Here is a 57,671-nt window from a genome sequence, read left to right on the forward strand (position 1 = left end):
TTCATTCTGCCGCATTATCAGTTGGTGCCAAAATTATGCAGCAAACTTTAGTTGATTTTATCCGATAAACTAAATAGAACAGTACAAGCGTTTGAGCATTTTGTTCAAACGCTTTTCTAATAGCGAAAAGGGAGTGTGCAAATGGCGATTCCACAAATTCAATTAACGATACGTGATATTCAAATGGATTACAGCATCCGTGCTCCGCAAATTGATATTTCGCAGCGACAAGCAGAGTTGCATATCGAACAGCCCGCTGCGATTATTGATATTACGGCTAAACAAGGGACGCTACATATTGACCAATCACAAGCGTTTGCAGAAGCGGGCTTAAAACCAATTAGCCAAATGATTTCTGACTATGCGAGTAAGGGTAAGCAAGCTGCGCTTGCATCCATTGCACGCAATGTGCAAGAAGGTGAACAATTACAAACGGGTGCAGGAAAAGGCCAACGTGCAGCAATAATTCAATCAATTGCTGCACAAAACACAAAGGTCGGTCCACCACAAAAATCAAATATTACCTTTATTCCGTCACCAGGTGCCGTGAAAATAAACTATACACCTGGCGAATTTAATATTGATATTCAAGCACAACAGCCAAAAATTGATGTCCAAACATTTGCACCACAAATTGATTTAACATATGGCGCTGTAACCGGCACAATGACGCAACGCCCATCTGTTGAAGTACAGGTATAAAAAGGAGAACAAAGCATGAAGATACAAACGAAATTTTTAGGTGAAATAACGATTACACAAGATGATATTTTTACATTTGAAGCGGGCATCCCTGGCTTTAGCGACGCGAAACAATTTGTGTTGTTACCGATTGAATCGGACATTACGCTTGCGACATTACAATGTGTAACCAATCCAGCAATCGGCTTTATTGTAGCGTACCCATTTGCCTTTAAAACAGACTACGCATTCGATTTAGCCGATAATGATAAAGAGGAGCTACAATTAGAAGTAGAAGAAGACGCACTTGTTTATAGCATCATTACGCTTAAAGAAACATTTGAATCATCTACAATGAATTTACTTGCGCCAATTGTGCTCAATAAACAAACAAAACGCGGCAAACAACTCGTTTTACAGCAAAGCGAGCGCTACCCACTTCGCCATCCAATTGGCACATTGGAAGGAAGTGCAAAGTAATGCTAGTATTATCACGCAAAAAAGACGAATCCATCATGATTAACGACAATATCGAAGTGAAAATTTTAGCAATTGACGGCGACCAAATTAAACTTGGCATCATCGCCCCAAAAAGTGTTAAAATTCACCGCCACGAAGTATATGAGCAAATTCAGAAACAAAATGAAGAGGCACTAAACGTGAATATCAACTTATTAAAACATTTTAAAAAATAATTAAAAAAACTATTAAACATTTCAAATGACTAACGATATATATAGTGTAAGGCAGAGGTACTAACCGACAGCCAAACTTTCCCACACGGACGTGGGTCACATAAAAAACATTCAAGGAGGAATTCCACATGAGAATTCAACATAACATCGCGGCGTTAAACACACACCGTAACTTAGCAGCTAACAACACTGCAACAGGTAAAGACTTAGAAAAATTATCTTCAGGTTTCAAAATCAACCGTGCTGGCGACGACGCTGCAGGTCTTTCTATCTCTGAAAAAATGCGTGGACAAATCCGTGGTTTAGACATGGCACAAAAAAACGCACAAGATGGTATTTCTTTAATTCAAACAACTGAAGGTGCTTTAAACGAGGTACATTCAATTTTACAACGTATGCGTGAATTATCAGTACAAGCAGCAAATGATACAAACGTAACTGCTGACCGTGAAGCAATCGGTGATGAGTTAGCAGAGCTAGGTAAAGAAATTACTCGCATTAAAGATACAACTGAGTTTAATACAATGACATTACTAGATGGTACTGCTGGTAACTCAGGTATAGTTAATCTACAAGTTGGAGCTAACGACGGTCAATTAATGGAAGTTGATTTTACAACACCAGGTATTGATTTAACTGCTGTAGAAGGTAACGTTGGATCTTTATCATCTTCAGATGTTGCAGATGCAACAACTGCAACAGCATTAATTACTACTATTAATACTGAGTTAGAATCTGTATCAAAAGGGCGTTCTTTACTAGGTGCTACTCAAAATCGTTTAGAGCATACAATTAATAACTTAGGTACAACGTCTGAAAATTTAACAGCTGCTGAGTCTCGTATCCGCGATACAGATATGGCGAAGTCTATGATGGACTTTACAAAAAATAACATCTTAATGCAAGCTGCACAATCTATGCTTTCTCAAGCTAACCAACAGCCACAAGGTGTTTTACAATTATTAGGTTAATTCTAATGTTAAAAGGGCTTAAAGGATTTTTTCCTTTAAGCTTTTTTATATTAACCGCAATGAAATTAACAGTTACGTGTTAGACAAAATATAAAAGAGAATAAATACAAGCAAAGGGTTTATCTATTTTCGCTTCAGTTTTCAGTTTTTCAATCTTTCCCATTGAAAAACTGAATTTTTTTTGTTTAATTCCGATAGTAGTAATAACAACGTATATTATCAAGGAGGCTGAAGGCGATGCGTATTTCAGAGAGCTCAGCGATGGCACAACGTACACAGCTTGTGAATACATCAGCAAAAGTAATTGAATCGAAAAAAGTAGAAGAGGTACAAAAAGAGTCGTTATCAATGCAACCGAAAGAAGAAACGAAAGTTACACTAGAAGAAGCGGTGGAGGCAATTAATGATTTCTTAAAAGCTGAAAATAAAACATCAAAGTTTGTATTACACGATGGTTTAGATAAATATTATATTCGTCTAGTGGATAGTCAAACAGATGAAGTGATTAAAGAAATTCCACCAGAAAGCTTATTAAATGCTTTTTATGAGATGAAAAAGCTCGCTGGTATGATTGTGGACGAAAAAATTTAAGCGTATAAGGGGAGAATAATATGAGTGGAATGCGTATAGGCGGCTTAGCGTCTGGTATGGATATTGATTCAATTGTAGAAAAGTTAATGCAGGCAGAAAGAATACCGGTTGATAAATTATCACAAAAAAAGCAAACGTATGAATGGCAACGTGATGCGTATCGTGATGTGAATACAAAATTAAAAACATTAGACACATATATTTCAGACAACTTAATTTTAAAGTCTATGAATTCAAAAACAGCGACAAGCTCAAACTCAAGTTTGGTATCAGCAACTGCGACAGGTACAGCTTCAGGTAACTTATCGATTGAAGGTGTATCACGTTTAGCGACAGCTGCACAGGCGGTTGGAAACCGACAAGTAAACGCGACTGGTGATACAAAGGTTAGCTCATTAACGTCAGAAACATCTTTATCGTTTAAAGCGATTCAAGCAAACGGCCAAATGGCGGCAGAAGCAACTGAAATTAAATTTGATGCCAATACAACAGTAAGTCAGTTAATGGCGAAAATTAATGGTAGTAATGCAGGTGTTACGGCTGTATTTGAAAACGGTCGTTTATCGATTTCTGCTAAAAATACTGGGGACAATAAAGCAGGTGCAGAAGTCGAAGTAACAGCAGGTGCAGGTGTGTTAAGTGCACTAGGTATGGATACGACAAATGGTGAAGTAGCAAATGGTGGCCAAAATGCGCGTTTTTCAGTGAATGGTATTGCGACAGAACGTTCAACGAATACATTTTCACTTAATGGATATAATGTTACATTAAACGCTACATTTAACGAAAGTGCTACACATGATAAGTTTGATACAGCAGCAAATACAACGTTAACACACGCCAACGAGAATTTAACGAAATTATTAACGACATTATTTGGCTCTAATAAATATGGCGTAACATTAACAAATAATTTAGCGGGTAATATGGATGCTGTGAAAACGGCAATTGATAACCGTCTTACAGAGCAACAAGAAGCGGTCGATAATGCACGAAGCGCAGTAACAACAAAACGTGATACGTTAATTGATAATAAAAAAGCGGGTACTCTTTATGATGGGTTATCGCAAAAAGCGAAAGATTTTTTATTAAATTCAACAGCAACAAATAAAGTCGATTTCGATGCGGCAGTGGACGCAATTACAGATGAAACTATGCTTACAGAAGCTGATAAAACAGCATTAAAAGGTTTAACGGGCTTTACAGCTGTCAAGGATGCAGGCATTGAAACGAAAAATAACGCCGCTTATAACGGTCTTTCTCAAAAAGCAAAGGATTTCTTACTAAGTTCAACAGCAACAGATAATGCGAGCTTTGAAACGGCTGTTAATGCGATTACAGATGAGACAGTTTTAAGTGAAGAAGATAAAACAGCTTTAAAGAATTTAGAATTTACAGCAGTAAAAGCAGCTGGTGAAGAGCTTGAAATTCAAAAGGCTTATAGCAGCTTATCTTCAAAAGCAAAGGATTTTTTACTGCAAAATGCGACAACTTCTGATAAAGCGGCATTTGACGCAGCTGTTGATGCAGCCGACGAGACAATTTTAACAGAGGCAGATAAAAAGGCGTTAAAAGCTTTAGATACAGAGCGTAGAGACTTAGCGACGAAAGAAGCTGAGCTTAATGTGACAAAAGCAGATGCGACAAATTTAACAAACACTGTAAATGCGTACAATAATGCACAAAATACAGTAAATACAGCTGGAACAGCACCTGCAACGACTGTAACATCCGCAGCAATTACATTATCATCAACAACGAATGTTGATGACATGATGAATAAAATTAAAGAGTTCGTCGCAACGTATAACGGCTTTGTAAAAGATTTAACGGATAAAACGAAAGAAACGAAATATCGTGATTATGCGCCGTTAACAGCTGAACAAAAGAAAGAAATGGAAGAAGAAGAAATTAAGCTATGGGAAGAAAAGTCTAAGAGTGGTTTATTGCGAAATGATGCGCTTATTCGTAACGGCCTTGCAGATATGCGTGGCTTAGTATATGAAACGCATCACGGAGTGGATAACCAAAAATTTAACTCACTTTACAGCATCGGTATCGGCACATCAAAAAACTATAATGATGGTGGCACGTTAGAAATCGATGAAGCCAAGTTACGTAAAGCGATTGAAGAAGATCCGAATGCGGTTGAGCAGTTATTCAAAAATACAGCTGGTACAAAAGAAGATACGGTAACTTATACAACACGCGAAAATGGTGTGGAAGTAGAAAAAACAAAAAAAGCCGATACACGTGGCTTCTTATACCAACTACGTGATTCGATGAAACAAATGGAAATTAATATCGAGAAAAAAGCGGGTCGTTCGACGATGACAGATGCACAGTATTCGTTAGGAAAAACATTAATCGACACGAATAAACGTTTAGACTCGTGGGAAGATAAATTAAAAGCAATTGAAGATCGTTATTGGAAACAGTTTACAGCGATGGAAACAGCGATTAATAACGCTAATCAACAGTCTTCATTATTCGCGCAAGGGTAAGAGCTGATGGATAAAACGCCGCAACTATTGCAAGTATCAGCGAAGTTATACCAGCACTTGCAGCAAATGCCAGCCGACGATAAGCGTGACGATTTTATTGTAACGTTGAATACATTGCTTGACGAACGTGGACAACTGATTGCTGAATTATCCGCAAGTGGGTTTCAAGTCGATACGACGAATAAATCGCATCAAATGTTAGTGGAGCTAGATAAAGGGATTAAAAGTCGATTAGAGCAAGCGATGAATGTTGTAAAAGCCGACCTTCGCAACATCCAAAAAGCAAAAAAGAATGAAAAACAATACGTAGATCCATATTCAAAGGTTGCCGTTATGGACGGCCGCTATTATGATAAGAAGAACTAGTTGAAAAGGAGTGCTTCATTTGTACCAAAACACAAATGCACAAAATGCGTATAAACAAAATAGCGTAACGACAGCGTCACCAGGTGAGTTAACACTGATGTTATATAATGGCTGTTTAAAATTTTTAGCAAAAGCGAAAGTAGCTATTGAACAAAAAAACATTCAAGAAAAGAATCATAACATTCAACGTGCACAAGCAATTATTGCAGAACTAATGTCAACGCTTAATATGGATATTCCGATTTCAAAGGAATTTTTACCACTTTATGATTATATGAACCGTCGTTTAATCGAGGCCAATATTAAAAATGATATTGCAATTATTGAAGAAGTAGAGGGGTTAACGACTGAATTCCGCGATACGTGGAAGGAAGTTATTAAAATTACGCGCCAGCAGCAATTTGCGGGTGCGAAACAAGTATAATCAAAAGCTCTATCTTGCATTTGTGAGATAGGGCTTTTTTACAAACCCACCTTTTCAAAATATGGTTGTCGTGGTATATTTATGGAAATTAATGGTGTAAATATAAGGCAGGTGAATAAGTTGAATTTTAAACGAAAAGAGGGTTTTCGTTTTACATTTGGGACACCGGTGCGTGGCAATGCGCGTGTTTTAGTTGGTGACGAGGTGGTTGATGCAAAAGCGGAGACAATTACGATTGATATTATTGATATTAGCCCAAAAGGTATGAAGCTGGTGACGCTTCATAATATTGATAATGCGGTGCTGCGTGAAGTGACGCTTGAAGTGACGCTTTGCATTGATACGGCTGTTATTGAAGCACATGGTGAGATTGTATGGAAGCGTAGTGCAGGGAATGCCTGTGCGTACGGCTTATTCTTTAAAGAACAAAGCGTAAATGAAGAGTTAATTATTGAAGAGTTAAAAATTCGTCGTCGTAAAGAGATGAAATTGGGCACGCAACCAAAGTAATCGTAAAGTTTTTTAAAAATATGTTAAAAAAATATGGAAACGGGAAAGGACTTTTATAGGCTATGTCGAATAAGTAATATATAGCCGTATCAAAGGAGGACACTTATTATGCTAAACTTTAATATTCGTGGGGAAAACTTAGATGTGACTCCAGCAATTCGTGATTACGTAGAAAGCAAGATTGAAAAAATTGAGCGTTTCTTCACAAATGACATCAATGCAACAGCGAATGTCAATTTAAAAGTATACAGTGATAAGCAAACAAAAGTGGAAGTAACCGTTCCAATGAAAAATCTTACTTTACGTGCAGAGGAGCGCAACGCAGATATGTACGCGGCGATTGATTTAATCGTTGATAAGTTAGAGCGCCAAATTCGTAAACATAAAACAAAAGTAAACCGTAAATTCCGTGAGCGTGACGGTGGTGTGGGCGTATACTTTGCGACACAAGCAGAGGAAGGCGCAACAACTGAAGCGACTGAAGAGGATTATGCAATTGTACGTACGAAGCAATTTGATTTAAAGCCAATGGATACGGAAGAAGCGATTCTGCAAATGAATTTACTTGGCCATGACTTCTATATTTACACAGAAGCAGAATCAAATGGCACAAACATCGTCTACAAACGTAAAGATGGTAAATACGGCTTAATTGAAACAAACTAATACATGTAGAAGCTATTAAGTTTATAAACAATGTGTGCAAAGCATAATTAATACAAATATGGAAGCGTTGCTGAAATAGTTATTTCGGCAATGCTTCTTTTTATTTCTATGTGACATATTGAATTATTTAAATAAATCAAATAATATATTAGTAACGAATAAATAGAATTAATTGGGTGGAATAATAGGTTCTTTTATACTTTAAGTAATGATCCTAAAGTCTAAAAGAAATTTTGAAGAAAAAAAGGAGAAGAAATATGAATAATTATAAAGCAACGATGTGGTTAGCAGCAACAGCGTTAATTGTACCAACAGCTGTTTCGGCAGAAGAATTATCTAGTGCAGCGAAAAGTGTTCAAAATACATTAAATAAGTTAACAGTAAATTCGTCTGAGGACGCGGTACATAAAGCGCGTACGTTATATAGCAATTTAAGTGAGGATGATCAATACGCGATTTATGATGTGCTAATTGAAAAGTTAATTCCACTAGAAGCGAAATTTTATAATGAAGACATGCAACAAATACTTGCAAATAAAGAGACAGTAACGCTTACAGAGGTAGAAGCATTGCTTGAAGTTTATGATACGAAGGAATGGGAGTTTCAAGAGTTGGTACAAGAGCTATATGACCAGACATACGAGCTGTTAACGTATATAGAAAATCGCCCATACAAGGAAGCTGCTGAGCAATTTATGCAGAAGTTGAATGTATTAGATGAAGGCACGATTACACAACAAAAATATGAAGAAATCACATTAATTTATAATGAGCTTGACTATATGTCATATGATTATTTTGATAGCGCAGCTGTTGATGAAAAGCTAGAGCGTTTACAAACACGTCTTTATTATATAGAAGCACAAGAAGTGCAGAAATTAATTAATCGAGCCGATGAAGCGACTATTACGCAGGATCATTTAGATATTATTGTTTCAGCATATGATAATTTATCATATGAGGCACAGCAAACTATTAGAGACTACGAGAAAATAGAACGATTACAGGATTATATTTGGGCAGCGCCAGTTCGTGAAGAAGCGAAGAGACTGCAAGCATTAATTAATAATGTAAATGAAAAGAACGTTAATTATATAACGTTAAGAGAATTAATTGACGAAATTACTTACGCAGATGAGGAGGTATATGAATTATTAACAGGTTTGTCTAATTTAGAGATGTTATTAGTACTAGCGAAGAAAAATGAGGCAGCTACTGTTCAAGCTTTAATTGATGAAATAGATGAAACGAATGTAACGTCTGATGCGTTAGCAACAATTGAAGATGCGTATGCACTGCTAGATTATGAAGTGCAGCAGGTTGTAACAAATTACGAAAAAGTAGACGCATTAACGCAGTATATTTTAAATGAGGAAATTGCTGCAATGGATGTAGATACGCTGATTTTCCAACTAACAGTAGATTCAACGGTGGAGGAACTAAATGCGGCACGTCAAAAACTTGAGCAGCTTTCAGTAGTTGCCAAAACATTTATTTCAGCAGAAACGATTGATGCTTTAAATTTATTGTACTTACAAAAAGAAGCGGCTGTTGTTCAAGTATTAATTGATGCAATAGATGAAACGAATATAACGTCTGATGCGCTAGTGGCGATTGAAGAAGCATATGTAAAGCTTGCACCGAATGCTCAGCAGCTAGTTGTTGACTATGAAAAAGTAGCGCAATTAAAGCAGTATATGTTAGATGAACAGTCTAAAGCAGAGGATATCGAAGTACGTATTATGGCGTTAACAAATAGCGCAACATTCGAAGATGTTGAAGTACTTCGCCAAGAGCTAAACAGTTTATCAGTAGTGGCACAAAGTTTAATAGCAACAGAAGTGATTAAAGTGCTACAAGAACGATATGACCAGCTTTTAGCGGCAAATAATAATGAGGAAGCAACCATTACAACAGTCAACCATGAAATAGCTAACATTTGGAATTCTGATAATTTTAGCTCGAAAGTGAATGAAGTAAAGCAACTAGTTACATCTCTTTCTCAAAAACAACAGGAAAAATTAAATAGTCAAACATTACTACGCTATGAGCAAATGGCAACATATTGGAATAATAAAACTAAAAAATGGACCGGTTCTCCCAAATCAGTAGTATCCACAAAAGAATGGACAATTACATTTTCAGAGGCAATTTTAAATACGCCAGAAAATTTATCGCATATTAAAGTATTTAATGAAAAAGGCGATGTACAAAATATCGTTACGATAGTTACAGGACAAGATAAAAAACAACTCGTAATAAAGCTCAAGGATGCTACATACACATCAGGTGAGCAATATGTACTTATTATTAACAGCGCTTTAAAAAGTGATAAAGATACGACATTAACAAATGGTGTTTGGCAATATTTCGACATAAAATAAAGAAGTTTTTTTCTTTTTTGTAAATTTTTTATTAATTAATGTACTTTGTTAAAAAATAGGGACATAAGGCCGATAGTATGAATGTACTGTATTTTTATAGGTATAATTGATATGTCTATGATTTGTATATAGGTATAATTGATATATCTATGAGTTGTCTATGATATACAAGAAAAGGAGAATGATTTAAATGGTCAAAAAATCACAAAAGTTTTACGCAAGCGCTCTTGCAACAACATTGGTTACAGCAGGGATTGTTGCTCCAGTAGCAGCAGAAGGGGAAACAGGCGGTACAGAAACAGGTGGTACGGAAGTAACTGTTCAAGCAACGCCGACAAACAATGTGGGGAAAAAAGATGAGGTACTAGTAAAAGCAGTACCAGCTGGTGCGACAGTGAAAATTTACTTAAAAGAAAATGATACAGTTCCTGCCTTTTCTAAAAAGCAAGGCTCAAAAGCGGGAGATATGAAAGCAGTACTAGCGTATGATTTACCTACAGTAGAAGAAAAAGGTAATATTTATATCTCAATCACAGAAGCGAATGCTACTACTGAAGGTGACAAACATCCGGTAGAATACACAGCAGAACCACAGACAGATGATTTAACGACAGGTGTTGAAGTATTAAACAATGTTATTAAAAAAGACGCAGTTGTAATTACACTGGATACTGTAGCAGCTAAAGGTGCAACAGGAACTTCAATTCAAGAAGGTGCAACTGTTAAAGTATATGCAGTTGAAGACGAAGAAAAAGCAGCATTACTTGGTTCAGGGCGTATTGCAGTGAAAAAAGGTGAAAAATCAATCTCAACTGTTTCACTGAAAGCTGCATTAGAGTTAGCAGAAGGTGAAGATACAGGGAATTTAATTGTAACAGTAGCAAACCCAGGGCAAGCTGAAAGTGACGGTCTTACAGTAGAGTATAGTAAAGAAGTAACATCAAGCTTTACAACTGGAGAAGATGATGAGCAAACGACAGCGGAAATTATTGCTGAAAATAACGTTAAGAAAAAAGACGGTATTAAAGTGACAGGTCTTCCAACAGATAAAGTAGCGACAATTAAGCTATATAGTAAAAATCCAGATGACTTGGATGAAGCAGCAAAAAAAGCAGCGTTATTAGGGACAGCTAAGTCTAAAAAAGTGAGCATTCCTGCAACGACTGAAGGTGGTACTGCTACTGAAGATGGTCAAGCAGTGATTGCATTAAAATCTAAAAACGGCTTTGCTGATTTATTCGAGACGTTTGGTGAAGATTCAAAAGTATATGTAACAATTCAATATACAGAAGAACATGAAAGTGCAGCAAAAGAAATTGTAGTAGCTGATGAGAAACAAACAGACTTTACAGTTGCACAAGGTGAAGGTGCAACTGTATCGACGGCCACTGAAGACTCACCAGCAACATTAGTAGTAGAAACAGTAAACAATGTAAAAGGTAAAGATACAGTAACTGTTAAAGGTGCAGAAGTAGGCGCTGAAATTAGCATTTATGCTCCAGACGCAGTAGCGGGGGACAAACCACTAGCAAAAGCAAAGGTTAAGGCAAAAGCAGAAGATGCAGATTATACAGCAACAGTGCTTAGCTTGCCAAAAGGCTTCTCTGAAAATGAGTATGCTGATGATGCAACAACAGCAAAATATAAATTAACAGTTCAAAATGCAGATGAAAAAGTAAGTGAGCAGAAAGAATTTACAGCTTCTAACGCAGAGGCGACTAAGATTAATTTAGAAGATAACGTAGTTATTGAAAATAATGTAACAACAAAAGATACGTTAAAAGTAACTGGCTTAGCAGCTAAAACAATTGTTAATGTTTATAAAGTAAATGAAGAATCTGCAGATGATGTAGAGACATTTAAAACATTAACAGCTGCAGAACAGAAAAAGTTATTAATTGGTAAAGCTACAGCAAAAGTAGTAACTGGAGAAACAGGCGATGCACTTGCAACAATTGCAAAAGGTTTCGATAATACAACAGAAGAGGGCAAAGTTTTTGTAGAAATCATTGAGCCAAATAAGATTTCACAAATCGAGCTAGTAGATGTAGCAGCAGAAGCGGATTCTGAAATTGCTGACGCAAAAATTACAGTAACAAATAGCTTAAAGAAAGACTTCATTGAAATTACAGGTTTAACAGCGAAAGATACTGTAAAAGTTTATGCAGAAGTTGATGAAGATGGTAAACCAGTAGAAAAGAGCTTATTAGGAAAAACAACTGTAAAAGCCGCGGACGCTACAGCAAAAGTATCATTAAAGAAAAACTTTGCGACAAAAGATACAGCATTAGAAGAAGAAGAAGTATTCTATGTAACTGTACAAAATGATAATAAAGCACCGATTTTAATTGGAGCTGAGACTGTTGAAAATAAAAAAGAAGCAGAGCTGTCAGCAGAAGTGACAGAAATCGTTGTACCAGTAGAAACAACAACGGCAAAAGTAGAGGATGTAACATTTACTCCTATAAAAGTTAACGCAAAATCATTTGGTTTTGAGGTAGCTTTAACGAAAGAAGAGGGAGCAACGGTTGCGACACCATTTGCTGAAAAAGATACAGTGAAAATTTATACTTCAGCCGATGCAACGAAGCCAGTAAAAACGTTTAAAGTATCAGCTGCAAACGTAACAGCAGAAAAAGTAGCAAGTGCGTTTAATATTGATTTATCTGATAATGAAGAGACATCATTCTGGTATACAGTAACAAATGATGATGCACATGAAAGTGAAAAAGTAGAAGCTACTGCACAATTTGCATTAACGACTTTATCTGAAGATCCTATTACGGGTCAAGATGGCACGGATGAAAACGGCAAGGTTACGTTAGAAATTGCAACGCCAAAAGCAGGAGACACAGTGAAGCTTTACTTAGGTACAAAAGTAGTTAAGACTGTTAAAGCTGTAGCGAGTGAAGACGCAGGGCAAGCAAAAATCATTTTAACAGGTATTAAAGAAGATACGGATTATGCGGTAACAGTAACTACTGCAAATCATGCAGAAAGTGAAAAAGCTGATATCACAGTTGTTGGACCGAAAAAAGAGGACGAAAAAACAGAACCAGCAGCATAATCACGCCATTTGATAAGAAAGCAGAGACATATAGTTTAGTGCTAAATATGTAGCTTTCATGGTCGTCATACTTTTATAGTATGGCGACTTTTCATTTATTGAACATAGGAGGATGAACGTATGAAGAAAAATATTTTTTTAGCGAGTAGTGCAGCGTTAGTGATATCCGCTGTAATGCCTGTAGGAGCATCAGCGATGAACTTTACAGATTTGACGCAATATGATGAGACGACACAGCAAGCCGTGGACTATTTAGTAGAAAAAAAAGTAGTGCATGGAACTTCGCCAACAACCTTTTCACCACGTCAAAATATTAAGCGTGGGCAAGTGGTGAAAATGCTTGGAAAGTATTTGAAGCAAGCAGGTATGACAGTGCCTACAGATTGGGCAACAAAAGCAAGATTTACAGATGTGCCTACGACAACGAGCGATCAAGAGCTTCTACAATATGCAGCATTAGTTTACGATAGTGGAATTTTCGTAGGGAGTAATGGACAGTTAAATGCTTCAGGTAATTTAACACGTGAAAATGTTGCATTAGTATTAAATCGTTTAGCGGTAACAGTTTTAGATGGGAAAAGTTTAATTGACTATGTGAAGGAAAATCAATTAGCGACAAATATTAAAGATTTGCAGTCTGTAAAAGAAGAGGCACGTGAGGCTGTCTATGCTTTTAATGCGTTAAAAATTTCAAATGTAGATAACTTTAATCCTAAAGGAAATGTACAGCGTATACATTTTGCTTCATTTTTAGCGAAGGTGCTTCAAGTGACAGATAAAATTAAACTGGATTTAGTACCGGAGGAAAAACCAGAAGAACCAGTAAGACCAGAAGTTCCTGAAGAAAAGCCAGAAGAATCGGTAAAACCAGAAGTTCCTGAAGAAAAACCAGAAGAACCAGTAAGACCAGAAGTTCCTGAAGAAAAGCCAGAAGAATCGGTAAAACCAGAAGTTCCTGAAGAAAAGCCGGAAGAATCGGTAAGACCAGAAGTTCCTGAAGAAACACCGGAAGAATCGGTAAAACCAGAAGTTCCTGAAGAAAAGCCAGAAGAACCGGTAAAACCAGAAATTCCTGAAGAAACACCGGAAGAACAAGAAGCATCAGATAATGTAGATTGGGAAGATGAACTTCCTGAAGAAGTGGATAGTCCGTTAGAATTGCCGGATGAAAATCAAGCAGAAGATACACCAACATATTATTTCAATTTTGAAGATGTTAATAATGTCGAAATTATTTCTACAACTGCAAATAAAGTTGTGATTCAACATGCAACATATGGTGAAGTTACGTTAAATGTAACACCCGATTTACAAAAGTTATTTAGTGAAGTTGATCTGCTAAAAAATGCGAATGTTTCACTTTACGTGGAAGAAGATGTTATTCAATCGGTAAATGAAGTCGTTATTAAAAATAATGGTACACACACAACACCGATTAACGTAGATGGATCACTTTTTGAAGAGCTAACGGATATAACTGTACAAGCAACGTATGCAAATGTGGTTAATTTTGATAATCATTATGGGTCTGTAAAAATTGTAGCGCCTGCAAATGCTGTTTACACAGTTGAAAATTATACTTTCGATGAAATTTCTTCAAGTGGCCTTTTGAATATTACATTTACAGAATCTGTTGATACTGAAATTATTATAGATGCGCCAACAGCAACTGTCACGGTAGCAAGCGGTGTGACGATTGATACTTTAGCACCAAAGAACAATCTTTCAATAATAGTACAACCATCAGCAATAGTACATGATGTATATGTAGCGACGCATATTTCGTCCTTGAATGTATCAGGGAAAATTGAAAATGTTACAGCGGAAACACCTGGTGCTTTTACAATAACAGGAACAGGTATTATTGATACATTATATGGTGCGGCAACAACGGTTTATGTACAATTAAATGGTGTAACGGTTAACTATTTAGCAGTGGATGAAACGGTAGAGAATGTAACAGTCCAATAAATCAACTAATACATGTGTAAACTGCTTCAGCGGCTGCTGGAGCAGTTTTTTACGTTATAACTGTGTAAAAGTCGTCGATATAGCATATAGAACACTGGAGGAGGCATTATATGAACAAAAAATATACAGCGGTCGTTGCCACGCTTTTAGCCGGAGCATTAGCACTCTCACCGCTTCAAGCAAAAGCATTCGATGATTTAGCCACATATGACAATACAACACAGCAGGCGGTGCAGCAATTAGCCGATGCGCACATTATTCGCGGGACATCACCGACAACTTTCTCGCCAAAAGATGCCGTGACGCGCGGACAAGTTGTCAAAATGCTGGGTAAGTATTTAGAGGAACAAGGGGCGAGTGTACCGAGCGATTGGGACGAGCGTAGTCGCTTTAGCGATATTTCTACAACAACTACAGACCGTGAGCTTTTAAAATATAGTGCAGTTGTGTTTGAAACAGGTGTATTTATTGGCAATAATGGCATGTTACAAGCAGGCGGTCACTTAACACGTGAAAATGTAGCACTTGTGTTAAATCGCTTAGCAAGCTATATCTTACAAACAACGGATTTAGTTGGTTATATGAATGAAAAACAGTTGACAGCACATGTAACGGATGTAAATGTAGCGAAGCAGGAGGCACAGCAAGCAATTCAAGCATTAAATGCGCTACAAATTTCAAATGTGGACACTTTTAATCCGAAGGGAACGGTACAGCGTGTTCATTTTGCATCGTTTTTAGCGAAATTATTAACGACATTAACTACGATAAAAGAAGAAACGATTTTACCTGAAAAGCCGACAGCACCTAAGCCTGATATCGAACCGACTGAGCCGATAAATCCACTACCAGAAATTCCGGTATTGCCAGTGATTCCAGAGGATGAAGACGAGGTAATCGACGAGGAAGAGCCTGTCATTGTGGAATCTGCGTATATTGATGACGCACAAATTGTAAAGGTAGACGGAAACCGTGTAACGATTACGCATAACACGATTGGCACACAGACGTTTACAATTGATAGTACATTACAGACATTGTTTGAACAGCAACAGATTTGGCAAGAGGCAATTGCGACATTATACATTGAAGAAGATGTTGTAGTAGAAGTGTCAGCGATAACCATTCAACACGCAGGGACGGCACAACACCCAGTTGTCATAGATGGGTATTATTTTGATGATGCCACGATGATTACGATTCAGTCACAATACGCGACGATTCAGCACTTTGATGCGCATTATGAATTACTTGAAGTGCATGCACCAAAAGATGCGGTTTATACAATTGGTGCAGCAGAGTTTAGTGCCATTCAGGGAGACGGGGCGCTCGCTGTAACATTTACAGATATTATTACGAGTGACGTGTATATCGATGCGCCCGATACAACGATTGAAATCGCAGGTGCAGCGAGCGTGACGAGTATAACGCTTACGCATGACGCGAAAATTACCGTACAAGATGGCGGTATCTTATATGATGTGTACGCAGAAGCGCCGGTTCAACAGCTAATCGTAAACGGTTATATTGAAACAGTAACAGTGGACACAGAAGAAGCGCTGACATTGCGAGGGACGGGTGTTATTAACCAATTATTTGGTGCGGCAACGACGGTCTATGTAGAGGCAGACGGTGTGACCGTTGAAGATGTTATTTTAACGAGCGATGTAGAAGCGGTAACGGTGCAGTAATTTTAGAAGTTTTCAGAAACGTGCGTGAAATTGGTATTCCCCTTATTTGCAAGCGTAGTAGATGTAATGGTAAAATGGCAAATAGAGACTAAACAGGATGTGACCATATACATGTTAAATATATTGAATAAAGTATTTGATCCGAATAAGCGTGAAGTGAAGAAGCTAGAGAAACTAGCGGACCAAGTAGATGCTTTACAAGGACAAATGGAAAGTTTATCAGATGAGGCCCTTCAAGCGAAAACAGCTGAATTTAAAGAGCGTTTAGCGAATGGTACAGATTTAGAGGACATTCGTGTAGAGGCATTTGCGGTATGTCGTGAAGCGTCAAAACGTGTATTAGGAATGTTCCCGTACCGTGTACAAATTATGGGTTCTGCAGCGTTAGACGAAGGTAATATTTCAGAAATGAAAACCGGTGAAGGTAAAACATTAACGGCAACGATGGCTGTTTATTTAAACGCGTTAACAGGTCGCGGTGTTCATGTTATTACAGTCAACGAATATTTATCAACACGTGATGCAGAGGAAATGGGTCGTTTATACAACTGGTTAGGTTTAACAGTAGGATTAAACTTAAACAGCTTAACGAAAGACCAAAAGCGTGAAGCGTACGCATGTGATATTACGTATTCTACAAACAATGAACTAGGCTTTGACTATTTACGTGACAATATGGTGCTTTACAAAGAAGAGCGTGTACAGCGTCCATTATACTTCGCTGTTATCGATGAGGTCGATTCGATTTTAATTGATGAAGCACGTACACCTTTAATCATTTCAGGTCAATCAGGTCGTTCACCACAATTATATAAGCAATCAAATGCATTTGTACGTATTTTAAAGAACGAAGCGGATTACACATATGATGAATCAACAAAAGGTGTTAACTTAACGGATAAAGGGATTGAAAAAGCGGAGCGCGCATTCGGTATTGACAATTTATATGATATTGCGCACGTACGTTTATTACATGCCATTAACCAATCACTAAAAGCACATGTATCGATGCATAATGATGTTGATTATGTTGTGCAAGACGGTGAAGTGGTGATTGTTGACTCATTCACAGGTCGTCTAATGAAAGGTCGTCGTTACTCGGATGGCTTACACCAAGCAATCGAGGCAAAAGAAGGCTTAGAAATTCAAAATGAATCGATGACACTTGCGACAATTACGTTCCAAAACTACTTCCGTATGTATGAGAAGTTATCAGGGATGACGGGTACAGCGAAAACGGAAGAAGAAGAATTCCGTAATATTTACAACATGCAAGTTATTTCAATTCCGACAAACCGACCGATTCAACGTGATGACCGTCCGGATTTAATTTATGCGTCAATGGACGGCAAATTTAAAGCGGTAGCAGCAGAAATCGTTGAGCGTCATAAAGCAGGACAACCTGTATTAGTTGGTACGGTTGCGATTGAAACGTCAGAAATTATTTCAAAATATTTAACACAAGCGAAAGTGCCACATAATGTATTAAATGCGAAAAACCATGAACGCGAAGCGGAAATTATCGCGGATGCTGGTAAAAAAGGTGCGGTAACGATTGCGACAAACATGGCGGGTCGTGGTACGGATATTAAGCTTGGCGAAGGCGTGCAAGAAATTGGTGGTCTCGCAGTAATCGGTACAGAGCGTCATGAATCACGTCGTATTGATAATCAGCTACGTGGTCGTTCTGGTCGTCAAGGGGACCCAGGGATTACGCAGTTTTACTTAGCATTAGATGATGAATTAATGCGTCGTTTCGGCTCAGATAATATGAAAAATATGATGACGAAGCTAGGAATGGACGATACACAGCCAATTCAATCGAAAATGGTATCACGTGCAGTTGAATCAGCACAAAAACGTGTAGAGGGCAATAACTTTGATGCACGTAAGCGTCTATTACAATATGACGATGTGTTACGTCAACAGCGTGAAGTTATTTATACAGAACGTATAGAAGTGCTTGAAACAGACAATATGCGCGAGCTTGTTGAGAAGATGGTTATGGAATCAATCGAGGCAAACGTTGGTGCCTATGTACAGGACGAGCAAGAGAAGTGGAATTTAAAAGCGCTTGAAGATTATATTTCGGCGAATGTGTTAGAAGAAGGCACAATCACAGAAGCAGACTTTAATGGCAAAGATGCAGATGAAATTGTGGAGCTTGTCAAAGAAGCAGCGTTAGCGCGTTATAATGCGAAGGAAGAAGAAATGACACCAGAGCGTATGCGTGAGTTTGAAAAAGTTATCTTACTACGTTCAATTGACACGAAATGGACAGAGCATATTGATGCGATGGACCAATTACGTCAAGGGATTCATTTACGTGCATACGGTCAAAATGACCCGCTTCGTGAATACCAACAAGAAGGTTTTGCGATGTTTGAAGCAATGGTCGCATCGATTCGTGATGAAGTAGCGAAGTATGCGTTAAAAGCAGAAATTCGCAATAACTTACAGCGTGAAGAAGTGGCAAAAGGGCAAGCGGTTAACCCGAAAGAGCAAGGGGATGCAAAGCCGAAGCGCCAACCGGTACGTAAAACGACATTACCAGGCCGTAACGACGATTGCCCATGTGGTTCAGGGAAGAAATTTAAAAACTGTCACGGTGCAACGCAGCAGTAATCATAATTTCTGTGCATGAAATAATAAACGCCATGAAAAAGCATGATATACTATAATGAAAAGCGCAGGCGTACATTGTGACGTCCTGCGCCTTTTTTCAAACAAAGAAATATTGGAGGAATACACAATGATCGAATTAGGTCACGCAAGAAACGAGTTAGAAAATACAGCTAAGAAATTAGTGGACTTCAGGGGGTAACAAACTGTTAACAGTAACTGACGAGAGCAGTTATATAATCAACATAACCAGTTAACAGTGCCTCGCCTATACAGTAATGTGTGGGTGCTTCGGGTTAATTGCAGGTAATGGGTAAAGCTCTACACCAAAACGGATCGTGAAAGCGAAAACGGGAATGGGGCGAAAGCGGAAAAAACGTAGAGATGGCATATGGTGAAATAAAAGCTGTGGGTGGTAACACAGTCCTACGTGTCGAAACAATCCCTGTTCATGCAGGCACTTCCCTTAACGTTAAGTCGATGGGAAAGCTTCAACGACTATCTCCTAGCGGGAGAGTAAAGCCACAAGCGATTGGTGGAAGAAAAATCCGACGCCTTATGATGACATAAGGATGAACAAATAGTCTACGCACGTTCTGAAAGGAAGTGGCCATTAGCGTGAGCGAAATGGCGTCTATAAAGTAGCGCTTATAGGCAAATAGCATAAAACTTGTAAGTAGTTATAAATATAAAAAGATACGCTTATCTAGGTGTGTCGACGTAAACTTTTAAAATCGTAATCATCAAGTTATTCAAACTTCTGTTTTGTTCCTTTGTAATTTTTTCGAGCGTCGCTTTTAATTCATTTGAAATAGTTAAACTCATTTTCATGTTTAAATCAGATATTTTCCCATAGATTGTCTCCTTGTGCTATTTATTATCATAGCATTCATACAAATAGTCGAGAAGCTGATATCAACTTGATAGTATATTGGTGAGAGGTGAAAAGAGTGATTAAAGCAATCAAAATTCGTTTATTTCCAACGAATGAACAAGAGATTCTAATGCGAAAATCATGTGGCATTGCTCGTTTTGCTTACAATTGGGGACTTGCTAGATGGGAAGAAATGTATCAGCAAGGCTTGGTTCCAACAAAAGGTGCGATTAAAAAGGAATTTAATCAAACTGTAAAAAGGCTAGATGAATTTAAATGGCTTTATGAGGTAAGCGCTCAAGTAACAGCACAGGCTTTTGAAGATTTAAATCAAGCATATCAATATTTTTTTAAAGGGATTCAACAAAAGCCTCAATTTAAAACAAAAAAGCGTGCTAGAAAATCTTTTTACGTTCGATATGATGCATTGAAATTTAAAGATAGTACGGTGAATATTGAAAAGATTGGGAAAGTGAAATATAAAACGAATTATAAAATTCCGAAGCTAAATAAATATGCTAATCCGAGATGCTCTTTTGACGGTAAGTATTGGTACCTCGCATTTGGATTCGAACAAGACGAAAATAAAGTCATGTTAGATAAATCTTTACACGTTGGTATTGATTTAGGTATAAAATATTTAGCGGTTGTTAACTGTCTAGAGGAACCAATTGAAAATATTAACAAGACAGCAGAAATGAAGCGATTAAAAAAGAAACTAATTAGATTACAAAGACAAGTGTCAAGAAAATACGAGATGAATAAGTGTGAGGGTAGCTTTGTAAAAACGAAAAATATTCTGAAGACAGAGCAACAAATTAAGCTTGTTTATAGGCGACTAACAAATATTCGGACGAATCATATACATCAAGCAACAAAGGCTATTATTAAATTGAAGCCAGCCTGTGTTGTAATGGAACATTTAAATATTCGTGGTATGTTGAAAAATAAATATTTAGCTGGAGCAATTCAAGAGCAAAAGTTATATGAATTTATTCGACAGATGAAATATAAATGTACCTTTGATGGTATTGAGTTTATTCAAGCTGACCGATTTTATTCTTCTTCTAAAATATGCTCAAACTGTGGTGTTAAAAAACAGAAGTTGAAGTTAGATGAACGGATATTTACATGCGATATTTGCGGCATATCGATAGATCGAGATAAAAATGCAAGTATAAACCTTGCAAATTATAAACTTAGATTAAATTAAATATCTAGAAAATTTATCTAACATGTACCGTGCGTTGTGCGGGAATTTAAGCCCTTGGAGAATTACAACAAACATGAGTAGTTGAGTAAATACAAAATACGAAAGTGGGTTCGATGAAGAGGGAAGATGGTTGGTAACAGCTATTACATGTAAAACTTGTCGAAAATTTTATATTTATAACTTCTTATAAGTTTTATGCAACGGTCTCTTTGACTTAGAAGAAAAAGAAGCACGTATTGCGGAACTTGAAGACCAAATGTTAGACCCAAATTTCTGGAACGACCAAAATGCGGCGCAAACGATTATTAATGAAGCGAACGCGTTAAAGGCAACCGTTTCAGAGTATACGGAGCTAACGGACATTCAAGAAAATTTAGAAATGACAGTTGAATTACTGCGTGAAGAGCCAGATGAGGATTTACTCGCGGAGCTTGCGACAGAGCTAGAAGCGTTTAAGGCAAAGCTTGCAGACTTTGAGTTACAACTATTATTATCGGAGCCATATGATAAAAATAACGCGATTTTAGAGCTACATCCAGGTGCGGGCGGTACAGAGTCTCAAGATTGGGGTTCAATGTTACTGCGTATGTATACACGTTGGGCAGAGAAGCGTGGTTTTAAAGTAGAAACGATGGATTACTTACCAGGCGATGAAGCGGGTATTAAATCGGTGACGTTATCAATTAAAGGGCATAATGCATACGGCTATTTAAAAGCAGAAAAAGGTGTACATCGTCTTGTGCGTATTTCTCCGTTCGATTCATCAGGTCGTCGTCATACATCATTCGTTTCTTGTGAGGTGATGCCTGAGTTTAATGAAGAAATCGAAATTGATGTACGTACAGAGGATTTAAAAATTGATACGTACCGTGCAACAGGTGCGGGTGGTCAGCACATCAATACGACAGATTCAGCTGTACGTATTACGCATTTACCAACAGGTGTTGTTGTACAATGTCAGGCGGAGCGTTCACAAATTAAAAACCGTGAAAAAGCGATGAATATGTTAAAGGCAAAGCTGTATCAATTAGAAATTGAGAAGCAACAAGCGGAGCTAGATGAAATTCGTGGCGACCAGAAGGAAATTGGCTGGGGTTCACAAATTCGTTCGTACGTGTTCCACCCATATTCTATGGTAAAGGACCACCGTACAAGCGAGGAAACAGGAAATACTGGTGCTGTCATGGATGGCGACTTAGACGCGTTTATTCACGCATATTTACGTTCACAATTATAAAAAGAGGGCAATGCTGGCATGTTTGCAGCATTGCCTTTTCGTTTAGAGTTCAAAATGCTGGAGCCGACGTTCGAATTTAAGCATTTGAAGTTTTCTTGAAAATGCACATGCACAAGCATACTGGGTGTTGACCACATTATGTGTAACGGGAATAGAAAGAAGTTTATCATTTGGAAACGAAATATTACAATGCGTTTTACAATTGAAAATACCTTGAATAGCATGTGTAGATAGCCAAATATTATGTTCTGACTTTGCTGAGTAGAGTGGGAAAAGAATGACTGGAACATTAAAATCATGTTCAATCACAACGGGGAGTTTATGTTTGTTCTGGATGTAGCGCTTTGCTTGGTTTACGCGTTCATCATACGTAAAACCATAGGAGCGACAACTATCACGAACGATGTGAAGGGGCTTTTTTTTCACTAAATACTTTCCATTTACATCATAAACAATACTAAAGAGCTGGTCTTTATATTGGTAACTAGCAATCGCAAATGTTTTGGAAGAAGCCAAATAGTCGTCAACAGTTACGAGCGGCGTGTCTTGATATTCATGCCAAGTCATATGTGTCTAATCTCCTTTTCCAAGTAGTGTAAAAGTAACGCTTTTACATGTTTGATTTTAATGGATAATATTGTCTGAATCAAGTTAAAATATAAATATATTTTAATTTTCTGAAAGTGGTTGTTATTTAGTGGACAACTTCGATATAATGAAAAAAAGTGAAAGAGGTGGAGTGCGATGGATAAGTTTTATTCATATACGGACTTTTTACGCGCAATTGGTCACACATCACGAGAAAATAACGCCGAAAAGCTGTTAAATGAGATTTATTTAGACTTATTTTTACAGCGCCTACAACGAGAACACCGTCTCGAAACGTTAATGCATTTAATTGATGAAGCATTATGCGAGCGAGACAAAGAACAGTTTATGGTGTACACAAAAGAGTATATGGAGCTGCAACAAGATGAATATTAGTGAGTAAAAAGAGCGAGCATCCACTTTCGGAAATGTTGCTCTTTTTTTGTTACATAAAACGTGTGTTCGCTTTTTGTTCGATTTCAAAAAGGTTATATGATAAAATAAGAATACGATTTTGAACGAAATGAGGCGAACTGTTGTGAACGAATTTGACTTACAATCGCATTATAAGCCGTCTGGTGACCAGCCACAAGCCATTGCGGAGTTGGTGGACGGTGTATATAACGGCAAAAAAATGCAGACATTGCTTGGTGCAACGGGTACGGGGAAAACATTTACGATTTCGAATGTCATTCAGCAAGTAAAGAAACCAACGCTTGTCATGGCACACAATAAAACATTGGCTGGACAATTATATAGTGAATTTAAAGAGTTTTTCCCTAATAACGCAGTTGAGTATTTTGTCAGCTACTATGATTATTTCCAACCAGAAGCGTATGTACCACAAACGGATACGTATATTGAAAAGGATTCAAGTATTAATGAAGAGATTGATAAATTACGTCACTCTGCGACATCATCATTATTTGAGCGAGATGATGTCATTATTATTGCGTCTGTATCGTGTATTTACGGTTTAGGTTCGCCTGAAGAGTATCGTGAAATGCTTGTATCACTGCGTCCTGGTATGGAGCTTGAGCGAAATGCGTTACTGCGTCGTTTAGTGGATATTCAATATGAACGAAATGATATGAACTTTACGCGTGGGACATTCCGTGTGCGCGGAGATGTGGTTGAAATTTTCCCAGCATCCCGCGATGAGCATTGTATTCGTGTCGAATTTTTCGGCGACGAAATTGACCGTATTCGTGAAGTAAATGCGTTAACTGGTGAAATTTTAGGGGAGCGTGAGCATGTCGCGATTTTCCCAGCATCCCACTTCGTAACGCGTGAAGAAAAGATGAAAATCGCTATTGAAAATATTGAGCGTGAACTAGAAGAACGTTTAGCAGAGCTTCGTGCAGAAGATCGTTTATTAGAAGCGCAGCGCTTAGAGCAACGTACGAATTATGACCTTGAAATGATGAAGGAGATGGGCTTCTGTTCAGGCATTGAAAACTATTCACGTCATTTAACATTGCGTGAAAAAGGAGCAACACCGTACACATTACTGGATTATTTCCCTGATGACTTTTTATTAGTGGTTGATGAGTCACATGTTACATTACCGCAAGTACGTGGTATGTATAATGGAGACCAAGCACGTAAAGGCGTACTTGTTGAGCATGGCTTCCGTTTACCATCTGCACTCGATAACCGTCCACTGAAGTGGGATGAGTTTGAGCAGCATATTCATCAAGCGATTTTTGTATCGGCAACACCAGGACCATATGAATTAGAGCATACCCCAGAGATGACCGAGCAAATTATTCGTCCAACAGGCTTAATTGACCCACCGATTGATGTACGTCCAATTGAGGGGCAAATTGACGATTTAATTGATGAGATTCATGAGCGTATTGCGAAAAATGAGCGTGTGTTAATTACGACACTAACGAAAAAAATGTCTGAGGATTTAACGGACTATTTAAAAGAGCTTGGCTTAAAGGTGCAATATTTACACTCCGAAGTGAAAACGTTAGAACGTATCGAAATTATTCGTGAATTACGTCAAGGGGTCCATGATGTGTTAATTGGCATTAACTTATTGCGAGAAGGGTTAGATATTCCAGAAGTATCGCTGGTGGCGATTTTAGATGCGGATAAGGAAGGATTCTTGCGTTCAGAGCGTTCATTGATACAAACGATTGGACGTGCTGCGCGTAATGCGAACGGGCAAGTGATTATGTACGCGGATAAAATGACGGACTCTATGAAAAAAGCGATTGATGAAACGGAACGTCGTCGTACGATTCAGCTTGCTTATAATGAAAAGCATGGCATTACGCCGCAGACGATTTCAAAGAAAATTCCAGAGCTTATTCGTGCAACACAGGCGGCAGAGGATACAGAAAACTATATCACAAAAGTAGTTGGTGGCAAAAAGCTAACGAAAAAAGAGCGCGAAAAATTATTGGCATCGCTTGAGCAAGAAATGAAAGAAGCCGCACGCGCATTAGACTTTGAACGTGCAGCAGAATTACGCGATACCATTTTCGAATTAAAGGCGGAAGGATAAAACGATGAAACATACAGAAATAGTTGTGCAAGGTGCACGTACTCATAATTTAAAAGATATAAACGTGACGATTCCACGTGACAAACTTGTGGTCATTACTGGTTTGTCAGGGTCAGGGAAATCGTCATTGGCATTTGATACGATTTATGCGGAAGGACAACGCCGTTATGTGGAGTCATTATCTGCGTATGCGCGTCAATTTTTAGGGCAGGCAGATAAACCGGATGTTGATGCGATAGAAGGATTGTCGCCAGCCATTTCGATCGACCAAAAAACAACGAGCCGTAACCCACGTTCAACAGTCGGCACGGTAACGGAAATTTACGATTATTTACGACTGCTTTATGCGCGTATTGGGAAACCGATTTGTCCGGAGCACGGTATTGAAATTACATCACAAACAGTGCAGCAAATGGTAGACCGTTTAATGACGTATGCTGAGCGTACAAAAATGCAAATTTTAGCACCACTTGTCGAAGGGCGTAAAGGAACGCATGTAAAGCTGTTGGAGGATTTGAAAAAGGAAGGTTACGTGCGTGTGCGCGTGAATAAAGAACTTCGTGATATTGATGATAATATCGAGCTAGATAAAAATAAAAGCCATACGATTGAAGCGGTAATAGACCGGATTGTCATAAAAGAAGGCATTGAAACACGTTTAAGTGATTCGATTGAAAGTGCTTTACGCTTAGCGGATGGCCGTATCATTGTCGATGTGATTGGAGAAGAAGAGATTATTTTTAGTGAACATCATGCTTGTCCAATGTGTGGTTTTTCAATTGGTGAGCTAGAGCCACGTATGTTTTCATTTAACAGTCCGTTCGGCGCATGTCCATCATGTGACGGCTTGGGCTCAAAATTAGAAGTCGATTTAGATTTAGTTATCCCAAATAATGAACTGACATTGCGTGAAGGAGCAGTTGCGCCGTGGAAGCCGATTAGCTCACAATATTACCCGCAAATGCTGCAGTCTGTATGCGCACATTATGACATTGATATGGATGTGCCCGTAAAGTCGATTCCAAAGACAAAGCTAAATAAAATTTTAAAAGGCTCGGGCAAAGAGGAGCTACTATTCCGTTTTGAAAGCGATGCGGGGGATGTACGTGAAAAAATGATTCAGTTTGAAGGTGTTCTTCGTAATATTGAGCGCCGTTATCATGAGTCATCATCTGATTATACGCGTGAGCAAATGGAAAAATATATGACGGAACAGCCTTGTCAAACATGCGAAGGGCACCGTTTAAAGAAGGAAGCATTAGCTGTAAAAGTCGCAACGAAGCATATTAGTGAAGTAACGGACTTATCAATTGTACAGCTACAAAACTTCTTTAACGATTTAACGTTGTCACCACATGATGCGCAAATTGCGAAGCTCATTTTACGTGAGATTGAAGAGCGACTACTATTTTTAGTGAATGTAGGCTTAGATTATTTAACATTAAGTCGTACAGCAGGCACATTATCTGGTGGTGAGGCACAGCGTATTCGTTTAGCGACACAAATTGGCTCTCGTTTAACAGGTGTCCTTTATATTTTAGATGAGCCGTCGATTGGCTTGCACCAACGCGATAATGACCGTTTAATTCAAACGCTAAAAAATATGCGTGATATTGGTAACACATTGATTGTCGTTGAGCATGATGAAGATACAATGATGGCAGCGGATCATTTAATTGATATTGGACCGGGTGCAGGCGTTCACGGTGGACAAATTGTTGCACAAGGAACACCGCAAGAAGTGATGGCAAACGACGCATCATTAACGGGGCGCTATTTAAGTGGTAAGGAATTTATCGAAGTGCCGTCAACGCGTCGTGAGCCAGATGGTCGTTTGTTAACGTTAACAGGTGCCGCGGCGAACAATTTAAAAGATGTAGATGTAGAGTTCCCACTCGGCCAATTTATTGCGGTAACCGGCGTATCGGGTTCTGGAAAATCAACGCTTATTAATGAAATTTTATATAAAGCGCTCGTACAAAAAGTGTCGCGTGCAAAAGTGCGACCTGGAAAGTTCAGTAATTTAACCGGTACAGAGCAACTTGAAAAGGTAATTGATATTGACCAATCACCAATTGGACGTACACCGCGTTCAAACCCAGCAACGTATACAGGAGTTTTTGATGATATTCGTGAAGTGTATACACAAACGAATGAAGCGAAATTACGTGGCTATAAAAAAGGACGCTTTAGCTTTAATGTAAAAGGTGGTCGATGTGAAGCATGTAAAGGCGACGGCATTATTAAAATTGAGATGCACTTCTTACCGGATGTATATGTACCTTGTGAAGTATGTGATGGCAAGCGTTACAACCGTGAAACGCTAGAGGTGAAATATAAAGGCAAAAATATTGCGGATGTTCTCAATATGACGGTTGAAGAAGGCTTGAAGTTTTTCGAAAACCATCCGAAAATTAGCCGTAAAATCCAAACGATTGTCGATGTGGGGCTTGGCTATATTAAGCTTGGTCAACCGGCGACAACTTTATCGGGCGGTGAGGCACAGCGTGTGAAATTAGCATCGGAGTTACACCGTCGTTCAAACGGTAAGTCATTTTATATTTTAGATGAGCCGACAACGGGCTTACATGCACATGATATTGCGCGTTTACTTGAGGTGCTACATCGTCTTGTCGATGGTGGCAATACCGTGCTTGTGATTGAGCATAATTTAGATGTCATTAAAACAGCCGATCACGTCATTGATTTAGGACCAGAGGGTGGTGCGCGTGGTGGCACAATTGTAGCGGTCGGTACACCGGAGCAGATTTGTGAAGTGGATGCATCTAGCACGGGGAAATATTTAGCGCCTGTACTTGCGCGTGATAAAGAGCGTACGAAAAAATAAATGAAACTTTCACATCGCTTATAACGTATTAGTAATATATCGAATAGAAAAGGATGATCGCACAATGCAAAATGAACGTCAACGTATTTTACAGTTAGTTGAAAATGGGACGATTTCAGCGCAAGAAGCATTAACATTATTAGAGGCATTAGAAAAAAAGCCACAATCTACTGTTGAAGCGCAAGCGACACCATTACTTGAAAAAGAGCAGCCGTCAGAGCAAGCGCAATCGAATGACACGAAACAGCCGAAATGGTTCGATTTTGATGATGACCTATTTAAGAAAAAAGAAGGTAAACCAACATTTGAATCGATGCAGGCAGATATGACAAAGCTAGGGACGCGCTTATTTGATTTATTATCAACAACGTTAAATCGCGTGAAAGATTTTGATGTACCACATGTTGGGGCAACAGAATTTGAACACACATATACATTTGAAGAAGCTGTAACAGAAGTGGCTGTAGATGTACCACATGGCAGCGTAACAATTGAGCCTTCATTAGACGATACAATTGTGGTGAAGTGCCAAGTACGTGGCGGCTTAAAGCAAGAGGAAGAAGCAGCGTCACAACAAACATTCTTTAAACGTTTTGTCGCAGAAGTCGACGGCAAGACACTGCGTTTAATCAGTGATTTGAAAATGACGCAAGTAAATATTGTGTTAGCATTACCGCAAAGAGAATACGAAGCCATTCAGTTAAAGTTGATTAACGGGGCAATTACAGTACGTGATACGAAAGCGAACAAATTCCGCTTCAATTCGTATAACGGTAATATTTCACTACAGCACGCTTCCTTTAAATATGCGAAGCTTGAATCACGTAACGGTACAATTGATATCAAGCATGTCAACGGTCGTGATTTAGAAGTTGAGACGATGAACGGTCGCGTATATGTGGACGGTGTTGTCGAAGATATTGATGCAAAATCATTAAACGGGCATGTGACAGTCACGACAAAAACGGTATTTGCTTCAAAAATTAAAGCGGAAACAATTGCAGGGAATGTCGAGTTGTATGTACCGAAAAATATGTCGCTTAAAGGTAAACTTGCTTCAAATTTAGGGCGTATTGATGTTCATTTAGAAGACGTTGTCAAGCACGAAGAAGAACAACAATTTTTAATGAAATCAACAACGTTTGAGAAGGAAGTTGAGCAGTCACAAAAATTATATATTGATGGGCAAACGAAAGCAGGCTCTATTTCTGTGCGCTATACATCCGTCGATAATCCAACAGCATAAGAAACTTTTGAAAAGCGGAATCGTTCCAACTATGGAGCGGTTCTGCTTTTTTATGTGATGTCTTACAATTGCAATACAACTGTAATCTAATTCAGAAAAAGCGATGTTATAATGAAAAAGGAATTTTAGGAGATAGGTGATACAAGCATGATAGAGATGAAGGATGTTTATAAGAAATATCCAAATGGCGTGATTGCCTCAAATGGAATTTCAGTGAAAATTAATAAGGGTGAATTTGTGTATGTTGTTGGTCCAAGTGGCGCAGGGAAATCAACATTTATAAAGCTAATGTATCGTGAAGAACGTGCGACATCTGGGAGCATTATTGTCAATAATACAGATGTGACGGCTTTGCGTGATCAAAAAGTACCGTTATTACGTCGACAGTTAGGTGTCGTATTCCAAGATTTTAAATTATTGCCACGTTTAACGGTTTATGAAAATATTGCGTTTGCACTAGAGGTAATTGAGCAACAACCTACTATAGTCAAAGAAAAAGTGATGCATGTCATTGCGAAAGTGGGTCTAGCAAAAAAGGCACAGCATTTTCCACATGAATTATCTGGGGGCGAACAGCAACGTGTGGCCATTGCACGGGCGATTGTGAATAAGCCAGCTGTGGTTATTGCAGATGAGCCAACCGGGAATTTAGACCCTGATACAGCGTGGGGCATTATGGATATTTTCCATGAAATTAATCAAGATGGTACGACGATTGTTATGGCAACACATAATAAAGACATTGTGAACTCGCTTCGTCGTCGCGTCATTGCGATTGATGGTGGAGAAATCGTGCGAGATGAGTACGGAGGAGATTACGGCTATGAAAGCTAATACGATAAAACGGCATTTCCGCGAAAGCTTTAAGTCATTAGGGCGAAATCGTTGGATGACCGTGGCATCTGTCAGTGCCGTAACGGTAACATTAATTTTAGTCGGCGTTTTTATGCTACTCATGTCAAACTTCAATTATATTGCCGATAATATGGAGGACGATGTTGAAATTAAAGTATTGATTGATTTAACCGCAGATGAAGAGGCAGAAAAGGCGTTATTAACAGCCATTTCACATATACCATCTATTGCGACCTATGAATATTCATCAAAGGATGATGAGTTGCAAAAGCTCATTGCTGATTTTGGAGAAGATTGGGCATTATATGAACAAAGTAATCCGTTACATAATGTCATTTATGTACGTGCATTAAATCCACAAGAGACTGCACAAGTAGCCGCGGAAATTGAGAAATTAGCGTCGATTGAAGAGGTTGCATACGGTCAAGGGAAGGTAGAGCGGTTATTCGATGCGCTAAATTTAGCGCGTAATATGGGCTTAGTGTTAATTGCTGGCCTATTGTTTACAGCGATTTTCCTGATTGCCAATACGATTCGAATTACGATTATGGCACGTGGTGATGAAATTGAAATTATGAAACTAGTAGGCGCAAGTAATTCGTTTGTCCGTATCCCATTTTTATTAGAAGGCGTATGGCTAGGGATACTTGGTTCCATTATTCCAATCGGCTTATTAGTCGTTATATACAATCAGCTGTATGATGTCATTGCACCGCGTTTATCGGGGCAATTAATTCAGCTAGTACCACCAACACCGCTTGTCTATGAAGTGTCTGCTTTACTGATTGGTTTAGCAATTGTGATTGGTGTGTTCGGAAGTTTTATGTCTGTACGAAAATTTTTACGTATTTAATTGAAGATAAAAGGGGGAACGGATTGCGTATGTCGAAGCCAAGCCGTTTGGTGAAATGGACTGCACCTGCACTTGCAATTGCGCTCTTTTGGCAAGCTCCAGCAACTTTTGCGGAGTCGCTAAATGAATTACAGCAACAACAGCGTGAGGTAGAGTCAAAGAAAAATGAATTAAACTCTTCATTAGACGAAACGAAATCGGAGCTACAAGCAACGACGGCATCTATTGAAGCATTAACGAAAAAAATCGAAGAATTAAGCAAAAAAATTACTGCAACCAACACGAAGATTACCGATGTGACGAAGGCTATTCAACAAACAACAGAAGATATGAATGCCCTTCAAGCGTCGATTGAAGTATTGGAAGAAAAAATTAAAGCACGTGATATTTTATTAGCAGACCGTGCGCGCGCAATTCAAGCGGGCGATTCAATTAGCTATGTAGATGTTGTACTTGGTGCATCCAGCTTTACCGATTTAATTGACCGTTTTTCAGCTGTGAATACGTTAATTGAAGCTGACCGTAATATTATGGAGCAGCAACGTGCAGATAAAGCGGAGCTAGAGGCACAAAAGGCATCATTAGCTGAGAAAAAGGCACAGCAAGAGCAACAAAAGAAAGAGTTAGAAACATTACAAGCGGATTTAACGAAGCAAAGAGAAGAAAATAACAGCTTAATTGATGAGCTAGAAGCGCAACAAGATAGCTTATATAAAGAAAAATCGAAGCTAGAAACCGATTTCTCAGAGGCGTTAAACCTAGAGAAAAGTATTGAATCTGCGATTATTGAAGAACAGGCACGTTTAGCAGAACTAGCACGTATTGAAGCGGAACGTAAAGCTGCGGAGAAGGCAGCAGCTGAGAAAGCGGCAGCCGAAAAAGCCGCTGCGGAAAAAGCTGCCGCTGCGCGTGCAAAAAGTGACGCACAAACGGCAACAGAGCAAGTGGTGACAGCGTACGAATCAGCAGCACCAGAAGTAGCGGAAGGCACATGGGTACGCCCAGCAGCCGGTCGCTTCACATCGGGCTTCGGCTGGCGTGATATTGGCGATGGTCCAGAATATCATTACGGTATCGACATTGCGAGTCCAATCGGCACACCAATTGTTGCTTCCCATGCCGGTACCGTGACATATGCGTCTACAATGGGTGGTTATGGTAAAGTTATTATGCTTCAGCATGTCATTAACGGGGAAACATATTCTTCTGTTTATGCCCACTTAAACAGTTTTAGCGTATCAGTTGGTGACACAGTGGCAACAGGTCAAAAAATTGGTGAAATGGGCAACACGGGTCGTTCAACAGGACCACATTTACACTTCGAAATTCATACAGGTCCATGGCGCGGACAAGAGCCAGGCGTCGTGAATCCATTACGTTATATTTCTTTATAAATTGTGAAGCACAGCATCTCTATTTAGTAGATGCTGTGTTTTTTTGTATAATAACGTTAAGGGGGAGGACGTATGAAAAAGGGGATTGCATTAACGTTACTATTTGTGTTGGTGAGCGTTGCTTTATATAACGTCATTAGCGAGCAAATTGCTAAAACGACCTATACAACAGCAACTGTTGGGCAAGAAGTACATGCGTTAGAAGGGGATTTGAAGATTGGTAATGAAGCACCATCATTTACATTGCCATTATTAACGACAAAGCAGCCATTAGCATTAGCTGATATGCGCGGCAAAAGCGTTATCGTTAATTTTTGGGCGACATGGTGTCCACCGTGCCGAGCGGAAATGCCGGCGATGCAACGTTATTATGATAAATATAAGCATGAACATAATGTTGAAATTATTGCGGTGAATTTAACTGAGTCAGACCGAGGGCTAGATAAGATTCAACAGTTTGCCGAGCAATATCATTTAACATTTCCCATTGTATTAGATGAGCAGGAGCAAGTGAGTAAGCAGTATGAGGCAATTTCCATTCCAGCAACGTTTATTATAAATGAGCAGGGTGAGATTGCGCATCATATTGTAGGACCAGTAGATGAACCGATGCTTGTAGACCTTGTTGGCAATTTACAATGATTTCAAATCGTTCCCAATAAGCGAGGCATTTGGTACAATTATGTTATTGATTGGAAAGACAGAGGGTGACGAATGTGCAAGATATTTTATTAGAAGTGTTACGAGCAATTGCGCGTTTTTTTATGAATCCTATTTTGTATATTGCAACAGCTATGGCGATTTTTATCGGTTACCGACGTGTTAAACGTGAGCGAAAACAATTTCACCGCCGTTTATTATGGGGTGGGTCAGAATTAAAAAGCTTTTGGCGTGAAGGACTTTTACTCGGTGCGTTAATTTCGGTATTAAGCGTTGCAGTTGGCATGACGGTTCCTGTGCAATGGCTCATTTTACTCGCTATTTTTATGTGTATAGGTATTTTATTAACATCGTTTATATTCGGATCAGCGATTTATGCCATTGTTGTCGCGTTTTTGGCATTGTGGATTATTGAATGGCAACAATGGTCGTTTACCATTGGTACATATACATTTGAACATGTGAATGTATTTGGCGGCACAATTGTTGGTGTGACGTTATTTGCAGCAGCATTCTTAATTGCGGAAGGGATGTTAATTCGACGACATAGTGCAACGCGTGTATCGCCTATTTTAACGAAAACAAAGCGCGGCTTACGAGGCATTGCGTATGAAGCGAAACAGTTTTGGTTATTGCCGACGTTGTTTGTGATCCCAGGGGATACGATAAGCGCGATGTTCCCATACTGGCCACAGTTCTCACTAGGACACACACAATTTGAACTTGTATTATTCCCAATTGTGATTGGCTTCCAACAATTTGCGCGTCAAAAACTACCGCAAGATGTGTTCCCGAAGCTAGGCAAGCAAGTAACATTACTTGGCGAAATCATTATGTTAATCGGTTTAATTACCGTGTTTTTCCCACAGCTGGGGTTATTAGGGATTATATTAGCACTTGTCGGGCGTCTGTTCATTACATGGCGCATCGTACGTCAGCAAAATGGTGATACATACGCAGTTATTCCCAAAAAAGAAGGCGTTGTCATTGCAGGCGTTTTAGCAGACTCACCTGCAGAGAAGATGGGGCTAGTGGCAGGCGAATGTATTCGTAAAGTAAATGGACAAACCGTTCATACAGAAGAAGAGCTATACAAAGCGCTTCAAGTAAACGCAGCATATTGTAAGCTTGAAGTATTAAATCACGATAATGAAGTACGCTTAACACAACATGCCGTGTTTATGGAGGATCATTATCGAATTGGGCTTTTATTGGTGTAAAAATAATATTGTAAGTACAGATGGTCAAACATTAACACAAAACCAAAAAATGAAATTTACAACAGGACGATAAATTGTCACACGAAACACCAGCGAAACGTCAAAACCTTCGTTGGTGTTTCGTTTTTTACAATAACGTCAAAATAAAAGAGAGATGCATCATTTCTAAAGTGAACGCGTCTAAAGTAAGTAATACATATGTACAGGGAGTGGGAGTATGAGTGATTTTGCAACGCTAGAGCAGCTGGACAAATTAACGACATATTATGAAAGCTTAGGACCGATTGTCGGTGTTTTATTGCCATTTATCGAGGCGTTCTTACCCTTTTTACCACTCGTTGTATTTGTTGTGGCAAACGCTAGTGCGTACGGTTTATGGTGGGGCTTTTTAATAACCTGGGTGGGAACAGTCGCGGGTTCTTATTGTGTGTTTTTACTAATCCGTTATTTCCGCGATACAAAGCTTATTCGTAAACTCACGAGCCGTAAAAAAATGCAAAAACTGATTCAATGGGTGGACCGCAATGGATTAAGTCCATTGTTTGTGTTAATTTGTTTACCGTTTACGCCATCTGTTCTTGTCAATGTAGTGGCAGGTATTTCAAATATTAAAAAGGTGAATTATTTTATTGTATTGTTTGCGGGGAAGTTCGCGATGATATTATTTATTAGCTATATTGGTTATGATTTGCGAGAGCTTATCACGAATCCCGTCAAGTTAATTTTATCAATTGTGGCGATCATTGCATTATGGGGTGTAGGAAAGTATTTTGAAGTGCGTTTAAACCGTCGTGTGGAACGTGATTTTAAGCATATTCAACAAGAGAGACAACAGCAAAAATGATAAAAGATGCGACCTTTTCACCAACAAGAAAGGGTCGTATTTTTAATGGTGACAAGATGAAAAAGCGAACATACTTTTGTATAATGAAAATAGAAGAATGGGGGGATGCATATGTCATTACGTATTGTTTCTGGACGTGCGGGAAGTGGAAAATCACAATGGATACAGCGAGAGATTGTCGAGCAATGCAAAGCTGAGCCACTAGGGGCACCAATTTTCATTATTGTGCCGGACCAAATGTCGTATACAACTGAGTATGATTTGATGAACCGACATGGCATGAAAGGGTTAATTCGCGCACAAGTGTTATCATTTAAACGTTTAGCTTGGTACATTTTACAGGAAACGGGTGGCATTGCGCGTCGTGAAATTAATGGCGTTGGTTATAAAATGTTAATTCGTCAATTACTAGACGAGCAAAAGGAGCAGTTTTCATTATTTCGCCAAGCAGCAGGTAAGCGTGGCTTTACAAATGAAATTGAAGCACTGTTAAAAGAGTTTGGTCGCTACAATGTGACGAGTGAGATGCTGACAAATGTCGCAACCTCATTTCAAGAAATGGACGCGCCTAAAACACTGATCAATAAAACAGCGGATTTACAAGTCGTTGTCGATGCAGTGGAGCAACGCTTAGGAACAACGTATGTCGATAGTGAAGGGTATTACCCGCTTCTTACGGAGAACTTAGCGCAGTCAGAGCAAATAAAGGAAGCGAGTATTTATATTGATGGCTTTACAGCATTTACGGGGCGTGAATTTGAATTATGTAAGGAGCTATTACGTGTAGCGAAGTGTGTCACCATTACATTGCCATATCGCACGATGGACGAGGCGCATAATGACCAAGCACTTTTCCATGAAGCCGCGTCAACTGCCGTTCGTTTGCATGAGGCAGCCGAGGCGCTACAAGTAGATATTGAGCCAGAAGTCGTCTGCACGGAGGCAGTACGTTTCCAATCGCCCGAGCTTGCACATATCGAGCAATATTTTGGCGAAGCGTTAGCACCTGCCTTTCACGGAAAGGCAGAGCATATCACGATCATTGAAGCCGCGAGTCGACGTGCTGAAATACATGCGATCGCCCGCGAAATTCGCAGGCTCGCAACAGAAGAAGGCATCCGTTATAAAGATATGGCTGTGTTATATCGCCAAGCAGCGGCATATGACCCATTAATGAGTACCATTTTCCAACAGTATGATATTCCGTATTTCACAAATACGAAAAAGCCAATGCTTCATCATCCGTTAATCGAATTTTGCCGTTCGGTGTTGGAGGCAATTTCAACAGGTTGGAAATATGAGCCGATGTTCCGAAGCGTTAAAACAGATTTATTTTTCCCGGTATCGAATGATTATACGGTATGGCGTGAACGTGCAGACCGTATGGAAAACTTTGTGATTTCACACGGGATATACGGAGCACGTTGGTTGGATGATGCGCGCTGGTTTTATAAAAAGTACCGTGGCCTAGAATTTAATCGGATGGTTCAAACTGATGATGAAAAGGCGATTCAACAAGAAATTGAAGCAGTTCGTCAGCAAGTCATTACGCCGTTACGCGCATTTCAAGAAAGCTTACTTGCTGCACAAAATGCGACGGAAATGGCGACAGCTTTATTTACATTATTAGAGCAATGCGACGTTTATCCGAAGCTAATGCAAATGAAGAATCAAGAAATTGAGCGCAATGCACACTACGAAGCAGCGGAACACGACCAAGCATGGAACGGTGTTGTGGAGGTACTTGACCAGTTTGTGCAAATGTTTGGACAGGAATCATTAACGCTTGATGACATGATTGATATTTTAGATGAAGGTTTTGATGGGCTTGAATTTTCACGTATTCCACCCACACTTGACCAAGTACAAGTAGAAACGTCTGATTTAGCACGTTTACCACATACAAAAGTGGTATTTGTTATTGGTATGAATGACGGCGTGTACCCAAAACGTATTGATTATGAGGGATTATTATCGGATAGTGAGCGTGATTTCTTTACAAAGGCGGGCTATGACTTAGCGCCAACGTCTAAAAATCGCTTGTTACAAGAGCCCTATATTATGTATACAACATTAGCGGCTGCATCCGATCGCCTCATTTTATCGTACGCACAGGCAGATGAAGAAAGTAAAGCGCTCTTACCGTCGAGCTATTTAAAACAGTTGGAACATTTAGTGCCACAACTTGAAAAGAAACGTGCGTATATGGATCCGACCGAAGACTTACGTGATACGGTCGATACATTTAGCTATTTACAGCATCCACGTGCAGCGATGCCATATATTGTGACACAGCTTCGTCAGCTAGAGGAAGCGGAGCACTTACCACCGATTTGGCGCGCTGTTCAGCATTATTATGAACAAAATATGCAGTGGTCCCATATGTTTACGCAAGTGACGAAACCTCTATATCAAAAAAATGTAGGCGAGCGTTTAACAGAAGACGTAACGAAGGAATTGTACGGTAACCGTTTAACATCAAGTGTATCGCGTATTGAAAAATTCTTTAGCTGTCCGTTTTCTCATTTTGCGACATACGGTTTGAAGCTAGAAGAGCGTTCAGAATATCGCTTGGAAACATTTGCGATTGGCGATTTATTCCACGCAGCGATGAAGTGGATTACGGAGGAAACTGAACGTTTAGGGATTCAGTGGAATCGTTTAACAAATGAGCAATGCCAAGCACTGACAAAGCAGGCGTTAGAAGAAATTGTACCGGTGTTTTCACATCAAATTTTACTAAGTAGTGCGCGATATCGCTACATTCAAAAGAAATTAATGCGTATTGTGGAACGGACGATGTTGGCATTAACACATCATGCGCAAAAATCACATTTTAAAACGATTGCGTATGAACAAGGCTTTGGCTTTGGTGAACCATTGCCACCACTTGAAATTCCGCTTGCTAATAAAAATAAACTGTATTTACAAGGGCGCATTGACCGCATTGACCGTGCAGTAATTGAAGACCGAACGTATTTACGTGTCGTCGATTATAAATCGTCAGCACGTGATTTAAACGTGGCAGAAGTGTATCACGGTTTATCCTTACAGCTCATGACGTATTTAGATGTGGCAATGGAAAACGCACCAATGTTATTAAAAGGTACAGGTGAAGTATTACCAGCAGGAGTGCTGTACATTCATATGCATAATCCGATGTTAACGTTTGATACGGAAATGGATGATATCACGCTAGAGACAACACGCCTTGACCAATACCGTATGCGTGGATTAATTACGAGCAACGAAGAGATGCTGTTCTCAATGGATGAAACACTAGAAGAAGAGGCAAGTCGTTCATCCATTATTCCTGTAACCTTGAAAAAAGATGGCTCGATTTATACAGAGCGTTCAAAGGTAATTGAAACGGAAGATATGCAGTTCGTGCAACAATATGTACGTAAAAAGCATATGGAAGCAGGGAACGGTATTTTAGCAGGTAAAACAGATATTACCCCGTATCGTTTGAAGGATAAAACAGCATGTACGTATTGTCAGTTTAAAGCGGTTTGCCAGTTCGACCCGTCAGACGGCGAGCAGCAATACAATCGCTTGCATGGCATGAAGCAACAGCAATTTGTTGAAAAAATTCGTCAGGAGGTAGAAACACATGACTAATATTCCGAAAAAACCTGCTGACGTACAGTGGACAGATGAGCAGTGGCAAGCCATCTATGCAAGTGGGCAAGATACACTTGTATCCGCAGCTGCGGGTTCAGGGAAAACAGCGGTGCTGATTAATCGCATGATTGAAAAAGTGATTGGCAAAACGGGTGAGCCAATTGACTGCGATGAATTACTTGTTGTGACATTTACGAATGCAGCGGCAGCAGAAATGCGACAGCGCATGGCGACAGCGCTTGAAAAAGAGTTGCAAAAACAGCTCGATAATCCACCGATTGCCAAGCATTTACGTCGCCAGTTAACGCTTGTCAATAAGGCACAAATTTCGACACTGCATTCATTTTGTTTAGCGATTATTAAACAATATGCGTATATGCTTGATTTAGACCCAGGCTTCCGCATTGCTAATGACGGAGAAGCGGCATTATTACGCGATGATGTATTAGCAGAAGTGCTAGAGCAGGCATACGATGAGGACAATGAAGCGCGTTTACTCGATATGTATCGCCTCGTTGATAGTTTCACGTCAGACCGTGATGACCAAGCGATTGAATTGCTAATTGAGCGCCTATATGAAATGTCACGCGTACAGCCAGAGCCGTATCGTTGGTTAAATAGTTTAGTAGATGCGTATAACATTGATGCAGCCACAACAGTCGATGATTTAGTGTTTATTGAGGATATCAAAAAAAGCATTCGTTTAGAATTACAAAGCGCGTGGCGTTATTTAGAAGAAATGCGTGATATTACGTTATTACCAGACGGACCAGCTGCATATGGCACAACGCTTGAGCGCGATTTTGACGATGTGCGCACCGTATTAGCCATTAGTGAAATGGGTTCATGGCAGGCGTTACATGATGCGGTGACAGGCTTTAAATGGACAACATTAGCACGAATGAAAAAGGATGAATGTGACCCGACACTTCAAAAGCGTGCGAAAGATAAACGTGATAAAGCAAAGAAAATTATTGATACATTGCAAAAAACATATTTTGCGCGTCAGCCACATACATTAGTGGAAGAAATTCGTCGGATGGCACCGATTATTGCGACACTTGTGGAGCTAACGAAAGACTATAGTGAGCGTTATAAGCAACTGAAGCGAAAGCGCGCACTTGTCGACTTTTCAGATTTAGAGCATTATGCACTGCAAATTTTAACGACAATAGAAGATGGAGAGCTTGTACCATCTGTTGTTGCACAAGACTATCAGCAAAAATTTAAAGAGGTGCTTGTTGACGAGTACCAAGATACGAATTTATTGCAGGAAACGATTTTGCAGCTAGTGAAAAGTGGTGATGCCCACAACGGCAATATGTTTATGGTTGGGGACTTAAAGCAATCTATTTACCGATTCCGATTAGCTGAGCCACGCTTATTTTTAGGGAAGTATGAGCAATATGCCGACAAACAAGACGGTTTAAAAATTGATTTGAATGCGAACTTCCGCTCACGCCGTGAAATTTTAGAAGGCACGAACTATATTTTTACACAAATTATGGGCAAGCAAGTCGGTGAGTTAGAGTATGACGAAGCGGCTTCGTTAAAATATAGCGGCGGGTACGATGATGTACCGACAGCGATTCCGATTCAAGTAGCCGTCATTGCAAATGCCGAAGAAGAGGACGAGCTACCAGAAGAGGATGATTTTACAGCTGCACAGTATGAAGCGCGCTATATCATTCGCGAAATTCAACAGCTCAAAGAAAGTGGCGCAATGGTCAAAGGAAAAGATGGCAACATGCGTCCATTGGAATATCGCGATATTGTTATTTTAATGCGTTCCATGACATGGTCTGCAGAATTTGCCGAAGCGTTCAAAGAAGCGGAAATCCCTCTGTACGCAGATTTAGGGAAAGGCTACTTTGAAGCGTTAGAAGTTATGATTATGCTGAACACATTAAAGGTGGTCGATAATCCGTATCAAGATATTGCATTAGCATCTGTGCTACGTGCACCATTTGTTGGGTTAACGGAAAATGAGTTAGCAACGATTCGTGTGTCTGATAAACGTTTACCATTTTATGAAGCGCTCCATCATTTTGTACGTCAAGGGCAGTCAGGTATTTCGACAGCGGCTGCTGAAAAATTACAACGCTTTTTACAGCTCCTGCAAAAATGGCGTAATGCGTCAAAGCGTATCGCCTTATCAGACCTTGTGTGGATGATTTATGAGGATACGTATTATTATGAAATGGTCGGTGCCATGGTGAATGGTAAGCAACGTCAAGCGAATTTGCGTATTTTGCATGACCGCGCGTTAGCATATGAGCAAACTATATTCCGTGGTTTGTTCCGCTTCTTACGCTTCGTAGACCGTATGAAGTCGCGTGGTGACGACTTAGGGACAGCACGCTCTGTCAGTGAAGAAGAGGATGTTGTGCGCGTCATGACGATTCACGCATCAAAAGGGTTGGAGTTTCCTGTCGTGTTCGTTGCTGGTTTAGGTCGAGGCTTTAATAAAATGGATTTTAACCATCCATATGTGTTCGACCAGCAATACGGCTTAGGGGTGAAAGCGATTGACCCTGAGCACCGCGTGACATATACATCACTACCATTTTTAGCGATTAAAGAAAAAAAGCTACTAGAAATGCGCGCCGAGGAAATGCGTATTTTGTATGTAGCGATGACACGTCCGAAAGAACGGTTGTATTTAGTCGGTTCGGTAAAAGATGCGACAAAATCATTGCAAGATTGGCAAGAGTCACAGCGTTTAAAAGAGCATGAGCGTTTACCAAATGCATTACGTGCAAAGGCGAACCGCTATTTAGACTGGATAGGTCCTGCAATTGTCTGTCATCCTGATTTTATCGAGATGGAGCAGCAGGCATCCTACACGCCGTCACAGTGGAATGTTCATTTCATTAGCAATGATGCGCTACGTGAAGGGAAAGATAAGCTGACGCAAGAACAATTAGCGGATACGGCAACATTGGATGCGACATTGGTCGAAGAAGTAACGCGACGCTTTACAGCACAATACCATTATACGGATATGACAACGAAGCGTTCAAAAACATCCGTAACCGAATTAAAGCGTCTCCAGCAACTGCAATTACAAGAAGAGCCAGAATTATTTGCACAAGCTACGCAAACGCTTGTGAAGGAAGCACCGCGTCCTGCCTTTTTACAACAGCAATCATTAACAGCAGCAGAAGTAGGGACCGCTTTCCACGCAGCGATGCATCATGTTCCACAGCAAGGATTTACATCGGACACTGCGATTGATGCGTTTATTGACAGCTTAGTCACACGTGAAATTTTAACAAAAGATGAAGCGGCTGTATTAGAGCGAGCCCATTTCCAACAATTTTTTGCCTCGGCTATTGGGCAACGTTTTATGAAAGCACATCGTATTTGGCGTGAGCTGCCGTTTACAATGCTTGTAAAAGAAGACACCATGATAGATGGGCAAATTATTCAAGGGATTATTGACTGTGTCATTGAAGAGCAAGATGGTACAATTATATTGTTAGATTATAAAACAGACCGCATTGCAAAGGCACAGTTGCAAGAAGAATTAGAAAAGCGATATACAATACAGCTACACACATATGCACAAGCAATCGAGCAAATTTTACGTGTACCTGTTACTGAAAAAATTATTTATGCCGTGCGTAGCGCAATGACAATTGCATTACCGTAATGCAGTTTACAAAAGAGCTGTCCATTGTTTACGGACAGCTCTTTTTTTAAACAGGAAGGGAGTGTATTGATGAAGTATGAACCGACGTTACAGCATGAACGTGTCCATACATTAGATGTTATTCGAGGGCTTTGTTTACTAGGTATTATCATTGTGAACATGTACGGCTTCTTTTTACCATTGCCTTATATTGAGCTGAATGCATGGTATGAAGGCAGCCCGTTTGAGTTAATGTGGACGCAAAATTTATCGATTTACATACAAGGGAGTATTTACCCGTTATTTGCGATGTTATTTGGTTATGGGGTTGCGCTACAATACGCACGCACATCTGCAAAAGGAATATCCTTTTATAGCATTGCACCGAAGCGCTTTTTTATACTAGCACTTATCGGCATTGCGCACGGATTACTCATTTGGTGGGGCGATATTTTATTAGCGTATGCTGTATGTGCGTTTATATTACTTGTCTTTATTCGCTGGTCACCACTCGTATTACTAATAAGCGGGCTTGCGATAAATGGTTTGTGGCAGTTGTTACTATTTGCAGGTTTAACGTTGTCAGGTGGTGGGCAAACACCACTATCGACATACGTAGACTTAGCCGGAATTGAACAGGTTGTGACGGCTTATACATTAGGCGGTTGGGGCGATGCCTTTCTTCAGCGCCTTGCCGACTACAGCTATCAATTCCAGCCACTTATGTGGATCACGACCATTTTAGCGTATATGTTACTCGGTGCTGCTGCAGCAAAGTGGCGCTTAATTGAACGCGCATCACAACTGCGTCTATTTTGGGGGATGATGGCGATTGTCTTTGTCGCGGTGGGTATTTACACGAAAAGTTTATTTGTGCTACAAGATGCCAGCTTTTTAAATTATTATATACAATCATTTGTTGGAGGTCCGTTACTTGCGATTGGCTATGCAGCAGTTATTATTTGGCTATGTTCATTCGCAAGCATTTTGAAAATCGCTACGCCCTTTGCGAATATGGGAAGATTATCGATGACGATGTATTTAATGCAGTCTGTCGTCATGACATTGCTGAGTTATCAATTTGGCTTTGGGTTATATGGCAAACTTGACGTACCGACGATGGTTTATTTAGCGATCGGTATTTACGTGCTCCAAGTCATTTTGGCACAGCTTTATTTATTGAAATGGCAACAAGGTCCGATAGAGTTTATGTGGAAACGACTATCTTATCGAAAATATTTGTGAAAAATAAGGAAATTTCAGAAGATTTGCGGTATGATGGAAAAAACAAAAAGGAGCGCTTACTCGATATGAAACTTTTATCATTTAATTACAACAATCAAGTTCGATTTGGTCTAAAAGTCAAAAAAGAAGAGGCAGTATGGGATGTACTTGCTATTCAAGAGCAATTAGCAGTTTTACCGGAGTTTCCACAAACAATGGTTGAAGGTGTTGCCAAAGGTTTGGACTTTGTAGAACAGATTCGTAAATTGGTTGAAGCGGCTTCGAAGGATGAAAATCCAGAGCAATTCAAGCGTGCTTTCACAGATATTACATGGTTAGCACCAATTCCACGTACACCGAAAAACGTCATTTGTGTAGGGAAAAACTATGCAGACCACGCAGCAGAAATGGGCGGTGTAGCACCAGAGGACTTAATCGTTTTCACAAAATCGCCGTTATCAATTGCAGCGGATGAAGAAACATTACCATTACATGCGGATAAAACAGATTCATTAGATTATGAAGGTGAATTAGCAATCGTGATTGGTAAAGGTGGTAAAGACATTCCGAAATCTTTAGCGTATGATTATGTATTTGGTTATACAATTGCGAACGATATTTCAGCACGTGATGTACAGTACCGTCACCAACAATTCTTCCTAGGTAAAAGCTTAGAGGGAACATGCCCACTAGGACCTTATTTAGTAACGAAAGACGAGTTACCAGACCCACATGCATTAACAATTGTTACGAAAGTGAATGACCAAATTCGTCAAAATGCGTCAACAAAAGATATGTTATTTAAAGTAGATACATTAATTTCAACAATTTCACAATACGTAACATTAGAGCCAGGCGATGTGATTTTAACAGGTACGCCAGCAGGAGTTGGCAAAGGCATGACCCCACCAACATTCTTAAAAAGTGGCGATGTTGTGAAAGTTTCAGTAGAAGGCATTGGAACTTTAGTAAATCGTTTCTAATTTACTGCGTTACAATTTGAATCACACTTCATTATCTGATACGATTATTTTGTAAAATGATATGATGAGGTGGGGAAAAAATGGACTTTTTAACGTCTACAACTCATTTGCATATTACTACTTGGGTAGTAATGCTTGTGCTATTTTTCGTAGCAGTAGCGAAATACTCTAAAGGTGTTCATATGGCTTTACGTTTGTTTTATCTTTTAGCAATCGTTTCAGGTCTAGCACTTTATTTAGAGTACCGTGCAACGTTTGAGTACGACATTAAATTCACATTCGCGATTTTAACAATCGGGATGATGGAAATGGTATTAGTACGAGGACAAAAAGGGAAATCAACAACTGTTGTTTGGGCATTATTTGCAGTATTTGCATTAGTGACAATTTTCTACGGTTTAAAATTACCAGCAGGTATGGATTTCTTCTAATGTTAAGAGAGCCGCGTATCCAATAGGGGTACGCGGTTTTATTTGTCAGCATGACCTACTTTTCGGTATGATAAAGAAAAGTAATTGCAAGTGGAAAGTACTAGATTAGTCGTAACATCAAATGTTTTTAGGTAATATGGGTATTCTTTTATAATAGAAGAAACTCGTGTAGAAGGCATAGTCTTTAAAGGGGATGATGATGTGAGAGGCCGGTTATGGGGAACAGCAATGATGACAATCGTGTTAAGTATCTCGACAATATTTAGCACAAGCAGTACATATGCAGAAGAAACGCGCACCATTTATGATGAAAGTATTTACGAGGTATTCGTAGACCGTTATTTCAATGCAACAAATGGCAATGACTATGAAGTAGATACACAGAATCCTGCAGCCTTCGCTGGTGGTGATTTTATTGGAATGCGCGATAAGATGGATTACATTGTTGACTTAGGTTTTACAACGGTCGCAATTGGCTCTGTATTTTCGACTGAAACATATGATGGCTCGCGTATTACATCGTACGAAACGATTGAGCGCCATTTTGGAACAGCGCAGGAACTACAGCAATTAATCGATACGTTTAAAGAGCGTCATATTCGTACGATGATGGATTGGCGCTTAAATCACGTTAGCAGTAATCATGAATGGGCAATCGAGCATCCAGAATGGGTGAGCGAGGAACAAGACGGTAGCATTACGTGGGATTATACAAATGAGGCATTTATTGTTGCACTGACGGAAGCTGTTCAGAATATGCAATCTACTTATAACGCAGGTGCTATTCGCTTTACGCAAATGGAGGATGTACCAGCAGATGTAGTCTCCACATTAATTGCAACTATTCGTGAACAAACAGAAGATGTGCAAATCGTTATCACATCAGAGAAAGATGTTGATGCAGATGCTGTAATACGCATTGGAGACATAGAACAGTGGGGGACAATGTTTCAAATAACGGGTCAATCGACGGCTATGTTGCCACAATTAATCGCACCACAAACACCGGCAACAATTGCTGCAGTAGATACGCTCGAAACAGAACGTATTACGTATAAAGCAGCGGAACAAAATGCGTTTCCACCGACACGTATTAAAGTAGCGATGGGCGCATTACTGACGATGCCAACTGTACCACTTATGACATACGGAACAGAAATTTCAATGAATGGACATGACGCTACCACGTCACATCAAATTCAAAACTTTAAAGTCGAAGAAGAGATTATTGGCTATATACAAGATGTTCAAAAAATTCGTAATCAGTCGGCAGCATTGCGGACCGGGGATTTTGAACTTTTAACAAATAAAGACGGCTTTATTGTGTTTAAAAGATGGAACAATGAGGAACAATGGATAGTGGCGATCAATAACACATCGGAAACACAGCGTGTACAAATTCCAATCGATGAAATTGGTGACGATAAGCAATTATCGGGACTTTTCGAGAAGGACATTGTGCGGCAAGATGAAGATGGCTATTATAGCGTAGTCATTGACCGTGAAATTGTCGAATTATATCAGGTGAAAGACGATGAAGGCTTTAATATTGCTTATATGATAATGATGGCACTTGTCTATATTATCTTTTTAGCATTTATTTGGGCATTACTACGCCGAGGGAAAAAACGTTCGTAATGATAACGACCATTCCAATGTGGGATGGTCCATTTTTTTAAGGGAAAAATTAACGAAATTGTGACAACATTAGACAAAAAAATTTTTCTGTCGTATAAGCTATTAAATTACCATTTTTTACGCTTGAAATGTATAATGGGAAAAAAATACATCCTATCATTATTTAGAAAATGATATATTATGAGAGACTACACGTCGATAGTCATCAGACAACAAACATCTAATGGAAGCTTGAAATGATAGCGCTTTAAAAGCTTTTAAGGTTTTGAAAAATACTATTCAATGAAAATTTTTAATGCACTAAATAAACGTACGTCTGTTAATTCTGATAAATCAATATTTTCAGTTAATAATGCGTTAATTTAGTGGTTTAAAGCGTTGAAACGACAAAAAACAGTTGTCAAAAGGGATTTTAAATACTAAAATGTCATTATGTTAGTATAATTCATACATCTATAGTTGACGCGAGGTTTTATTGAACGGTATAATGTGTCACGATGTATTTTTTATTGTGCAATTGACTGAAAATTTAGGAAGTGGTTTGCGCAAAGAATATTTTTTGAAGTGAATTGTCACAATATTCTTATACCGCTTGCTTGAAAGGAGAAACAATTTGAAAACATCTAACGAAGATTTATTAATCATTAATGATTTACACACAGGTTTTCGAATTAAAGATACGTATTTTGATGCTGTAGATGGTGTCTCACTTACGTTAAAGAAAAATGAAATCCTTGCAATCGTTGGCGAATCAGGCTGCGGTAAAAGTACGCTTGCGACGTCGATTATGGGTTTACACGACCATAATAAAACACGTGTACAAGGCGAAATTTTATATCAAGGTAAAAATTTAGCAACAATGACTGAGGATGAGTTTAATACAGTCCGTGGAGAAGAAATCGGTATGATTTTCCAAGATCCACTGTCAGCATTAAACCCATTAATGCGAATTGGCGATCAAATCGAAGAAGGATTAATTTATCATACAAAAATGACAAAAGAAGAACGTAAAGCACGTGTGCTAGAACTTCTAGGTCAAGTAGGTATTCCCAATCCACCTCGTGTAGCAAAACAATTCCCTCACCAACTGTCTGGTGGTATGCGCCAGCGTGTTATTATTGCCATTGCCATTGCATGTAAGCCAAAAGTAATTATTGCGGATGAGCCGACAACGGCATTAGACGTAACTATCCAAGCACAAATTCTCGATTTATTAAATGAACTGCAAGCAGAAACAGAGGCAGGTATTATTTTAATTACACATGACTTAGGTGTTGTAGCAGAAGTTGCAGACCGTGTAGCGGTAATGTACGCGGGTCAAATCGTAGAGCTAGCAACGGTTGAAGAGCTATTTACAAATCCTAAGCATCCATATACACGTTCATTATTCAACTCAATCCCACAAATGGGGCAGCAGAAGGTGAACGCTTAAATGTTATTAAAGGTATTGTCCCTTCATTAATGAATTTACCACGTCAAGGTTGCCGCTTTGCACACCGTGTACCATGGGTAAAAGAATCAGAGCATGAAGCAACACCGACATTACATGAAGTATCGCCAGGGCATTTAGTACGTTGTACGTGCTGGCAAAACTTCGATTTCGAAGGGGGTAACGCATAATGAGCTTTATGCAAATTAAAGATTTAAAAGTGCACTACCCAATTCGTGGTGGATTTTTCAACTCAGTTGTTGACAATGTATACGCAGTAGATGGCATCTCAATGGAGTTCGAACGTGGAAAAGCGTACGGCTTAGTAGGGGAGTCTGGTTGTGGTAAATCGACAACAGGTAAATCAATTATTGGTCTTGAGAAAATTTCAAGTGGTGACATTATTTATGAAGGCGAGAACGTAACGAATAAGCGTCGCGACCGTCGTTCAAATTATAATCGTGAAATCCAAATGATTTTCCAAGATTCACATTCAAGTTTAAACCCACGTAAACGCGTGGCAGAAATTTTACAAGAACCAATTCGTAACTTCTTAAAGCTAACACCAGCAGAAGAAGATAAAAAGATTAGCGAATTATTAGCAATTGTCGGTATGCCAGAAGATGCGAAGCTAAAATATCCACATGAATTCTCAGGTGGTCAAAAGCAACGATTAGGTATTGCTCGTGCAATCGCAACAAACCCAAAATTAATTATTGCCGATGAGCCAGTATCAGCACTGGACTTATCTGTACAAGCACAAGTGTTAAACTTCATGAAGGACATTCAAACAGAATATGGCTTAAGCTATTTATTCATCTCACATGACCTTGGTGTTGTAAAGCATATGTGTGACCATATTTCGATTATGTATCGTGGCCGTTTTGTAGAGTCAGGCAATAAGCAAGATATTTACACAAATCCACAACATATTTACACGAAGCGTTTATTATCAGCGATTCCAAATGTTAACCCAATTGGACGTGAAGAGCGTAAACGTGAGCGTATCGAAGTGGAAAAGCATTATCAAGCAGAGCATAAGCAATACTTTGATGAAAATGGCCGTGTGTATGATTTAGTACCAGTTGAAGGTTCATCAACGCACTTAGTAGCAGCCAAAGCGAAAGGAGGATTTTAATTATGTGGAAAACGATATTAAGACGATTCCTAGTAATGATTCCTCAGCTTTTTGTTCTTAGTTTATTAATTTTCGTCATGGCACAATTTATGCCGGGTGATCCGTTCACAGGTGCGATTACGCCAGACACAGACCCAGCGCGTATTGAAGAATTACGTGAAAAGGCAGGCTTAAACGACCCTTGGTATGAGCAGTATGGTCGTTGGATTGGTAATGCGTTGCAAGGCGATTTCGGTAAGTCTTATACGTATAAGATGGAAGTATCGACGCTTATCGGTGAACGTGCATTAAATACGTTCTGGCTATCACTTGTTTCAGTTATTTTGCTGTATATTATCGCGATTCCACTAGGTGTATTAGCGGGGCGTTATCATAACTCAGCACTTGATAAAACAATTATTCTTTACAGCTTTATTACGTATGCGATTCCGACATTCGTATTAGCATTAGTATTCTTATACTTCTTCGGATACAAGTTAAACTGGTTCCCGACAGGCGGTTCGGTAGACGTTCAGTACGACCCAGGTACAATGGGTTACTTCTGGAGTAAGCTATACCATATGTTATTACCAGCCATTACGTACGCGATTCTTGGTACGACATCAATTATTCAGTTCTTACGTTCAGAAATTATTGATGCAAAAGCACAAGATTATGTACGTACAGCACGTAGTAAAGGGATTCCAATGCGCAAAGTATATACGCGTCACATTTTCCGTAACTCGTTATTACCGATTGCTGCATTCTTAGGTTTCACAATTACAGGTTTATTAGGCGGTTCGATCTTCATCGAAACGATTTTCAGTTTCCCAGGTATGGGACAATTATTCATTTCGTCAATTGGTTCACGTGACTATTCAGTCATTACAGCATTAGTAATGCTATTCGGCTTCTTAACATTATTAGGTAGTCTATTATCCGATATTATTATGAGTATCGTTGACCCACGTATTAGGATTGAATAGGCCATACTAAAAAAGTTAAGGAGAGGTGAAAACAGTGGCTAAAGACAAAAAAGATAAACAAGAAGTAGTAAGCTCTCCGCCTACTGGTATGCAGGTAGTTATTCGAGAGTTTAAAAAAGATAAAGTAGCGTTATTCTCATTGATTGCGCTAGTTGTAGGTATTATTACAATTTTCGTATGGGCAATGTTTATTGACCAAACAGAATTAATGCGCGTAAGTTTACGTGAGAAGTTTGCGGAGCCAGGTAGCACATTTTGGCTAGGTGCTGACCAAGGCGGGCGTGATATTTTAGGGCAATTAATTATCGGGGCACGTAACTCGATTGCCATTGCCATTGCGATTACGCTGATTACAGGTGTAACCGGCGTTGTTATTGGTTTAGTATGTGGTTACTTCGGTGGTTGGATTGATAATATGTTCATGCGTATTATTGACTTCTTCATCACAATTCCACAATTAATGATTATTATCGTTTTCGTAACAATCGTACCAAAGTACACTGTACCAATTTTCATTTTAATTATGAGTTTATTCTTATGGACAGGTACAGCGCGTCTTGTACGTTCAAAAGCATTATCAGAAAGTAAACGTGACTATGTAAATGCGTCGAAAACACTAGGGACAAGCGATTTCAAAATTATTTTTGGGAAAATTATGCCAAACTTAAGTTCTATCATTATTGTAGAGTTAACTTTGAACTTTGCGGGTAATGTGGGTATTGAGACAGGTCTTTCATATTTAGGTTTCGGTTTACCACCGACAACACCATCACTAGGTACACTTGTAAGTTATGCAAATAACCCATTAGTATTATCAAGTAAATGGTGGGTATGGTTACCAGCCTCATTATTAATTTTATTATTAATGTTAGCGATCAATTATGTTGGTCAAGCATTACGTCGTTCTGCTGATGCAAAACAACGTCTAGGATAATATGTCATAAAAAACTTATACGAGACTACTTTTTCTCGTATAAGTGCTTTATCCTAAATTAACGGAATATTTATTATGTTGCAATTTGTAAAAAAATGTAGCGCAATAACTTTATCTTTGGTACTATCATAATTACTTAGTATCTCTAAATACTTCGTAACATTGTTAAGTATATATAACGAGCAAAATGGAAAAAACATACGCTTTAGTGGATAGTTTTAAAAGGGAGGAAACAAATATGATGACGAAAAAGAAATGGGCAGTAGCATCTTCATTAGCATTATCTTCAATGCTAGTATTAGCAGCATGTAATGACGAGGAAAACGAAACAACAACTCCAGAAGAAGACGGTGGCAGCACAGAAGAAAATGCTGATGTAGGCGCTGACTTCGGTACGGATACAACAAATGCAGAGGACGCTATTGAAGGCGGCACATTAAAAGTTGCATTAGTAGCAGAATCTCCATTCCAAGGCATTTTCTCATGGACACTATATGAAGATGGCTATGATGCAGATATTATGGAATTCTCAACAAACGCAATCTTTGAAACAGATGGTGACTTCTTAGCAACAAATGATGGTATCGCATCAATGGAAGTTGACGAAGAAGCGAAAGTAGTAACAATTAAAATCCGTGAAGACGTAAAATGGTCTGATGGTGAGCCGTTAAAAATCGAAGACTTAATGTTACCATACGAAATTATCGGTCACGCTGATTACACAGGTGTACGTTACGATGCAGACTTCAAAAACATCGTAGGTGCTGAAGAGTATAACGCAGGTACTGCTGAAACAATTTCAGGTATTAAAAAAGTTGACGAAACAACAATGACAATCGAAGTAAAAGAGATTTCTCCTGCATTAGCATCAATCGGTGCTGGTATTTGGGGTTATGCTGAACCTTCACATATCTTAAAGGATATTCCAGTTGCAGAATTAGTTGAAAACGACGCTGTTCGTGTAAACCCTGTAACATTAGGTCCTTTCAAAATTAACAAAATCGTTCCTGGTGAGTCTGTAGAATTCGTGAAAAACGAACACTACTGGAAAGGTGAACCAAAACTTGATAGCGTAGTGTTAAAAGTAGTTTCTGCTTCATCAATCGCAGTAGCGATGCAAAACGGTGAGTATGACTTAGCAAAAGGCTTCAGCGCTACGGCATATGACCAAATCGAAACATTAGAAAACATTGAAATCTTATCTCGTGAAGAGCTTTACTACTCTTACTTAGGTTTCAAATTAGGTAAGTTTGACACGACTGCTGGTAAAGTAGTAATGGACGACAGCATGAAGATGGCAAACAAAGATTTACGTAAAGCAATGGGTTACGCTTTAAACATCGAAGAAGTATCTGATGTGTACTACTACGGATTACGTTCTCGTGCAAACTCATTCATCCCACCAGTATTCTCATCATTCCACAACCCAGATTTACCGGGTTACACATATGATCCAGACAAAGCAATCGAATTATTAGATGCTGCTGGTTATGTGGATACAGATGGCGATGGTTTACGTGAAGATCCAAATGGTCAACCATTAGAAATCAAATTAGCGACAATGGCTGGCGACGATATTGCTGAGCAAATTACGCAATTCTGGTTACAAAACTGGGCTGATGTAGGCTTAAACGTAACATTAGCAACAGGCCGTTCAATCGAGTTCAACGCGTTCTACGATAAAGTACAAGCTGATGATCCAGAAATCGACATCTTCATGGGTGCATGGGGTACAGGTACAAACCCATCTCCAATGGGCTTATACTCTAATGACGCACCATTCAACTTCTCTCGTTTCGCAACTGACGAGTCTCAAGAGTTACTTGTAGCAATCGATTCTCCAGAAGCATTTGATGCAGACTTCCGTGCTGAAAAATTACTTGCTTGGGAAGAATTAATGGCTGAAGAAGCACCAGTAATTCCAATGAACAACCGTTTAGAGCTTGAGCCAGTAAACAAACGTGTGAAAAACTACTCAATCGACTACACAACTGATTTAGGTTTAGAAGACGTTGAGTTAACTGCTGAAGAGCCAATTAAATAATGGACGACAGCAAGAGACAAAGATAAAACTTTTCTCTAAAATTGCACAAAGCCACGACGAATGTACTATTCGCCGTGGCTTTGTCGTTTTCGAACAGATTGTCTTCCTGCGAAATATGGCCACTATGTGGAGTAGCACCAAATGCAGAAAAATATCCTTCAGCAATGACAACTGCTGAAGGATATTTCTTTTTGTCCCAATTTCGTTTTATGAATGCATTTAACGATAGTACGACTCATCAAGCGAGAATAATGCCAATGCATTTGGTCCCGTATGTGCGCCGATTGCTGAGCCAATCATTGTAATGCTAATATTGCGTGTTGCAAAGCGCCGCTCGATTAACTGTTTAATTTGGACGGCTTGTTGCACATCATCTGCATGGCTAACGCACACGACTTGCTTGTCCAAATTTTGTGTGCGTTCAGCGAGCAATTCAAGTAAACGTTCCATCGCTTTTTGGCGTCCACGCACACGTTCTAATTCAATTAATTTGCCTTGTTGAATTTCAAAAATGGGCATAATTGAAAGTAACTCTCCAACAAATGCGCCTGTTTTGGAAAGACGACCGCCTTTTGCTAAGTAGCGCAAATCATCGACAAGGAGGAGTTGCACCATATTATTAGCACGCTTTTGGATTTCTTGTACGATATCACAAATAGAAGCGTGTTCTTCTTTCATACGCGCCGCTTTGTCGACTAACAAACCGTATCCAAGTGATGCACACTGCGAGTCGATAATATCAAGGCGCATGTGTGGATAGTCTTTTTGTAGCTGTGTGCGGATAGTACAGGCATTTTCATACATGCTTGACAACGCACTTGATACAGCAATGTATAAGCCATCTTCACCGCTTTGTGCGAGCGCTAAAAAAGCGTCATACATTTCCTCATAAGTCGTATGATACGTATGAGGAAATGCTCCTTCACGTATCGCATCATACACTTCTTCCGCACGGATTTCTAACATATCTTTATAGGTTTGGCCATTCAAATCTACAAGCAATGGAAATAATGTAACATCGTAGTCTTGTAAAAATGCGAGCGGTAAATCACAGCCACTATCTGCAAATAACCTCATACAAACAAACTCCTTTTATAATCGTTCTAGTTGTAAACGATGTTGTAAAAATGCCGAGATGCCATCTTCTTCGTTCGATAATGTAATCTCATTGGCAATGTTTTTTACTGAGTCAATCGCGTTGCCCATTGCAACCCCAATGCCAGCGTATTCCAGCATTTCTAAATCATTATCTTCATCACCAAACGCAATAATGCGCTCGCGCGGAATGCCCATATCTTTTGCGACAACATCGATGCCGACTGCTTTATTTAATCCTTTACGCACAATTTCAATTAACGGGAACGGTGCGCCCCAACGACGATGCTCAATTAGTTCTGCATGTACGTCTTGTAAATGCTGACGAATGATGGGCACATTATCGTCGTTCGCTGAAATAAGTAGTGATGTTGGATTGTCACGTAAGTTTTGGCGTAAATCTCCGATGCGTACAATTGGATCGCCCATCGTATAAAGTGGTGTCATCCACCTATCTTCACGATGAATATACACATCGTCTTTAATTTCTGCCAATAAATTTTCATATTCATAGCCATGTACCGATTCAACGACATCATGTACGACTGATAAATCAATCGGACGATGGAAGCCTTGCCATGAAGAAGACAATGGATGATGGACAAATGCTCCGTTAAAGTTCACAATCGGTGTACGTAACCCAAGCTCCGCATAATACGGTGAACTTCCACGGTACGGTCGCCCAGTAGCAATCATGACCTCATGCCCTGCTTCCTTTGCTTTGAAAATCGTTTGCTTCGTTTTATGTGAAATGGTTTTATCATTTGTTAATAATGTACCGTCCAAATCTAAGACGATTAAATGTTTTTCTGTCATGTAAAATCTCCCCTTACTCTATATAACAGTGTACGTCTGCTGAGTGAATTCGTCAAAAAATGCGTACAATCAAACAGTTTGTTCGAAAATCTGATGTTTCCAAACACCCAAGTGGCAACGCATCACAACATTTGTTATGATAAAGGTAATTGAAGTATAGGAAGGAGAATTCCACATGATTGATGCAGATATGAAAGAAAGCATGATGGGCGCACTTGAAAACGTAATTGACCCTGAGCTAGGTATTGATATCGTAAACTTAGGTTTAGTATATGATGTAGATTTAGATGAAGCAGGTTTAGCAACGGTGACGATGACATTAACGTCTATGGGTTGCCCATTAGGCCCGGTAATCGTTGACCAAGTAAAAACAGCGTTAGCCGATTTACCAGAAATTAAAGATACAGAAGTAAATATCGTTTGGCAACCAGCATGGTCAAAAGACAACATGAGCCGTTATGCAAAAATGGCATTAGGTGTACGCTAATCACTTCTACGAGATGAGTCCAATAAATGGGCTCATTTTTTTATTGAATCGTAGTTTATTTCTTTGCAAAAAATAAAAATTGGTCCTATAATCAAGTTAGTCAAAGAAGGTCAAACTTTTATAAGGAGGAATTTGAATATGCAATTTAAGCAAACAGATACAGATAAACCGTTAGAGCAATTTGCTCGTAATTTAGTCGAAGAAGTGAAAAATGGCAAAATGGACCCTGTTATTGGGCGCGATGAAGAAATTCGCAATGTGATTCGCATTTTATCGCGTAAAACGAAAAATAACCCGGTGTTAATTGGCGAACCGGGTGTCGGTAAAACAGCCATTGTGGAAGGATTAGCACAGCGTATCGTCAAAGGTGACGTTCCAGAAGGCTTAAAAGACTGTCTGTTGTACGAATTAGATATGTCAGCACTCATTGCAGGGGCAAGCTACCGAGGACAGTTTGAGGAGCGTTTAAAAGGTGTTTTAAAAGAAGTGAAGGATGCGGACGGACGCATTATTTTATTTATTGATGAAATTCATACGATTGTCGGCGCAGGGAAAACAGAAGGTGCGATGGATGCCGGGAATATGTTAAAGCCGATGCTTGCGCGTGGTGAATTAAAATGTATCGGGGCAACAACATTAGATGAGTACCGTATGTATATTGAAAAGGACCCAGCGCTTGAGCGACGCTTCCAGCAAGTGCTTGTACGTGAGCCGTCTGTTGAAGATACAGTATCCATTTTACGTGGCTTAAAAGAGCGTTTTGAGCTACACCACGGCGTACGCATTCATGACCGTGCAATCGTAGCAGCGTCACAATTAGCAGACCGTTATATTACGGATCGTTTCTTACCCGATAAGGCGATTGATTTAATTGATGAAGCATGTGCGATGATTCGAACAGAAATTGACTCGATGCCACAAGAATTAGATGCGGTTACTCGTCGCATCATGCAGTTAGAAATTGAAGAACAAGCATTAACGAAAGAAAAGGACGACGCAAGTAAAAAGCGTTTAACAGCACTTCGTCAAGAGTTAGGGCATTTAAAAGAGTCATCAGAAGATTTACGTAATCAATGGAAGTTTGAAAAGGAAGGCATTCAAACACTACAAGCAAAGCGTGAACAATTAGATAAATTACGTCGTGAATCAGAGGATGCGCAAATGCGCGGTGATTATAACCGTGCAGCTGAACTGCAATATAGCCAATTACCGAAGCTCGAAAAAGAGATTACGGAATTAGAGCAACACATTGAAGCATCTGGTGAGCAACGTATTTTACGTGAGGAAGTAACAGCTGACGAAGTCGCAAATATTGTAGCACGTTGGACAGGTATTCCGGTTACGAAGCTTGTAGAAGGAGAACGTGAAAAATTACTGCGGTTAAAAGAGACATTACAAGAGCGCGTTGTGGGACAAGATAACGCGGTACAGCTTGTCACAGAAGCGGTGTGGCGTGCGCGCGCAGGCATTAAAGATCCAACAAAGCCAATTGGTTCATTTTTATTCCTAGGACCAACTGGTGTCGGTAAAACGGAGCTTGCCAAGGCGCTTGCTGCACAGTTATTTGACTCAGAGGACCATTTTGTACGTATTGATATGTCTGAGTATATGGAAAAGCATAGTGTGTCGCGATTAGTCGGAGCGCCTCCAGGATATGTTGGTTATGAGGAAGGTGGTCAACTAACGGAGTCGGTTCGTCGTAATCCGTATTCTGTTGTACTGCTTGATGAAATTGA

General features: G+C 39.3%; 42 protein-coding genes and 2 pseudogenes (2 of these 44 cut by a window edge). 41 read left to right on the forward strand and 3 right to left on the reverse strand.

Annotated elements, in window-relative coordinates:
- From flgL to prfB, 18 genes and pseudogenes are all read left to right on the forward strand, one after another.
- Window positions 1-68: the 3' end of a flagellar hook-associated protein FlgL gene (gene flgL / locus A6M13_RS03495; RefSeq protein ID WP_066542905.1), read on the forward strand. 853 nt of this gene lie to the left of the window's left edge; the window shows 68 of its 921 coding nt (coding positions 854-921); its start codon lies off the left edge, out of view; the stop codon is at window positions 66-68.
- A gap of 73 nt (window positions 69-141) precedes the next feature.
- Window positions 142-702: a DUF6470 family protein gene (locus tag A6M13_RS03500; RefSeq protein ID WP_066542906.1), complete on the forward strand. Its 561-nt coding sequence runs from the start codon at window positions 142-144 to the stop codon at window positions 700-702.
- 15 nt (window positions 703-717) lie between these two features.
- Window positions 718-1,161 (forward strand): flagellar assembly protein FliW, encoded by a 444-nt coding sequence (gene fliW / locus A6M13_RS03505; protein WP_066542907.1) that lies wholly within the window; start codon window positions 718-720, stop codon window positions 1,159-1,161.
- The gene (gene csrA, locus A6M13_RS03510; protein ID WP_066542913.1) at window positions 1,161-1,376 is read left to right on the forward strand and encodes a carbon storage regulator CsrA; all 216 of its coding nucleotides are present in this window, start codon (window positions 1,161-1,163) and stop codon (window positions 1,374-1,376) included. Before fliW ends, csrA begins: the two co-directional genes overlap by 1 nt.
- A gap of 128 nt (window positions 1,377-1,504) precedes the next feature.
- Window positions 1,505-2,347 carry a flagellin N-terminal helical domain-containing protein gene (locus A6M13_RS03515; protein ID WP_066542914.1) on the forward strand — a complete coding sequence of 281 codons (843 nt, stop codon included), beginning with the start codon at window positions 1,505-1,507 and terminating at the stop codon, window positions 2,345-2,347.
- A gap of 237 nt (window positions 2,348-2,584) precedes the next feature.
- Window positions 2,585-2,938 carry a flagellar protein FlaG gene (locus A6M13_RS03520; RefSeq protein ID WP_066542915.1) on the forward strand — a complete coding sequence of 118 codons (354 nt, stop codon included), beginning with the start codon at window positions 2,585-2,587 and terminating at the stop codon, window positions 2,936-2,938.
- Between the two features lie 20 nt (window positions 2,939-2,958).
- Complete coding sequence (fliD, locus tag A6M13_RS03525; protein WP_066542916.1) at window positions 2,959-5,442, forward strand: flagellar filament capping protein FliD; 2,484 nt, start codon at window positions 2,959-2,961, stop codon at window positions 5,440-5,442.
- Window positions 5,443-5,448: 6 nt separating this feature from the next.
- Window positions 5,449-5,808 carry a flagellar protein FliT gene (locus tag A6M13_RS03530; protein WP_066542918.1) on the forward strand — a complete coding sequence of 120 codons (360 nt, stop codon included), beginning with the start codon at window positions 5,449-5,451 and terminating at the stop codon, window positions 5,806-5,808.
- A 19-nt stretch (window positions 5,809-5,827) separates the two neighbouring features.
- Window positions 5,828-6,232: a flagellar export chaperone FliS gene (fliS, locus tag A6M13_RS03535; protein ID WP_066542919.1), complete on the forward strand. Its 405-nt coding sequence runs from the start codon at window positions 5,828-5,830 to the stop codon at window positions 6,230-6,232.
- 120 nt (window positions 6,233-6,352) lie between these two features.
- Window positions 6,353-6,742: a PilZ domain-containing protein gene (locus A6M13_RS03540; RefSeq protein WP_066542920.1), complete on the forward strand. Its 390-nt coding sequence runs from the start codon at window positions 6,353-6,355 to the stop codon at window positions 6,740-6,742.
- Between the two features lie 108 nt (window positions 6,743-6,850).
- On the forward strand, window positions 6,851-7,408 hold the full coding sequence (gene hpf, locus A6M13_RS03545) for a ribosome hibernation-promoting factor, HPF/YfiA family (protein WP_066542921.1): 558 nt from the start codon (window positions 6,851-6,853) through the stop codon (window positions 7,406-7,408).
- A 257-nt stretch (window positions 7,409-7,665) separates the two neighbouring features.
- On the forward strand, window positions 7,666-9,792 hold the full coding sequence (locus A6M13_RS03550; RefSeq protein ID WP_066542922.1) for a hypothetical protein: 2,127 nt from the start codon (window positions 7,666-7,668) through the stop codon (window positions 9,790-9,792).
- A gap of 190 nt (window positions 9,793-9,982) precedes the next feature.
- Entirely contained in the window at window positions 9,983-12,859 is a 2,877-nt protein-coding gene (locus A6M13_RS03555; protein WP_066542924.1) for a hypothetical protein, read from the forward strand.
- Window positions 12,860-12,979: 120 nt separating this feature from the next.
- A complete protein-coding gene (locus A6M13_RS03560) occupies window positions 12,980-14,830 on the forward strand; it encodes an S-layer homology domain-containing protein (protein ID WP_066542926.1) in 1,851 nt (616 codons plus the stop codon).
- A gap of 110 nt (window positions 14,831-14,940) precedes the next feature.
- Complete coding sequence (locus A6M13_RS03565) at window positions 14,941-16,521, forward strand: S-layer homology domain-containing protein (protein ID WP_066542928.1); 1,581 nt, start codon at window positions 14,941-14,943, stop codon at window positions 16,519-16,521.
- 111 nt (window positions 16,522-16,632) lie between these two features.
- Complete coding sequence (secA, locus tag A6M13_RS03570) at window positions 16,633-19,146, forward strand: preprotein translocase subunit SecA (RefSeq protein WP_066542930.1); 2,514 nt, start codon at window positions 16,633-16,635, stop codon at window positions 19,144-19,146.
- Between the two features lie 947 nt (window positions 19,147-20,093).
- A complete protein-coding gene (locus A6M13_RS03580; RefSeq protein ID WP_066542937.1) occupies window positions 20,094-21,230 on the forward strand; it encodes an RNA-guided endonuclease InsQ/TnpB family protein in 1,137 nt (378 codons plus the stop codon).
- 202 nt (window positions 21,231-21,432) lie between these two features.
- Window positions 21,433-22,467, forward strand: a pseudogene (gene prfB, locus A6M13_RS03585) (peptide chain release factor 2); the annotation flags it as partial.
- Window positions 22,468-22,509: 42 nt separating this feature from the next.
- On the opposite strand, the gene A6M13_RS03590 reads toward prfB, so the two are convergent.
- Window positions 22,510-23,034: a competence protein ComK gene (locus A6M13_RS03590; protein ID WP_066542939.1), complete on the reverse strand. Its 525-nt coding sequence runs from the start codon at window positions 23,032-23,034 to the stop codon at window positions 22,510-22,512.
- A 177-nt stretch (window positions 23,035-23,211) separates the two neighbouring features.
- Between A6M13_RS03590 and A6M13_RS03595 the strand changes: the two genes are divergently transcribed.
- The 21 genes and pseudogenes from A6M13_RS03595 (at window position 23,212) to A6M13_RS03695 (ending at window position 53,537) form a co-directional block, all read left to right on the forward strand.
- Window positions 23,212-23,451, forward strand: coding sequence for an IDEAL domain-containing protein (locus A6M13_RS03595; protein ID WP_066542941.1), 240 nt, complete (start codon window positions 23,212-23,214; stop codon window positions 23,449-23,451).
- A gap of 127 nt (window positions 23,452-23,578) precedes the next feature.
- Window positions 23,579-25,573 carry an excinuclease ABC subunit UvrB gene (uvrB, locus tag A6M13_RS03600; RefSeq protein WP_066543663.1) on the forward strand — a complete coding sequence of 665 codons (1,995 nt, stop codon included), beginning with the start codon at window positions 23,579-23,581 and terminating at the stop codon, window positions 25,571-25,573.
- Window positions 25,574-25,577: 4 nt separating this feature from the next.
- Window positions 25,578-28,421 (forward strand): excinuclease ABC subunit UvrA, encoded by a 2,844-nt coding sequence (gene uvrA, locus A6M13_RS03605; protein ID WP_066542942.1) that lies wholly within the window; start codon window positions 25,578-25,580, stop codon window positions 28,419-28,421.
- 64 nt (window positions 28,422-28,485) lie between these two features.
- On the forward strand, window positions 28,486-29,667 hold the full coding sequence (locus tag A6M13_RS03610) for a DUF4097 family beta strand repeat-containing protein (RefSeq protein WP_066542944.1): 1,182 nt from the start codon (window positions 28,486-28,488) through the stop codon (window positions 29,665-29,667).
- Between the two features lie 147 nt (window positions 29,668-29,814).
- Entirely contained in the window at window positions 29,815-30,501 is a 687-nt protein-coding gene (gene ftsE / locus A6M13_RS03615; RefSeq protein ID WP_066542945.1) for a cell division ATP-binding protein FtsE, read from the forward strand.
- A complete protein-coding gene (ftsX, locus tag A6M13_RS03620; RefSeq protein WP_066542947.1) occupies window positions 30,491-31,375 on the forward strand; it encodes a permease-like cell division protein FtsX in 885 nt (294 codons plus the stop codon). Before ftsE ends, ftsX begins: the two co-directional genes overlap by 11 nt.
- A gap of 29 nt (window positions 31,376-31,404) precedes the next feature.
- On the forward strand, window positions 31,405-32,769 hold the full coding sequence (locus A6M13_RS03625) for a murein hydrolase activator EnvC family protein (RefSeq protein WP_066543664.1): 1,365 nt from the start codon (window positions 31,405-31,407) through the stop codon (window positions 32,767-32,769).
- A gap of 72 nt (window positions 32,770-32,841) precedes the next feature.
- Complete coding sequence (locus A6M13_RS03630) at window positions 32,842-33,411, forward strand: peroxiredoxin family protein (RefSeq protein WP_066542948.1); 570 nt, start codon at window positions 32,842-32,844, stop codon at window positions 33,409-33,411.
- Between the two features lie 74 nt (window positions 33,412-33,485).
- Window positions 33,486-34,649, forward strand: coding sequence for a PDZ domain-containing protein (locus A6M13_RS03635; RefSeq protein ID WP_083998210.1), 1,164 nt, complete (start codon window positions 33,486-33,488; stop codon window positions 34,647-34,649).
- A gap of 217 nt (window positions 34,650-34,866) precedes the next feature.
- Complete coding sequence (locus tag A6M13_RS03640; RefSeq protein WP_066542950.1) at window positions 34,867-35,493, forward strand: TVP38/TMEM64 family protein; 627 nt, start codon at window positions 34,867-34,869, stop codon at window positions 35,491-35,493.
- A 111-nt stretch (window positions 35,494-35,604) separates the two neighbouring features.
- Window positions 35,605-39,114, forward strand: a complete 3,510-nt coding sequence (addB, locus tag A6M13_RS03645) for a helicase-exonuclease AddAB subunit AddB (protein ID WP_066542952.1) — start codon at window positions 35,605-35,607, stop codon at window positions 39,112-39,114.
- Window positions 39,107-42,772, forward strand: a complete 3,666-nt coding sequence (gene addA, locus A6M13_RS03650) for a helicase-exonuclease AddAB subunit AddA (protein WP_066542954.1) — start codon at window positions 39,107-39,109, stop codon at window positions 42,770-42,772. Before addB ends, addA begins: the two co-directional genes overlap by 8 nt.
- A 69-nt stretch (window positions 42,773-42,841) precedes the next feature.
- Window positions 42,842-43,996 carry a DUF418 domain-containing protein gene (locus tag A6M13_RS03655; RefSeq protein ID WP_066542955.1) on the forward strand — a complete coding sequence of 385 codons (1,155 nt, stop codon included), beginning with the start codon at window positions 42,842-42,844 and terminating at the stop codon, window positions 43,994-43,996.
- 65 nt (window positions 43,997-44,061) lie between these two features.
- Window positions 44,062-44,958, forward strand: a complete 897-nt coding sequence (locus A6M13_RS03660; RefSeq protein ID WP_066542957.1) for a fumarylacetoacetate hydrolase family protein — start codon at window positions 44,062-44,064, stop codon at window positions 44,956-44,958.
- 80 nt (window positions 44,959-45,038) lie between these two features.
- Entirely contained in the window at window positions 45,039-45,389 is a 351-nt protein-coding gene (locus A6M13_RS03665; RefSeq protein ID WP_066542958.1) for a YisL family protein, read from the forward strand.
- Window positions 45,390-45,590: 201 nt separating this feature from the next.
- Window positions 45,591-47,027 carry an alpha-amylase family glycosyl hydrolase gene (locus A6M13_RS03670; protein WP_066542960.1) on the forward strand — a complete coding sequence of 479 codons (1,437 nt, stop codon included), beginning with the start codon at window positions 45,591-45,593 and terminating at the stop codon, window positions 47,025-47,027.
- 613 nt (window positions 47,028-47,640) lie between these two features.
- Window positions 47,641-48,647 (forward strand): annotated as a pseudogene (locus A6M13_RS03675) (ABC transporter ATP-binding protein).
- Window positions 48,647-49,594: an ATP-binding cassette domain-containing protein gene (locus tag A6M13_RS03680; protein ID WP_066542961.1), complete on the forward strand. Its 948-nt coding sequence runs from the start codon at window positions 48,647-48,649 to the stop codon at window positions 49,592-49,594. The pseudogene A6M13_RS03675 and the gene A6M13_RS03680 overlap by 1 nt, the downstream one beginning before the upstream one ends.
- Window positions 49,595-49,596: 2 nt before the next feature.
- Window positions 49,597-50,559 (forward strand): oligopeptide ABC transporter permease, encoded by a 963-nt coding sequence (gene opp4B / locus A6M13_RS03685; RefSeq protein ID WP_066542962.1) that lies wholly within the window; start codon window positions 49,597-49,599, stop codon window positions 50,557-50,559.
- Between the two features lie 88 nt (window positions 50,560-50,647).
- Window positions 50,648-51,493, forward strand: a complete 846-nt coding sequence (locus A6M13_RS03690; protein WP_066543666.1) for an ABC transporter permease — start codon at window positions 50,648-50,650, stop codon at window positions 51,491-51,493.
- 241 nt (window positions 51,494-51,734) lie between these two features.
- Window positions 51,735-53,537: an oligopeptide ABC transporter substrate-binding protein gene (locus A6M13_RS03695; protein ID WP_066543667.1), complete on the forward strand. Its 1,803-nt coding sequence runs from the start codon at window positions 51,735-51,737 to the stop codon at window positions 53,535-53,537.
- A gap of 219 nt (window positions 53,538-53,756) precedes the next feature.
- Here A6M13_RS03695 and A6M13_RS03700 read toward each other — a convergent pair whose 3' ends face one another.
- Together A6M13_RS03700 and A6M13_RS03705 are read right to left on the reverse strand one after the other, a co-directional pair.
- Window positions 53,757-54,614 (reverse strand): DegV family protein, encoded by an 858-nt coding sequence (locus A6M13_RS03700; protein ID WP_066542964.1) that lies wholly within the window; start codon window positions 54,612-54,614, stop codon window positions 53,757-53,759.
- Between the two features lie 15 nt (window positions 54,615-54,629).
- The gene (locus A6M13_RS03705; protein WP_066542968.1) at window positions 54,630-55,448 is read right to left on the reverse strand and encodes a Cof-type HAD-IIB family hydrolase; all 819 of its coding nucleotides are present in this window, start codon (window positions 55,446-55,448) and stop codon (window positions 54,630-54,632) included.
- Between the two features lie 175 nt (window positions 55,449-55,623).
- Here A6M13_RS03705 and A6M13_RS03710 point away from each other — a divergent pair, with 175 nt between their 5' ends.
- On the forward strand, window positions 55,624-55,935 hold the full coding sequence (locus A6M13_RS03710) for a metal-sulfur cluster assembly factor (protein ID WP_425393907.1): 312 nt from the start codon (window positions 55,624-55,626) through the stop codon (window positions 55,933-55,935).
- Window positions 55,936-56,073: 138 nt separating this feature from the next.
- Window positions 56,074-57,671, forward strand: the 5' portion of a protein-coding gene (locus tag A6M13_RS03715) for an ATP-dependent Clp protease ATP-binding subunit (protein WP_066542970.1). It continues 532 nt past the right edge of the window; the window shows 1,598 of its 2,130 coding nt (coding positions 1-1,598); it begins with the start codon at window positions 56,074-56,076; the stop codon falls past the right edge of the window.

The organism is Caryophanon tenue (assembly GCF_001700315.1).
Taxonomy (GTDB): Bacteria; Bacillota; Bacilli; order Bacillales_A; family Planococcaceae; genus Caryophanon; species Caryophanon tenue.

Coding starts and splice junctions, on each gene's coding strand:
- A6M13_RS03500 (WP_066542906.1), top strand. CDS start 142: ATGGCGATTCCACAAATTCAATTAACGATACGTGATATTCAAATGGAT.
- fliW (WP_066542907.1), top strand. CDS start 718: ATGAAGATACAAACGAAATTTTTAGGTGAAATAACGATTACACAAGAT.
- csrA (WP_066542913.1), top strand. CDS start 1,161: ATGCTAGTATTATCACGCAAAAAAGACGAATCCATCATGATTAACGAC.
- A6M13_RS03515 (WP_066542914.1), top strand. CDS start 1,505: ATGAGAATTCAACATAACATCGCGGCGTTAAACACACACCGTAACTTA.
- A6M13_RS03520 (WP_066542915.1), top strand. CDS start 2,585: ATGCGTATTTCAGAGAGCTCAGCGATGGCACAACGTACACAGCTTGTG.
- fliD (WP_066542916.1), top strand. CDS start 2,959: ATGAGTGGAATGCGTATAGGCGGCTTAGCGTCTGGTATGGATATTGAT.
- A6M13_RS03530 (WP_066542918.1), top strand. CDS start 5,449: ATGGATAAAACGCCGCAACTATTGCAAGTATCAGCGAAGTTATACCAG.
- hpf (WP_066542921.1), top strand. CDS start 6,851: ATGCTAAACTTTAATATTCGTGGGGAAAACTTAGATGTGACTCCAGCA.
- A6M13_RS03550 (WP_066542922.1), top strand. CDS start 7,666: ATGAATAATTATAAAGCAACGATGTGGTTAGCAGCAACAGCGTTAATT.
- A6M13_RS03555 (WP_066542924.1), top strand. CDS start 9,983: ATGGTCAAAAAATCACAAAAGTTTTACGCAAGCGCTCTTGCAACAACA.
- A6M13_RS03560 (WP_066542926.1), top strand. CDS start 12,980: ATGAAGAAAAATATTTTTTTAGCGAGTAGTGCAGCGTTAGTGATATCC.
- A6M13_RS03565 (WP_066542928.1), top strand. CDS start 14,941: ATGAACAAAAAATATACAGCGGTCGTTGCCACGCTTTTAGCCGGAGCA.
- secA (WP_066542930.1), top strand. CDS start 16,633: ATGTTAAATATATTGAATAAAGTATTTGATCCGAATAAGCGTGAAGTG.
- A6M13_RS03590 (WP_066542939.1), bottom strand. CDS start 23,034: ATGACTTGGCATGAATATCAAGACACGCCGCTCGTAACTGTTGACGAC.
- A6M13_RS03595 (WP_066542941.1), top strand. CDS start 23,212: ATGGATAAGTTTTATTCATATACGGACTTTTTACGCGCAATTGGTCAC.
- uvrB (WP_066543663.1), top strand. CDS start 23,579: ATGAGGCGAACTGTTGTGAACGAATTTGACTTACAATCGCATTATAAG.
- uvrA (WP_066542942.1), top strand. CDS start 25,578: ATGAAACATACAGAAATAGTTGTGCAAGGTGCACGTACTCATAATTTA.
- A6M13_RS03610 (WP_066542944.1), top strand. CDS start 28,486: ATGCAAAATGAACGTCAACGTATTTTACAGTTAGTTGAAAATGGGACG.
- ftsE (WP_066542945.1), top strand. CDS start 29,815: ATGATAGAGATGAAGGATGTTTATAAGAAATATCCAAATGGCGTGATT.
- ftsX (WP_066542947.1), top strand. CDS start 30,491: ATGAAAGCTAATACGATAAAACGGCATTTCCGCGAAAGCTTTAAGTCA.
- A6M13_RS03625 (WP_066543664.1), top strand. CDS start 31,405: ATGTCGAAGCCAAGCCGTTTGGTGAAATGGACTGCACCTGCACTTGCA.
- A6M13_RS03630 (WP_066542948.1), top strand. CDS start 32,842: ATGAAAAAGGGGATTGCATTAACGTTACTATTTGTGTTGGTGAGCGTT.
- A6M13_RS03640 (WP_066542950.1), top strand. CDS start 34,867: ATGAGTGATTTTGCAACGCTAGAGCAGCTGGACAAATTAACGACATAT.
- addB (WP_066542952.1), top strand. CDS start 35,605: ATGTCATTACGTATTGTTTCTGGACGTGCGGGAAGTGGAAAATCACAA.
- addA (WP_066542954.1), top strand. CDS start 39,107: ATGACTAATATTCCGAAAAAACCTGCTGACGTACAGTGGACAGATGAG.
- A6M13_RS03655 (WP_066542955.1), top strand. CDS start 42,842: ATGAAGTATGAACCGACGTTACAGCATGAACGTGTCCATACATTAGAT.
- A6M13_RS03660 (WP_066542957.1), top strand. CDS start 44,062: ATGAAACTTTTATCATTTAATTACAACAATCAAGTTCGATTTGGTCTA.
- A6M13_RS03665 (WP_066542958.1), top strand. CDS start 45,039: ATGGACTTTTTAACGTCTACAACTCATTTGCATATTACTACTTGGGTA.
- A6M13_RS03680 (WP_066542961.1), top strand. CDS start 48,647: ATGAGCTTTATGCAAATTAAAGATTTAAAAGTGCACTACCCAATTCGT.
- opp4B (WP_066542962.1), top strand. CDS start 49,597: ATGTGGAAAACGATATTAAGACGATTCCTAGTAATGATTCCTCAGCTT.
- A6M13_RS03690 (WP_066543666.1), top strand. CDS start 50,648: ATGCAGGTAGTTATTCGAGAGTTTAAAAAAGATAAAGTAGCGTTATTC.
- A6M13_RS03695 (WP_066543667.1), top strand. CDS start 51,735: ATGACGAAAAAGAAATGGGCAGTAGCATCTTCATTAGCATTATCTTCA.
- A6M13_RS03700 (WP_066542964.1), bottom strand. CDS start 54,614: ATGAGGTTATTTGCAGATAGTGGCTGTGATTTACCGCTCGCATTTTTA.
- A6M13_RS03705 (WP_066542968.1), bottom strand. CDS start 55,448: ATGACAGAAAAACATTTAATCGTCTTAGATTTGGACGGTACATTATTA.
- A6M13_RS03710 (WP_425393907.1), top strand. CDS start 55,624: ATGATTGATGCAGATATGAAAGAAAGCATGATGGGCGCACTTGAAAAC.